Raw genomic sequence first — 57,671 nt, 5'->3', positions numbered from 1 at the left:
CGTAGCTCCAATTGAAAGCTGCAGAAATATCAAAATTATGAGCATTAGCATTAATTACAATACCACCGGTATGTTTTGGATTAACATCACCAATGATAACACGGTCATCTGTATTTACTATACCATCTCCATTGAGATCTTTTAGTTTCATTGAACCTGGTCTTAGAGGAGCACCCACAATTGAAGAAGCATTAGCAACGCCTTCATTCAAAACATAGCTTCCATTTGTATAGGTGAAGTCTGAAACTTCATAACGTCCATCACTTTTGTAACCAAAAATTGAACCAACCGGTTGACCCACCCAAACTGCAAAATCGTTTCCAATTGCTGTGGTTGCCCATGTTGATGACACTTCATAATTTTCTAATGTTCCTATAGAATTGATTTTATTTCTATTAAATCCTATATTGAATGAAAAATTTAATCCATAATTATCTTTTCTAATAGCTGCTAAATTAACATTAGCTTCTAAACCTTTGTTTTCAATTTCACCCATATTTCTGTACTGAAATGTATAACCTGTCCCTGATACATCAAATCGATTTAATAGGTCTTTTGTAATGTTTTTATAAACTTCAAAAGAACCACTTACTCTACCTTTAAACAATTCATAATCCAAACCTATATTCTGTGATATTGTAGTTTCCCATTTTAAATCAGGGTTAGCCAAAACATTAGAAGGACCCCAAAAATTATTGACCCCGTTAATCCATGTTGTATTTGCGGATAAATATATTTGAGAAGTTTGTCCGGCAGGAATATTGTTATTTCCTGACTGACCATAACTTAATCTTAATTTAAGTAAATCTAACCAAGAAACGTCGTTTAAAAAGGTTTCTTCTGTCATTTTCCATGCGAAAGCTGCAGAAGGAAAATATCCCCAAACGTTGTCGTTTAAGAATATACTTGAACCATCTGCACGAAAAGTGGCGGTGAACAAATAACGATCTTTTATGTCATAGTTTACTCTACCAAAAAAAGAAAGTAAATTATCATCAGGATTATTAAAATTATTGACTGATTGAGGGACACCCAATGTTGTTAAATTCATTGCATTTTGAAAAGTAAAAAAATCTTGATAACCATGCATGGTATTAGTTAAGATATTGGACTTATACATTATAACTTCTTGTCCAAGTAGCAATTTTAGTCTATGATTGGAGCCTAAATATCTTTTAAAATCAAAATTTAAAGTATTCGCTGTTCTGAAACGATTGTCATCTCGATTACTGAAAACTAAAGCAGGTAACCCTTGGTTTTCGGGTAGAGGTATATTTCTCACGTAAAATGTTGAACGACCAAAAAAACGATAATCTGTGTATCTATAGTTGTCAATACCTAAATCAGATTTGAACTGAAGGTCTTTGTTGATTTTCCATGTAAAACCACCCAACATATTAAAGTTTTTTCTCTGTTGTAATCTATCATTATCTTTCACAGCTAAAAAAGGATTCACCAAATATCCGGCAACTGCTTCGTCTACATCATCATCGATAAGACCCGGAATAGGGATAGGAGCATATCCGATACTATGTCTCAGTCTTGCATCCGTTGTTGAAAATTCTCTTTGTTCATTCGCCCCTCCCCCTTCTATCTCGGTATTGGAATAACGGAACGTTAAATTCAATTGTAATTTTTCACTAATTTTATTTTTTAAATTTAGCGATATGTTATCTCTTTTAAAAGTAGAACCTAACATGATAGCTTCTTCATCAAATCGAGTATAATTAAAGTTATAATTTAGCTTATCAGTTCCTCCTCGTATACCAAGGCTATGGCTTTGTACGCTCCCTGTGCGTCCATAAATTTCTTTTTGCCAATTAGTGTTCTGAGCATTGTCATATTGACCGATTTCGCTGTAAGGACCAAAGAAATCAACAAAAGAATTTAAATCATTAGCACGTAATGCATATTCATATTGCCATTTTACAAAGTCTGAGGGACTAAGAACGTCAATAGTATTTGCAATCTTTTTTACACCATTGAACATATCATAAGAAACACTAATTTTTTCTCCACTTTTTCCGCTTTTAGTTGTGACAAGAATTACTCCATTGGCACCTCTGGAACCATAAATGGCAGTTGAAGAAGCATCTTTTAAAACTGTAACATTTTCAATGTCTGAGGGAGATATGTCATTTAAACTGTTTACAGGAAAACCATCAACAATAACTAAGGGAGAACTATCTTGAGTTAAAGACCCGCCTCCTCTGATTCGTATATTAATTTCAGCATCAGGAGAACCTTCTGAAGATGTTACTCTTACACCAGCCAAACGTCCAGTTAAAGCTTCAGCAACATTTGAAATCGGTTGTTTTTTTAATTCTTCACCAGATAATGTTGAAACTGCTCCAGTCAAATCAGATTTTTTTACTGAACCATACCCTACTAACACAACTTCTTCAAGTGCTTGTTGATCTTCTGACAACTCAATTGAAATTGCTCTTTGACCTTTTATTTCAATTTCTTGTGTTTTATAACCTATGTAGCTGATTATAATTACTGAATTTGCAGATTTTACATTCAATCTAAATTTACCATCAAAATCTGTTGAAACTCCATTAGAAGTTCCTTTCTCGATAACATTAACTCCGGGGATTGAAATTTTATCTTTACCATCAACAACTGTACCTGTCACTTCAAAAGTGCCAGATTGAGCAATTGCTTCTTGACTTGCCAATGCTGAGATAAATAAGAATAGCATCAAAGGGTATTTTAAGCTACTCAACAACATTAATTTTACTTTCATAATTTGTTTGATTAATTAAGGGTTCGTTTGTTTATTAGTTTGCGTTTTCAACTTTAACGTTGTTGATATAGGTATCAATTAGTTTTAGATTGGTTACGTTTTTTAGTGAGAAATTTTTTTCTACTGAATCTATTCTTACATTTTTAAAAGTAATATTTTCTATAGGAGAACTCTCTAATCCATCTGCAAAAATGGCATACTTTCCTCCATTTTGAACAGTAATATTCTCCATTAAAATGTTTTTAATTTTAGGTATAAAGTTACCATCTCTTTGACCCGCATATACTGAATAATTCATGGTAATATGCAGAACAGCTTGTTTAACTTTACCTACTTTTATATTTCTAACATACAAACCATCAACTGTTCCACCTCTTTTTGTATTGGTTTTAAGTCGTATGGCTCTATCCAATTCAGGACTGTCCATACTACAGTTTTCTACAAACACATTTCTAACACCGGCAGACATTTCGCTTCCAATTACAACCCCACCATGTCCGTCAATCATTTTGCAGTTTCTTACCACAATGTTTTCACTCATGATGCCCACTTTTCTGCCTTCGTTGTCTCTTCCTGCTTTAATGGCAATACAATCATCTCCAGTATTAAAGGTGCAATTTTGTATGATTACATTCTTTGAATATTCCGGATCACACCCGTCATTATTAGGTCCATGACTGTCAATATTTACACCATCAACAATTACATTAGTACACTTTATAGGATGAATTATCCAAAAAGGAGCATTGATGATTTTTACATCTTTAATCAGTACATTTTCACAATCAAACGGCTCAATAAAATTAGACCTTAAATAATGTCCGTTTCCAAAAACACGCTTTTCAACAGGAACATTGTCATTAGCCATTTTCATCAATGCCGGAAGATTTAAACTGTCCAATTGTGAAGGTTGTCCTTGCACATAACCATAAACGTGACCTTCGGATGTCTTTCCTTTCCAAGGCCACCAATTTGTTTTATCCGCTTGACCGTTTAAAATTCCTTTACCTGTAATGGCAATATTTTTTTTGTTTTTTGCATAGATTAAAGGAGAATAATTCATCAATTCCATTCCTTCAAAAGATGTATGAACAAGAGGATAAAAGTCGTTAGGATTTGTGCTGAACAAAATTTCTGCCCCATCTTCTAAATGAAGATTTACGTTGTTATCTAGATGAATCGGGCCTGTAAAAAATTTACCATTCGGCACAACAACTCTTCCCCCTCCACTCTCCGTACATGCTTTAATTGCTTTTTTAAAGGCTTCTGTACAAACAGTTACACCATCTCCTTTTGCCCCGTAATCTAAAATTGAAAAATTGGCATTCTTAAAAGTTGGTGCTTTTGTATTTGCAATGATTTCTTCCATCAAAACCCAAGGACTATTTTCAACTACAGAAAACTTATCACTTTGATTGTCTTGAGTTTTACAGGAAATCAATACAAATAGTAACCCCACTGCTAAATGTTTAATAGTTTTTGATGCTCTGTTTTTTATTAGTTTCATCTTAAATTTTGTTTGTGCAATCGATTACCAAAAATAATTAATACAATAATAATAACCAAGTTTTTTTTTATAAAATTTAAAAAAAGCACCTTAAAAATACGGTATTTACAAATAAAGTCTTTGTTTATAAGCCTTTTTTAATAAAAAAAATTGAAAATTAAATCTAATTGTTACATTTGTGTTCAGAAAAATCGACCATTTTACCAACTTTTACATAAAGTTTTTACTTCATGAAGAAAAAAACAACCATTTATGACATTGCAAAAAAGCTAAATATAACAGCAGCAACGGTTTCAAGAGCTTTAAATAACAATCCGAATATTAGTGACGCAACTCGTGAATTAGTTGTTTCTACTGCTGAGAAAATGAACTATGAGCAAAATCGACTTGCTTTGGCTTTAAAAAGCGGTAAAAGCAACAATGTAGGAGTTGTAGTACCAAGGATAGACAGTAATTTCTTTGGTTCTGTTATACATGGAATCGAGGAAGAATTAAACAAAAATGGCTATCACGTTATTATTTGTCAAACGGATGGAATTGAAGCTAAAGAAGTAGCCAACATTGAAGCACTTTTGAACTCACAAGTAGATGGAATATTAATTTCTACATCAAGTAACAATGCGGCAACATTTGATCGAATTTTGAAAAAGGAAGTTCCTTTGGTCTTTTTTGACAGAAAGAAAACAATGAAGAATGTGAGTTCTGTAACAATAAATGACTTTGATGGCGGCTACAAGGCTACGCAACACCTTATAGATACCGGTTGTAAAAAAATTGCCTATTTTTCAGGAGATATCAATATCGAAATTTTTAAAGATCGTTTTTTAGGATATAAACAAGCCTTGATTGACAACAAGATAGATTTTGTAAAAGATTATGTGGTGCAAACAAAAAGTACGATTGAAGACGGAAGAAAAGCCGTAAAAAAATTATTAAAACTTCCTTCTCCTCCTGACGCAATTTTTTCTTCCAGTGATTTTGCTGCTTTAGGAGCGATTCAAGAATTAAAAACTAAAAACATCAAAATTCCTAATGATTTTTCGGTTATTGGATTCAGTAATGAGCCTTTTACGATGTTCATGGAATTATCAATCAGTACGATTGACCAGTTTCCACTCGAAATGGGAAGAATGACTGCTAAAGTATTTTTAGAACAAGTAGCCAATTCTGAAAATGTAAAAATTGAAAAGAAAGTAGTTTTAGAACCGGAATTAATTCTTAGAAAATCAACACGAAAATTACTTTCTAAAAATTAAAAAAAATCCGTTTGGAATAACATTCTAAACGGATTTTTAACACTAGTTACTAACGAAAAATTATAATGATACGCCTCGTTTCCAAGGAATAAAATCATCTTGGTTTAATTGGCTTGCTTTAGAAATAATTCGTCCACTAGCCACTTCAATTATATAGTCTAAAATAGTTTCTCCCACTTCTTCGATTGTTTTTGAGCCATCAATTACAGCACCGGTATCAATATCAATAATATCACTCATTCGTTGAGCTAATATTGAATTAGAAGCTACTTTAATAACCGGAGTAATTGGATTTCCTGTTGGAGTTCCTAATCCTGTTGTAAATAAAACAATGGTTGCTCCAGACCCCACCATTGCTGTGGTACTTTCCACATCATTACCCGGAGTATTTAATAAATTTAATCCTGATTCAGTAACATATTCACCATAATCCAAAACATCAACAACTGGAGATGTACCCCCTTTTTTTGCTGCACCAGCCGATTTCATTGCATCGGTAATCAAACCATCTTTTATATTTCCAGGTGATGGGTTCATATCAAAACCGGAACCGGCATCCACTACTGATTTTTCATATGCTTTCATCAATGATAAAAACTTGTTGGCTTTCTCTTCGGTGACACAGCGGTTCATTAACTCTTGTTCCACGCCACACAATTCCGGAAACTCGGCCAAAATACTTTTTCCACCCAAAGCCGCTAAAACATCGGACACATGTCCTAATGCTGGATTAGCAGAAATTCCTGAAAAACCATCCGATCCGCCGCATTCCAATCCAATACAAAGTTTAGATAACGGTGCGGGTTTGCGTTCAATTTGATTGGCTCGTTTTATTGCTTCATAAGAATCTTTAATTATGGTTTGAAGCATGTGGTCTACAGTTCCCATTTGTTGTTGTTCGTAGATTATCACTTCTTTATTCAAATTTGGATTGATTGCTTTTAAGGTTTTTTGAAACAATTCAATTTGCAAATTTTGACAACCTAAACTCAAAACAGTTGCACCGGCTACATTAGGGTTATTGACATATCCTGCAAGAAGTCGGGCTAAACTTTCAGAATCTTGTCGGATTCCACCACAGCCGCCTTGATGTGTGATGAATTTTACTTCAATATTGTCAAAGGTTGGTTTTTCAACACGTTCGTTTTCCGAGGAAGTTTCCGGATTATTAGAAATTAATGAACGTAAAAGCTGTTTATAAGCATCCGTCTTTTTAGGAACTAACTCTTCGAATACTTCTTTTAAACGTTCGATATTTTTATTTTCACAAAAAACCAAAGGGAAGAATAACCAAACATTGGCAGTTCCCACTTGTCCGTCACTTCTGTGGTACCCCATAAAAGTTCGGTCTTTCCATTTGTCAACATTTGGTGGATTCCAAGAAGTTGTTTCTGTTTTATGAGAAACTTTCCCGCTTTGATGTTTTACGTTAGATATTGTGATTACTTCACCTTTTTGAATGGGTTGGCTCGCTTTACCAATCAAGACACCATACATATAAATGCTGTCACCAATGGCAAAATCTACTTCAGCAATTTTATGTTTTGCTTTTACAGCGGTGGCTGTAATTATTTCTATTCCTTCAAATGCAATGGTTTCGCCTTGTTCAATGTCGACTAAAGCAACGATTATATTATCTGAAGGGTGTACTTTTATTAATTTCTTTTGCATGGTCGTTTAATTAAGAACGATAGTGATTTTTAAAATTTGTAAATCCGATTTCAATACCGTTATTTTCTATTTCATTTAAAGCAAAAACTAGTGCTTCCGATAAACCGGAAACGCTATTTAAATCTTGTTCCCAAAAATCTAAATTCGAAAGTGTTTGTTTAACTACATCATTTAAATCATTTGATTTCCAAATAGTTTCAAAAAACAAAACAATATCTTTTGTGTCATTAATTGGCAGTATTCTGTCTTGCCATTCTTTTTTATAAAATCGAATTAAACAAGCCAGAGAAAATGTCAAATGAACCGGTAATTTTTTATTCAATTCCACATATTCTAACAAACTTGGAAGTACTCTCACTTTAAATTTTGAAACTGAATTTAAAGCAATATCTGATAATTGATGTTTGATAAACGGATTTCTGAAACGATCTAAAATTTCCTCTGAAAAGATATCTAACTCCTCTTTTTCCATTGGAAGTGTTGGGTTGATTTCGTCAAAAATTACTTTGGTTACAAAATCTTCGGTAAAAGGATTGTCTAAAGTTTCTTTCACGGTTTCATTTCCAAATAAAATTGAAAAAGGTACTAGTGCCGTGTGAGCTCCGTTTAAAATACGCACTTTTCTTGTACGATACGGTTGCATGTCCGCAACAATTTTTACATCTAAATTGGTTTTGTGGAACGGTAATTTCGCTTTCAGTTTTTCATCGCCTTCAATAACCCACAAAAAAAACGGTTCAGCTGTAACCATCAAATTGTCTTGATAGTCCAATTTGCTGTTGTATTCTTCAATTTCATTTCTTGGATACCCGGGAACAATTCGGTCCACTAACGTGTTGTGGAAAGTACAACTTGATGTAAGCCAATTTTTATAACCTTCTTCCAATTGCCATAAATCGGCAAGTTTTAATAAAATTTCTTTTAACGTATCGGCATTGTAATTGATTAATTCACATGGAATTATGGTCAATCCTTTTGAGGTATCACCTTTAAAATAGCTGTAACGTTCGTATAATAAAACCGTCAATTTTGCAGGGAAAGAATTGGGAGGTCGCATTAAAATGGTGTCCGTATCCACGTATTCTATTCCGGCTTCTGTGGTGTTCGAGATTACAAACTCCAAAGATTCAATTCTTGCTAAAGCCACATAATCGTCAAAATGAGTATACGTATTCACTCCTTTAACAATATTAGTAATCAATTCAATTTCTTGAATTTGTTCTCCTTTTTTTATACCATTCATAAATAATGTATACAATCCGTCTTGCTGATTAAGCATTGGCACCAATCCATTATCAAGAGGTTGTACAACTGCTATTCCGGCATTGTAATTTATTTCTTTATTTAAAACTTGAAAAGCATAATCAACAAAAGCTCTCAAAAAGTTACCTTCACCAAATTGTAAAACTTTGATTGGGAGTTTATTTGTGTTTTGAGTAGTGTCTCTATTTAATAGTTTCTTTACAGCATTTGATTCAAACATAAGTAAGGGTATTATAAGTTAAACAATTGTGGCAACCACATTGAAAGTGCAGGTATATAGGTGACTAATAGCAATGCAAAAATCATTACTAAAAATAAGGGTATCAATGGTTTTATGACTTTTTGAATGGTAGTTTTGGCAACCCCTACTCCAACAAACAATACGGATCCTACGGGAGGTGTACACAAACCAATACTCAAATTAAGCACCATGATAATTCCGAAATGCACCGGATCAATTCCTAATTTGGTGACAACCGGTAAAAAAATAGGTGTAAAAATTAATACTGCCGGAGTCATGTCCATAAAAATTCCAACGAACAACAATAAAAGGTTGATTATCAGAAGAATGATTATTTTGTTGTCACTAATAGACAATAAACTGGTGGTTATATCTTGTGGAATGTTTTCATACGACATTACCCATGACATACTCATTGAAGCTCCAATCAACAGCATGACAACCGCGGTTGTTATTGAAGATTCTAAAAGAATTTTAGGTAAATCACGAGTGCGAATTTCTTTGTATACAAAACCTAAAATTAATGTATAAAGTACCGCTACAGCAGAAGCTTCCGTTGCCGTAAAAACGCCGGCAACGATACCTCCAATAACAATAATCAATAACAATAAACTCGGTAAAGCGGCAAAAAATGTTTTTGCCACATTTTTAAGACTGCTTCTTTCTCCCAATTTATATTTTTTCTTTTTTGCCCAGAAATAAGCCAATACCATCAAAAACAAACCAGTCAAAATTCCCGGAATATAACCAGCTAAAAATAATGCCGCAATGGAAACGCCACCACTAGCTAAAGAATAAACAATCAACACATTACTCGGAGGAATTACAAGACCTAATGTTGATGACGTAATGTTTACTGCTGCACCAAATTCTTTCGAATACCCTTCTTTTTCCATTTCAGGACCAAGAATACTTCCCATCGCAGAGGCTGATGCCATTGCAGAACCTGCAATTGCTCCCATTAGCATGGCTCCAATGACGTTTATTAATGCTAAACCGCCGGGTAAAGCTCCCACCAATGTTTTAGCAAAAGCAATCAGTCGATGAGCAATGCCGCCTTTGTTCATTAATTGTCCGGATAATATAAAAAACGGAATCGCGAGTAGTGCAAAACTATCCAAACCCGTTCCCATTCGTTGTGAAACTGTGGTAACCGATGGCAATAATGGAATACTAACCAGCATGGTTAATAGCGATGCTATTGAAATACTCCAAGCAACAGGAGTTCCTATGCTTAGAAAAAACACAAAGCTAAATACTAAAACAAAAATTGGTAAATAATCCATTATTTAAGATTTAAAATATCTGAAATTTTATAATATACAATCAACAATCCGCTAAGTGGTATAACAAAATAAATAGCGGCTAAAGGCATTTGTAAACCCGGGGAATATTGATTTAAGGTGTAAGTGATATATACTAATCGGAGTCCGCCAATAAAAAAGGCAAAAAAGGCAAACAATATAACCATTGAAAACACTACAAATCTGAATTTCTTTTGGGTTTCTAAAGAAAATTGTTGTGGTAAAATATCAATTGCCACATGCATATTTTTACCTGAAACATAAGCAGCTCCCAAAACGCCTAACCATATCATTAAATAGCGAGCCAATTCATCTGTAAACGAACTGGGGTTACCCATAATAAAACGAGTAGTAACTTGCCATAACACGTTCAGAACCATAACACTTAAAATTGTTATTAGGGCCACTTCCAGTACTTTATCTACTTTACTTCTAAATTTCATACTATTTCGTTTCTTGAATTTCCATTACTAATCGAGCCATTTCTTTATCTTGTTTCACTCGTTCATAAATACCATTAACCGTAGCTCTAAATTTTGTTTTGTCAGGATACGAAACTTGTACTCCGGCTTTAATTACTTCATCCAAAGCTTCTTGTTCGGCTATTTTCCATAGTTTTCGTTGGTGAACAACTGAGTTATGAACTGCTTGTTGTATCCAAGCTTGTTCCTCTTTTGTGAAACGATTCCATGTGTTTGTACCAATGATTAAAACATCAGGTAAAACAGTATGTTCGTCAATAGAATAGAATTTACAAACTTCATAATGTCTTGATAAATAAAAACTTGGCGGATTGTTTTCAGCTCCATCCACTACACCTTGTTGTAACGAAGTATATAATTCTCCCCAAGAAATGGGCGTTGGTGAACCTCCAAAACTTTTTATCATTTCATAAGCCGTTGGGCTTTCCATTACTCTGATTTTCATTCCTTTTAAATCGGAGGGTGAATCAATTGGTCGGGTTTTTGTATAGAAACTTCTACTTCCTGCGTCGTAATATCCTAATCCTTTTATCCAATAATCAAGTCCCTCGTCTAACAATTCTTTTCCAACCGGACCATCTAAAACCGAAAAAGAATGTTGTCTGTCTCTAAAAAGAAAAGGAAGTCCAAACACTTTCATTTTTGGTGCAAAATTTTCTAAAACTCCAACAGAAACTTTGGTCATATCCAAACTTCCAATTTGCAACAGTTCAATGCATTCTCTTTCTGTTCCTAATTGCTGATTGGGATATATTTCTAATTTTATCTTATTTCCTGAAATTGCGGCTAAGTCTTCACCCATTTTTACCATAGCTAAATGGACAGAATGCGAAACATCCAAACCATGAGCCAATTTCAACGTTTTTGTTTGACTAATTTCAGCACATTGATTGAAAATCAACAGGATTAAAAATGAAAATAGTATAGTTGATTTTAATTTCATCTTTACTTATTTAGTTTTTTATTCGCCAATGAATACCTTTTATTTGTCATTTGACCCCTTTCTATTTTGATAATTTGTCGCATTTCTTAATTGATTTGTTTGAGTAAATTTTCAAATAATTCCGCACAACTTTCTTTGATGTTAAAATTAGATTGTTCGTGATTAATTTGGATAAATACCGTTGGTAAATTTCTTCTTTTTGACAAACTAATTTCGTTTTCAATGTTTTTATTGATAGTTAGTACAATTGCAGCATCAACACTACCATCATTAATATCTTCTAAATAATGTTTAATTGTTGCCACTTCTTCAAAAGATTGAAACAACATCATTCTATACCCTTTTTTGGAAGCACATTTTTGAATATCATATAGCATTTCACTATAAAGGGCATTATTAATTCTCGGAACAATAATTGCAATGATACTTGACTTACTGCTTCGTAAAGCCAAGGCATTTTTATTAGGCTTGTAATCTGTCTTTAGAGCAAATTCTTGAATAATCTTTTTGGTATCGACATTAATATCATGCTTATCGTTCAACGCTTTTGAAATCGTTGAAATGGAAAAACCCGTTAAATGTGATATTTTTTTTAATGTCGTCATTTTTAAAATTGTTTTTTTTCCTGTTGAGTGCTTTCTGTCAGCGTGAGGAACTGACAGTTGCACTCACCAGGGTGTTAAAAAAATTCTATTTTATAGATTGAATTACTTCCAATACTTTTTTGGTTTCGGCTTCAATTGTGGCATAATCATGATCAGCCATTAATTGCTTGCTGATTAGCTTGCTTCCCATTCCTACTGCAGAAACGCCTGCTTTGTACCAACTTGAAATGCTTTCTTTGGTTGTGTCAACTCCGCCGGTTGGCATGAATACTAATTTTGGAAAAATATCTTTGATACCACTTAAAAAATCAGGACCAAGCATATTTCCGGGAAAAAGTTTGATGAATTTTACTCCGGCATTTTCAGCGGCAATAATTTCTGTTGGTGTCATACAACCCGGGCTGTAAAACAAATCTTTTGCTATTAAATACTGAGCTACTTCCGGAACAAAGCCGGGACTGATGTAAAAATCTGCTCCAATGTTTTCAAATGCTTTGGCTTGCTCTAAATTTTTGATAGTTCCAATTCCAAGCAACAAATCGGGCATTTCAGCATTTCGAACTTCAACCATTTTAGCGAAGTTTTTCAAAGCAGCTTCACCACGGTTGGTATATTCAACCGCTTTAATTCCTGCACGATAAATGGCTCTCAATACTTCTATGGTTACGTTTTCATCTGCATTGAAATACAAGGGTAAAATACCTTGATTTACAATAGCTTCAGAAACTTTTTGACTATTATTCATCTCTTAAATTTTTACTTTAAATACTAATTTTTTGATGTTATCATCACCAATCATTGGAGCATGAACATCATCCGGATAAAAAATAACAAATTGATTATCCGTTAATTGAAAAAACATATCCGGTGCATCATTAAAAAACAAAACATCTTTTTCGGCGTTGTATTCTCCGTTTGGTGTCACACATTTTTCTCTTGGTTTCCAAGCGATGGTTTCTACTCCTTTTGCACAAAATTGAATGTCGATATTTTGATTATGGCATTCAAATTTGGCTAAACTTTCTTCTTGCGTTTTTCCTTTTTTATTGCTAACGATTACTTTTAAACCATCAGTGATTTCAATTGTTCCATCTTCCAACGAATTGATATCATTTGTTTTTAAAAACTCAAAAGCTTTGGTAAACAATGGGTGTAAACTCGTGTATTTTGATGCGTTATTTAGTGTATCTACTATCATGATTATCTTGCTACACGACCGGAAGCATCACCTCCCATTAATTTTTGAACTTCATCTACAGTAACCAAGTTGGCATCACCTTTAATGGTGTGTTTCAAACAAGAAGCAGCTACTGCAAAATCCAATGCATTTTGATCATCGTCCGGATAGGTTAATAAACCATAGATTAATCCACCCATAAAACTATCACCACCACCTACTCTATCTACAATATCTGTAATTTGATATTGACGCGTTTGTAACATTTCTTTTCCATCATATAAAACTCCGGCCCATGTATTATGAGAAGCTGAGATAGAACCACGTAAAGTGGTAATCACTTTGCTTGCTCTTGGGAATTTTTCCATCATTTGTTTACAAACTGATAAAAAGGCTTCCGCTTTTACGTCATGACCATGCGTTTGAACTGCTGCACCATCCGGTTTGATTCCGAAATGCATTTCTGCATCTTCTTCGTTACCTAAAATGATATCGCAATACGAAGTTAGTTCTGTCATAATCGCTTCTCTGTCACCACCATATTTCCATAATTTAGCACGGTAATTCAAGTCGGTTGAAATGGTTACACCCATTTTACTGGCTGTTTTTACCGCTTCCAAACAAACATCGGCCGAGCTTTGAGAAATGGCAGGCGTAATTCCTGTCCAATGGAACCAATCTGCTCCTTGAAAAACTTCTTCCCAATTGATCATTCCCGGTTGAATTTCCGACATCGCAGAATGGGCTCTATCATAAACTACTTTACTACCTCTGCTTACGGCTCCTGTTTCCAAGAAATAAATTCCTAAACGATCGCCTCCCCAAACAATTTTATCAACACCAACACCTCTTTTACGCATTTCCATCATGGCACATTGACCAATATCATTTTTTGGTAAACGGGTTACAAAATCAACCGGAATTCCATAATTAGCTAATGAAACCGCTACGTTTGATTCTCCTCCTCCATATACAACATCAAAATTGTCTGCTTGTGAAAATCTTAAAAATCCTTGTGGTGCTAATCTTAACATTATCTCACCGAATGTTACTACTTTTTTTGACATTTTTTTAAAATTTATTGTGTTATTCTATTTTATTTTATTTCTTTCAAATTAATCGCTCCAATAGCTAATTGGGAAATTGAAGTATTGACACATTATCTCGATACTCTTCCGCCACCCGAACCTCCCATTAATGCTTTAATTTCGTTTACAGTTGCTAAATTAATGTCGCCCGAAATCGAATGTTTTAAACAAGTCGCTGCTGCTGCAAATTCCAATGCGGTTTGATTATCATCCGGCCAAGCTATCATTCCATAAATGATTCCTGCCATAAACGCATCGCCTGCACCAATTCGATCAATGATATGCGAAATATTGTATTTCTGTGAATGCAATAATTCCTTTCCATTCCAAAATGAAGCACTGATTCCGTTAGACGAAGCATTTGCATCCATTCGTTTGGTTGTCAATATGTTTTTTAATTTTGGAAACGCTTTCATCCAATTTGAAAAAATTTCTTCCTGAGTGTCCTCTTCATTTACTTTTATACCTAACACTTTTTCTGAATCATCAATTCCACCTAATAGTAAATCGCAATGTTTTACTAGATTTGGCATTATTTCATTGGCATTTTTACCGTATTTCCATAGGGTTGGACGATAATTTAAATCGGCAGAAATGGTTAATCCCATACGTGAAGCAACTGTTAATGCTTCTTCACAGATTTCTGCTAATTCAAGTGTCAATGATGGTGTGATGCCTGACCAATGAAACCAATCGGCATCTTTGAACGCATCTTCCCAATTAATCATTCCTTTTTTTAAGGTAGAAAATGAGGAATCTTCTCTATCATAAACCACTTTTCCAGGTCTCTCGGATGCACCTTGTTCAAAATAATAGATGCCTAGTCTTTTTCCTTGAATAAAGGAAATGGGTTCCACACCAAAAGAACGTAACATACTGAGCGATGATTCGCCCAATTCATTGTCAGGAACCGCCGTTATAAATTTAACGGAAACTCCAAATTTTGATAAAGAAGCGGCAACATTTGCTTCGGCACAACCATAATACAAATCAAACGACCTCGCCTGCGTGAGTCGCAAATGACTCGGCGGCGAAAGCCTAAGTAAAAGTTCTCCAAATGTTACTACTCTGCTCATTATTTTATAAAATCTTCTCGCATTGGGCTAAAAACATCTATTAACAAACCGTCTTCTAAACAAACTACGCCGTGTTCCATGTTTGGAGCTACATAAAATGAATCTCCTTTTTGTAATAGCTTCGTTTCTTTATTAATCGTCACTTCAAATTTGCCTTCAGCGATATGAGTGACTTGCGAATGGATGTGATGATGCATCGCACCAATTCCTCCCTTTTTAAATCGAACATTAACCATCATTACCAATTGATCATAACCTACAATTTGTCGCTCGATATTCTTATCAATAGTTTCCCAATTGGTTGATTTGTTTTCAAAAAACACTTTGCTTTCAGCCATTTTGAATTACTTAAAATTAAAATAGTTTTTGGCGTTGTTGTAACTGATATCAGCGACCATCTTTCCTATCCATTCCATATCATTTGGCAATTCACCTCTTTTGATTTCATCGCCTAATAAATTACACAAAACACGTCTGAAATATTCGTGTCTTGGGAAGGATAAAAAGCTTCTGGAATCAGTTAACATCCCAATAAAACAGCTGATTAATCCCATATTTGACAAGGCGTTCATTTGTTTGGTCATGCCGTCTTTTTGGTCTAAAAACCACCAACCGGAACCAAATTGCACTTTTCCTTTGATGCTTCCATCATTGAAATTTCCAATCATAGTTGCCATTACTTCATTATCGGCAGGATTTAGATTGTATAAAATCGTTTTTGTCAATTTATCTTTCGAATCCAATGCATTCAATAAAGCAGATAGATTTTTGGCTTGTGAAAAATCGCCAATCGAATCCCAACCTGTATCCGGTCCTAAAATTCGGTGCATTCTGGCATTGTTATTACGCAAAGCTCCCAAATGGAACTGTTGCACCCAACCGTGTTGATGATAATTTTCACATAAAAACAATAAGATTGCCGTTTGGAATTTAGCATCTTCTATAGCAGAAATCGGCTGATTACTTCTTCTTTTTTCAAAAATGGAATTGATTTCACTTTCGGTAAAGTTTTCAAACTGAATTTGATCTAAACCATGATCGGAAAGTTGACAACCATTTTCGTTGAAATAGGCAATTCTATTACTTAAAGCATTGCATAAGTCAGAGTATGTATTTATATCAAAATCAACTACTTTTGCTAATGAATCAATGTAGCTATTATACATTTCACCTGCAATCAAAATCGCTTTATCAGGTCGGAAAGCGGTACTTACTTTTACTGAAAAATCGCTGTTGGCTAATTGCTTATGGTATGCCAAATCATCCGTTGGATCTTCTGTTGTGCAAACCACTTCGGCGTTCGCTTTCTTTAATAAATTCTGACACGAAAAAGCGTCAGTGCTTAATTTTTGAGACGTTTCTTCGTAAATAGCTTCCGCTGATTTTTCATTTAATAATTCATAAATATCAAAATAGCGAGCTAATTCCAAATGCGTCCAATGATACAAAGGATTTCGCATTGTGTACGGAACCGTTTTTGCCCATTGAATGAATTTATCTTTGTCTGAGGCATCTCCGGTAATGAATTTTTCATTCACACCCAACGTTCGCATGGCTCTCCATTTATAATGGTCGCCATTAATCCAAACATCGGTTATATTTTTAAATTGATTATTTTCTGCAATTAATTTAGGCGATAAATGATTGTGATAGTCAATAATAGGCTGATTTTTAGAATAGTTGTGATACAATTCTTCAGCATATTTATTTTCTAACAAAAAATTATCGTGTATGAATTTCGTGCTCATTATACTTACTTTTTAATCTTCGTTTGATGGTTTTCCGATGGTAGCTAAAATTCCACCATCCACATAAATTATTTGTCCGTTTACAAAATCACTTGCTTTTGACGATAAAAATATCGCTGCTCCTGCCAAATCTTCCGGATCTCCCCATCGAGCTGCAGGAGTACGATTGATGATAAAATCGTTAAAAGGATGACCGTCCACTCTAATCGGAGCTGTTTGAGAAGTGGCAAAATAACCCGGACCAATTCCGTTTACTTGAATGTTGTGTTTTGCCCATTCAGTTGCTAAATTTTTAGTGAGCATTTTTAAACCACCTTTTGCCGCAGCATAAGCTGAAACGCTATTTCTACCCAGCTCGCTCATCATCGAACAAATGTTGATGATTTTACCTTCTTTTCGTTCAATCATTTGTTTCGCAACTAATTGCGACATAATGAATGGACCAACTAAATCCACATCAATCACTTTTCTGAAATCGGCAACCGGCATTGTGATGGCCAATTCTCTTTTGATGATTCCGGCATTATTTACTAAAATATGAATGTCTCCTATTTCTTTTGAAATTAATTCCACGTTTTTAGCGGCATTAACTTCATCGGTTACATCAAATAAATAACCTGTTGCTTTGTACCCTTTAGATTTGTAATAAGAAATCGCTTCTTCCATTTTGGATGGCGTAGTTCCAGTAATAATCAATTGAGCACCGGCTTGGGCTAATGCTTCGGCAATTGCCATTCCCAGACCGTGCGTTCCACCGGTTATTAAAGCGTTTTTATGTGTTAAATCGAATAATTTCATCTTATCTTAGTTCGTTTGGTGGACAAATATCCATATCGCTATAATCTAAATTTTCTCCCGCCATTCCCCAAATAAAGGAATAGTTAGATGTTCCCGCACCTGAATGAATAGACCATTCCGGCGATAAAACCGCTTGATTATTTTGCATAAAAATGTGACGTGTATGTTGTGTTTCTCCCATAAAATGAGAAATGGTTTGACCTTCTTCTAAATCAAAGTAGAAATAGGCTTCCATTCTACGGTTGTGCGTGTGAGCCGGCATTGTATTCCAAACATTTCCGGGCAATAATTCGGTCAAACCCATTTGAAGTTGGCAGGTCTGAACAATTTCATTCACAATCAATTTATTTAAAATTCGTTTATTAGCCGTTTTTTCTTCGCCTAACTGAATTACGATTGCATTTTCTTTGGTTACCTTTTTATTTGGAAAATGCGTGTGAGCCGGAGCTGAATTAATATAAAACAAAGCAGATTTTTCTTCATTGCTTGAAAAAACAACTTCTCTTGCTCCCATTCCAACGTATAAAGCTTCTTTTTTATTTAATTCAAAAGCCTCTCCGTCAACGGTTACCGTTCCTTTTCCGCCAACATTTACAATCCCTAATTCACGACGATCTAAAAAGTTTTCTGATTTTAAATAAGGAATAGTCTCTAATTTTAATGCTTTAGAAACCGGCATAATTCCACCAACAATATAACGATCATACATGGAATAGGTTAAATTTATTTCATTTTCTGAGAATAAATTATCTATTAGGAATTGATTTCTGATTTCTTGTGTATCATATTTTCTAGCATCAATAGGATTTGATGCATATCTAAAATTGAAATTTGTCATGACATTTTAATTTTGTAATCGATTACACAAATATAATAATTATTTTTAATAAAACTAAAATATGTATATTTTTTGGTTGTTAAAAATGTAATTATGAGAAAAATTAAAGAGAAAAATAATCAAAATCTTATTGTTAACTAATGATTTAACTTAAAAACACATTAGTTTACTAACTCTTTTGAAATCTAAAGTAACTTTAAATTACTAGAAATTATAAACAAGGTTTTTATAATTCTAAAAGCAGTAGCAATCGTGCTATTATCTATAATGTTCTAACCTAACTGGAAGTGAGACGATTAAAAAACGAAATCAAAAATATTGATCCAAAAGCTCTTGTAGTTACAAATACAGTTGAGGAAAATTAAAAAGAAACATTAACCATAAAAAAGGTGACTTGTTGCCAAGCCACCTTATAAGGATTAAATATTTGGAAATGGTTTCTTTTAAAAAAGATCGGCATTCATCACTTTGTTCCAAGCGGCGATGAAATCGTTAACAAATTTTTCTTTGTTATCATCTTGGGCATAAAATTCTGCATAGCCTCTCAAGATGGAGTTTGAACCGAATACTAAGTCTACTCGTGTAGCCGTCCATTTTGTGGCTCCGGTTTTTCGGTCTACAATGTTATAAAGGTTGTAGGCCACAGGATTCCATGAGTTGCTCATATCTGTGAGGTTCACAAAGAAATCATTTGTCAATACTCCTACTCTGTCTGTGAAAACACCGTGTTTGAACCCACCATAGTTAGCACCTAATACTCGCAAACCTCCTATCAGTACTGTCATTTCAGGGGCTGATAAACCAAGAAGTTGGGCTTTGTCTAAAAGTAATTCTTCCGGGTTTACGGTATATTCCTTTTTTTGCCAGTTTCTGAAACCGTCATGTAGAGGTTCTAATACTTCAAAAGAGGCTACATCTGTCATCTCAGCTGTAGCATCTCCACGACCTGAGGTAAATGGTACAGTTACGTTTACACCTGCTTGTCTGGCTGCTTTCTCAACAGCCGCAGTTCCGCCTAATACGATTAAATCGGCAAGGCTTACTTTTTTTGCTAAACCACTTTGGATTTCCGTGAGTTTGTTTAACACTTTCTGTAAACGTGGCGGTTCATTGCCATCCCAATCTTTTTGTGGAGCTAAACGAATACGAGCTCCGTTTGCACCACCTCTGAAATCGGATTGTCTGAAGGTTCTCGCACTGTCCCAAGCGGTGTTAATCAACTCTGTTTGTGTTAAACCACTGTTTAATAAGGTTTCTTTTAAATCTTCAATTTCACTAGCTGTCAAAGCATAATCTACAGCCGGAATCGGGTCTTGCCAAATCAAATCTTCACTTGGAACATCTGGTCCAAGGTATCTGCTTTTTGGACCTAAATCACGGTGAGTCAATTTGAACCATGCTCTGGCAAACACATCATCAAAATAAGCAGGATCATTTTTGAAACGCTCTGAAATTTTACGATACTCCGGATCCATTTTTAACGCCATATCCGCATCAGTCATGATTGGATTTTGACGTGCGTTAGGGTTATGAGCATCTATAGGTTTGTCTTCTTCTTTAATGTTGATGGGTTCCCACTGCCATGCTCCTGCCGGACTTTTTCTCAATTCCCATTCATGGTTGAAAAGCATTTCAAAATAACCGTTGTCCCACTTCGTAGGATGTGTGGTCCATGCTCCTTCTAATCCACTGGTTACTGTATCTGCACCGTTTCCTTTTCCTTTTGGATTCATCCAGCCAAAACCTTGGTCTTTGATATCTCCAGCTTCAGGATTTTCTCCTAAAATAGATGCATCTCCATTCCCATGAGCTTTACCTACGGTGTGACCACCTGCAGTAAGAGCTACTGTTTCTTCATCATTCATAGCCATACGCTCGAACGTAATTCGCATGTCACGAGCTGTTTTTAAAGGGTCCGGGTTACCGTCAACTCCTTCAGGGTTTACATATATAAGTCCCATCATTACAGCTGCTAACGGATTTTCAAGGTCGCGTTCACCGGAATAACGACTTCCTTCACTGCCTGTTTTGGCTAAGAATTCTTTTTCTGAACCCCAATAGATGTCTTTTTCAGGATGCCAAATATCTTCACGACCTCCTGCAAAACCAAAGGTTTTGAATCCCATAGACTCATAGGCCATGTTTCCGGCTAGAATGAATAAATCTGCCCATGAAACTTTGTTTCCGTATTTTTTCTTAATCGGCCATAATAATCTTCTGGCTTTGTCTAGGTTACCGTTGTCCGGCCAACTACTTAATGGAGCAAAACGAAGGTTTCCGGTGTTACTTCCTCCTCTACCGTCTGCAATTCTGTATGTTCCTGCTGAATGCCAAGCCATACGAATCATTAAACCGCCATAATGCCCCCAATCAGCAGGCCACCAGTCTTGGCTGTCTGTCATTGCCGCTTTTAAATCATTTTTTAAAGCTTCTAAATCTAGTTTTTTGAATTCTTCTGCATAGTTGAATTTTTCTCCTGCAGGATTTGTTTTGGTGTCATGTTGATGAAGGATGTCTAAGTTAAGTGACTTTGGCCACCACTCCATTACAGATTTGTTTGCTTCGGTATTGGCTCCGTGATGAAACGGGCATTTTCCGGACTCTAAGTTGTTCATGATTATTATTTTAATTTAAAAGGTTAGCAACACAAAAGGTTAAAATATTAGCAATTAAAAAAGTAGCACAATAAGTCAGCTTTTATTCTTAACAGCTATTTGTTGTATATTGAATTAATTTAATGCTAAGATAATAAAAATAATTCTCAACTTTTTTATTTTTAATAGATAAAAACTATGATGGATTATTCAATAATTATATAAAAAAATCCGACAGAGTGTAAAACGCTGTCGGAGTTGAACTAAATTTTCTATCTTAAATTTACAATCTACCTTCCTTTATCTCCTCCACAATCTCAGGATTCAATAATGTGGAAATATCTCCAAAATTCTCAAAATCACCTTCAGCTATTTTACGTAAAATACGACGCATGATTTTTCCACTTCTTGTTTTTGGTAATCCGGAAACAAACTGGATTTTATCTAACTTGGCAATTGGTCCGATTTGATCAGAGATTTGTTGGTTAATTTCTTTTCGTAAATTATCCTGATTTCTGCTCTCTCCGGATTCTTTTAAAATTACAAATCCATACAACGCATTTCCTTTTACATCATGAGGGAAACCAACAATCGCACTTTCTGCCACAGCAGGATGCTCGTTGATTGAATCTTCAATTGGTGCTGTTCCTAAATTATGTCCGGAAACAATGATTACATCATCAACTCTACCGGTAATTCGGTAATAACCTACTTCATCGCGTAAAGCTCCATCTCCAGTGAAATATTTACCCGGAAATGCAGAGAAATAGGTTTCTCTATAACGTTCATGATCGCCCCAAATGGTTCGAGCCATTGCCGGCCACGGGAATTTAATACACAAACTTCCGGTAACTTGATTGCCTTCAATTTCATTACGCAATTCATCCATCAAAACGGGTTGAATTCCGGGTAATGGTAACGACGCATATGTTGGTTTTGTTGGCGTAACAAAAGGAATCGGAGAAATCATAATGCCACCGGTTTCAGTTTGCCACCAGGTATCTACCAATGGACAACGTTTTCCACCAACGTGGTCGTTGTACCAGTGCCAAGCTTCTTCGTTAATAGGTTCACCCACGGAACCAATAACTTTTAAAGATTTCAAAGGAAAACGTTGTACGAAATCCAAACTTTCTTTAGCTAAAGCCCGAATGGCTGTTGGAGCAGTGTAAAACTGTGTGATTTTATGTTTTTCTATCACTTCCCAAAAACGACTAAAATCAGGATACGATGGTACGCCTTCAAACAATACAGTTGTTGCTCCGTTTAATAACGGACCATATAAGATATAAGAATGCCCCGTTATCCAACCAATATCGGCGGTACACCAATAGACATCATTTTCTTCATAATTGAAAACGTTTTTAAACGTATACGCAGTATAAACCATATATCCCGCTGTGGTATGCAACATTCCTTTTGGTTTTCCGGTGGAACCGGATGTATATAAAATGAATAACGGATCTTCTGCATCCATAATTTCAGCTACATTGTTTGGAATGGCTTCATCTAAAAGTGGTTGTAACCATAAATCGCGACCTTCTTTCATGTTTACCGTTTCATGTGTGCGTTTCGCAACCAATACTTTTTCAACGGTTGGACATTTTTCAAGAGCTTCATCAATAATACCTTTTAAATCGATGGTTTTATTTCCTCTGAAACCTCCATCAGAAGTGATAACCATGTTACATTCAGAATCGTTGATTCGTGTAGCAACTGCAGAAGCTGAAAATCCGGCAAAAACAACCGAATGAATGGCTCCAATTCGGGCACAAGCTAAAACTGAAACAGCCAATTCAGGAATCATTGGCAAATAAATACAAACTCTGTCTCCTTTTTTTATACCTTGATCTCTTAAAACATTCGCCATTTTGGCCACTCTGGCATACAGTTCATTATATGAAATATGTTGAGCTTCTTCTTTTGGATCATTAGGTTCAAAGATAATAGCGGTTTTATCTCCTCTTCGGGCTAAGTGTCTGTCAATGCAGTTTTTAGTTATGTTTACTTTGGCATCTACAAACCATTTGAATTTAGCTTCTTGCATATCAAATTCAAATACTTTGTCCCATTTCTGATACCAAGTAAAGTTTTCATCGGCAATTCGATCCCAGAATTTTCGGGGTTCGCGAACCGACTTTTTATACATTTTAAAATAATTCTCTAAATCATGGATTTTATAATAGCTCATAATCTTCTTTTTTTGTGTGTAATTTTTTGTAAAAATAACCATTCTATTGTTTCACACCAATGTATGTTTGCTAAAAAGATATAGTTAAAATTAGGAATTTGATATTATTTTTGTTTGTTAGTTGCATATTTATCAATCACTTCCTGAATTTCACCAATGATTGCTTCGTCATCAATTGTGGATGGAATTTGAAAGTTTTCTTTATCAACAATACTTCGCAACAGTTTACGCAATATTTTACCGGAACGTGTTTTTGGTAAGCGTTGCACTACCATCACATTTCTCAAACAGGCCACAGCTCCAATTTGATCTCGTATTAAATGTACAATTTCATATTCCAATTGAAAATGTTCCATTAACTCTCCGGTTTTGGTGACTACCATAGCTAAAGGAATTTGTCCTCTTAATTCATCATGAATTCCAACAACAGCACATTCTGCAACAGCGGGATGCGAAGCAACAATTTCTTCCATTTCTGCTGTTGATAAACGATGACCGGCAACATTAATTACGTCATCAACTCTTCCTGTGATATAAATATAACCTTCAGCATCTTTAAATCCGCCATCACCTGAAAAATAATAACCGGGAAACGCACTCAAATAACCCGATTTGAATCGTGGAGAATCCTTCCATAAATCCAACATGGTTCCGGGAGGTAACGGCAATTTGATTACTACAAATCCTTCTTCGTTAGGACCGTTTTCTTGTCCGTTTTCATTTAAAATTTGAATAGCATAACCGCAAACCGCTTTTCCTGCCGAACCGGGTTTTATATCCAGAAATTCCACTCCCATCATGTTGGCAATCATAGGCCATCCGGATTCGGTTTGCCACCAATGATCAATGGCAGGTACCGGAATATGTTGGTTGTACCACTCTAAAGTAGCCACATCACAACGTTCTCCTGCTAAAAATTGCGTTCGCAAACACGATAAATCATAGTTTTTGATAAAATCTCCGTTAGGATCTTCTTTTTTTATGGCTCGGATAGCTGTTGGAGCAGTAAACATCACAGCCACTTTGTGTTCAGAAATGACTCGCCAAAAAGTGGAGGCATCGGGAGTTTTGATGGGTTTCCCTTCAAAAAGTACGGTTGTATTTCGATTGATTAGCGGACCATAAACAATATAACTATGACCAACTACCCAGCCTACATCGGAAGCCGCCCAAAAAACTTCATCGGGTTTTACTCCGTAAATATATTTCATTGAAAATTTAAGTGATACTGCATAACCTCCTGTATCTCTTACAATTCCTTTTGGTTTTCCGGTAGTTCCGGAAGTATATAATACATATAAAGGATGCGTGGCATTTACTGCAACGCAAGGCACTTCTTCAGAACCATAAACCAGGGCATCATAATCGACATCGTATTTTTTAAAAGGTACCCTTGCTCCTAATTTGCGATTGAAAACTACCACTTTTTTAGGTTTGTGTTCTGCCAATTCAATGGCTTCATCTACCAAAGGTTTATAAGCAATCAAGCGATCTACTTCAATGCCTGACGAAGCCGTTAAAATAACGCGAGGTTTGCAATCGTTAATACGTATAGCTAGTTCATGCGGTGCAAATCCGCCAAAAACAACAGAATGTGTCACACCAATTCGAGCACAAGCCAACATAGCAAAGGCAGCTTGAGGAATCATTGGCATATAAACTACAGCGGTATCTCCTTTTTTCAAACCTAGAGAAAGTAGACCTCCGGCTAACTTAGCTACTTCCGTTTTAACTTGATGATAAGTATATTTAATTACTGTTTGTGTTACCGGAGAATCATAAATAATCGCCACATGATCACCAAAGCCATCTTGAATGTGTTTGTCTAAAGCCAAATAACACATGTTGAGTTCGCCATCAGCATACCAAAGCGGATAGTCATTTTGATCTTTTGATAAAATGGTTTGAGGTTGAGCATACCACTCAATTTGTTCGGCTTGTTCTTTCCAGAATTGTTCCGGTTGTTCAAGACTTTTTTGATAGAAATCTTTGTAGTTCATTTTTTGAGTTGCTAAGTTGCTGAGGTTCTGAGTTACTGAGTTACTGAGTTACTGAGTTACTGAGTTACTGAGTTACTGAGTTACTGAGTTGCTGAGTTTGATTTAATAATTTACTTTTCACTTAAGGAGTGATTAATCACTTTCTAAAAGCAAGACATTCACCTGTTCCACTAATTTTTTAATGGAAAACGGCTTGGTCATATAAGCGTTGGCTCCTAATTTCATTCCTTTTTCGATATCACTTTCTTTATTTTTTGCAGAAAGAAAAATGACTTTACAAGCATTCAATTTTTCGTCTTTTTTAACAGCTTCAATCGTGGCATAACCGTCAACATTTGGCATCATGATGTCAAGAATAATCAAATCGGGTTGTTCTGTTTTGAGAATGTCCAGAGCTTCTTGACCATCTCTGGCTATGAACACTTCAAAATTGTTTTTCTTGAACGTATATTCCAACGACATAATGATATTGGGTTCATCATCAACTAATAATATCTTTTTCATAAGCTCTATTTTAATCAATTAATTGTTTGGGAATGGTAAACGAAAATGTAACACCTTTTTCCACATTTGTAGCCCAAATTTTACCTTTATGGGCTTCAATAATTTGTTTGCAAATGGCTAATCCTAATCCGCTTCCAATTGGCTTCTTGATAGTCTGGTCACTGGATTGGTAGAATTTTTCGAATACGGCTTCCAATTCGTTAGGGTTCACTCCTTTTCCGTTATTAAATATATGTACACTGTATTCGGTGTCGTTATTCTGCAAAGAAATAATGATAACGCCTTCCTTTTCATCACAAAATTTAATGGCGTTTGAAACTAAGTTGGTGATAACTTGAATCATGCGTTCTTCATCAAAATACAACTTTATGGCTTTTTGATTTTCGTTAAATTCAAGGTAGATTTTTTTATTGGAAATCAACTGCTGTAACGGTCTAATGGAGTTGGCAATGGTTGTAATAATATCTTGCTCTGTTAAACTGATTTTTTGTTTTCCGGTTTCAAATTTTTCTAAATCTAAAATCTTATCAATCAATCGATTTAATCGGTCCGATTCTGAAATGATATTTTGAAGAAACTGTTTTCGCATGGCTTCCGGAATATCTTCATCGTCATGTAAAATTTCACTGGCGGCTCTGATGGCTGTGATTGGAGTTCTCAACTCATGTGTCACAGTATCTAAAAATTCATCTTTTTGTTTGTCTTTTACCAACAAGGCAAAATTAGCTTCTTTCAATTGTCCCGACAGTTGCTTGAGTTCGTTTGACGTTTCCACCAATTTTTTGTTGATGGTTATGTTTTCTTTAGATTCCTCTAAGATTTTTAATACTTCCGGTAAGCTGATTTTATCTTCTTTGGTAACACCGTCAATTAAAATTTTTGCCGAAGCAGTTCCGATATGTCCTGTTAATAAATTCTCTGCAAATTTGATTAATCGGGCATCTGCCATCAAATTATCCGGAGCAATATTGTATTTCATTTTAAAAAGATGCAACGCTCGATTTGTTCGTTCTTCACCTAAAAAACGTTTCAATACTTTTTCAATATCCGAAACATAAGCAGTACCTTTCCATACAAATGCATTCTCATGGTTGGTAATGTATTTGTCAATATCTACAAACATTTCGGCATAATTGCGTTCTCTGTAATTACCTTTAAAACTTACCGAAAATGCCAAATAAACCATCAAGTTAAAAAACAAACTCCAAAACAAGGCATGAGGCACAGGATCAAGATAGTTTAATCCAAATAACTGAAAGGGTTGCAATAATTCAAATCCCCAAAAACCTTCTTTAAAAAACAAACTGTCAGGATTCAATGAACTTAAAAAAAAGGGTAATAATAAGGTGTAAAAACAAATGCTAAAACCAACAAAAACACCGCTAATGGCTCCAATTAAAGAACCGCGTTTCCAAAATAAAGCTCCAAAAAATGCAGGTGCCAATTGAGCCACAATCACAAACGATATCAACCCGACAGAAACGAGCGAGAAATCCATGATAAAAAAACGGTAATACAAAAACGATAGAATAATCAAACTGAAAATTCCAATACGTCTGATTCTAACAATTCGACTGTTGTTTCTTTCTTGGTTGTCCTTTTGAAGGGAGCCTAAAAAACCATAGGGAATGAGCAAATTGTTACTCAACATGGTAGATAAACTTATTGATGAAACTACAATCATAGATATTGCCGCTGAAAATCCACCTAAGAACACCAAAACCGTCATGAAATCATTACCTCTGGATTGTGGAATCAATAATGAAAACATATCGGAATTCATGTCTTGTCCGTCAAACAAGATATTTCCTCCCCAAGCAATTGGATAAACAAAAAAATTAAACAATAAAAGGTACAACGGAAACAACCAAATAGCTGTTCGAATGTGACGCTCTCTGTTGTTTTCTACAATGCTCATATGAAACTGTCTTGGTAATAAAAAAATAGCAAAAAAAGACAAGACAATTAACATCATCCAATTTACGGCTCCTTCTAATCCGTCAATAGTATTTCGTTTTTCAAAATGTTCTAAAACAGAAGCTTGGCTATAGATATCCGTAAAACCATCAAACACATAATAGGTAACATACAAACCTAAAATTAAAAAGAAAAAAAGCTTTAAAACCGATTCAAAAGCAACTGCAGTAACCATACCTTTTCTCTTTTCAGATGCATCAACGTATCGGGTTCCGTAATATGAGGCAAACAAAGCTAATATTAAAGCAACATAAGTAGAGGTGTCTAAAAAAATATTAGAACTTTCTGTTGATTGTGTAACAACATGAAATGTTTCTGAGATGGCCTTGAGTTGTAACCCAATATATGGCAGTATTGCAAGTAGAGCAATTACCGTAACCAAAGCACCTAAAAATCTACTGTTTCCATAACGTAATGAAATAAAATCAGCAATACTTGAAATCTTGTTAACTCTTGAAATTCGAATGATTTTTTTTAGAATAACAATCCACAACGGAAACGCAATAACCGGCCCGATGTAGATAGGTAAATAATTCAATCCCGAATCGGCTGCAACGCCAATGCTGCCATAATACGTCCAAGCCGTACAATAAACGGCTAATGACAATGAATAAACATAAGGATTGTTCGTCCATTTTGAATTTCGGTTTCGTTCCGCCCATTGAGCTATCAAAAACAAAAATCCTAAATAGACCAATACAATTGATAATAATCCGATGCTATTCATTGTATTTGTGAATGATTAAAAAACTTATTAAAACTGCCAAAATCCAAATGGAAAACAAATAAATATAAAAAAACGGAATTCCAAAAAAGGCATCGGCACTGTTACATAAAAGAATAAATGGAACGTTAAATAACATCCATAACCCTATGCCGAGTACAATTAATTTTTGAATATGTCTTTTTTTCATGCCCTCGTTTCAAAATTTCTAAAATTACAAACTCTGCTCCCGAAAAACAAGAGCAGAGAAAGTAATTACTAACCAAAGTAATAACTAAACTATTTAATGTCCTGTTGCTTCACCTGCACCCGATGGAATACGGATATTTTCAACAATTTCTTGCACATCTTGTGGTGGCTCCGGTGTGAATCTGTTAACAACTATGGCTACAACAAAATTCACAATCATCGCCACGGTTCCAAAACCTTCAGGTGAAATACCAAACCACCAATCCGGTTTTAAAGCATCTACCATTTCTTTTCCTCCATCAAATATTCCGAATTTGAATTTAAGCATATAATATAGCATCAACAACATCCCTACAATCATTCCACTTACCGCTCCTTCTTTGTTCATTTTCTTATAGAAAATACCCAAAATAATAGCCGGGAAAAAGGAGGCTGCTGCTAGACCAAAAGCTAGGGCGACGACTGCCGCCACAAAACCGGGTGGATTGATTCCAAAATATCCTGCAATACAAACAGCAACTGTAGCTGCAATTCGAGCTGCCCAAAGTTCATTTTTATCTGAGATATTTGGATTAATCATCTTTTTAATTAAATCGTGAGATACCGAAGATGAGATTACTAATAATAATCCCGCCGCCGTCGAAAGTGCTGCTGCTAATGCTCCTGCAGCAACTAAAGCGATTACCCAATTTGGTAAATTTGCAATTTCAGGATTGGCCAATACCATAATATCATTGTCAATTTTTAATTCGTTGGCTTCTTTGTCTGCAACGTATTGAATTTTTCCATCAGCATTTTTATCATCAAAAGTCAACAAACCGGTTTTTTCCCAGTTGGTGAACCATTGTGGCATGGAACTGTACTCTTTATCGCTAACGGTTTGAATCAAATTAGCTTTAGCAAAAACGGCAACTGCAGGAGCTGTGGTATATAAAATAGCAATTAATAATAAAGCGTAACCGGCAGATTTACGTGCATCACGTACTTTCTTAACTGTAAAAAATCGAACAATAACGTGAGGTAATCCGGCTGTACCAACCATTAATGCTAGCGTTATAGCAAAGACATCAACTAACGATTTTGTTCCACTGGTATATTCTGTAAAACCTAATTCGGTTTGTAATCCGTTTAATTTATCTAATAAATAAGTTCCTGAGCCATCCGCGATTGTTCCTCCCATTCCCAATTGTGGAATTGGGTTTCCGGTCATTTGAATGGAAATAAAAATTGCAGGGACCATGAACGCAAAAATCAACACGCAATATTGTGCTACTTGGGTATACGTAATTCCTTTCATTCCTCCCAAAACGGCATAGAACAAAACGATTATCATACCAATGATTACACCTGTATTAATGTCTACTTCTAAGAAACGTGAAAACACCACTCCAACTCCACGCATTTGTCCGGCTACATAGGTAAATGACACAATCAACGCACAAATAACTGCTACCGAACGAGCGGTTTTTGAATAATAACGGTCACCAATAAAATCAGGCACCGTAAATTTTCCGAATTTTCTAAGATAAGGAGCCAATAATAAGGCCAATAAAACATAACCTCCTGTCCATCCCATTAAATATACGGCTCCATCGTATCCTGCAAAGGAAATAATACCGGCCATAGAGATGAAAGATGCGGCCGACATCCAGTCGGCAGCTGTAGCCATTCCGTTTGCCAAAGGTGAAACACCACCACCGGCTACATAAAATTCTTTTGTGGAACCTGCTCTTGACCAAATTGCGATTCCGATGTAGAGAGCAAATGTGATCCCTACTATTATATATGTCCAAATTTGTACATCCATTTTTTTAGTTTTTAGAGTTGCTGAGTTACTCAGCAGCTGAGTTTTTTTTATTTTTTTTTAATTTCCGTTATGACTAATTACTAATCACTTAAAGCCTACTCCTCATCATATCCATACTTCTTATCCAACTTGTTCATCAATCGAACATAGACAAAAATTAAAATCACGAATACATAGATGGAACCTTGTTGTGCAAACCAAAACCCGAGTGGAAAACCACCAATTTTGAAAGCATCTAAAGCATCTTTAAATAAAATTCCGGCTCCGTAGGAAACTAAAAACCAGATGGCCAAGAGAATGAGAAGGTATCGTAAATTCTCTTTCCAGTAGGCGGTTGCATTGGCTTGATTACTCATTGTTTTTGTTTTTAGGTTGTTATAGATAAATATGTAATTGCAATAAAAATTCTCCTTTATAGGAATCAATTTTATCAACAGCCGTATAAATAGGTCTGTTTGAATATTGAGCCGTTATTTTGGCATGATGACCATCTAAGAAAAAATTGGTTCCAAAGTCAAATTGATTACTCGCTTTTTCTAAAGCATCAAAGTTTTTATAAGTATAGGCTGCAAAAGGTTGAATTCGCACCTTTGGTTTTTCGTTTGCATTTGGCAATAAAACACCGGCTTGAGTATACCATATAGAACCGGTTCCAATCATGGGTTGTAAATTGCCCGGTCCGGCTAAAGCTTCTGATCCTGTGTATTGCGTATTTCTTACTCCCTCATTCATAATTCCGATATTTCTCAAATAATTCGGACCAAAATCATAGGAATAAAAAACACTGTATCCTGTGAAGGCCATTTTTTTCTCTTTATTCCCAATGGGTAAATCTAAAAACACATCACCTGAAAACAAATTGGTAGCATGGCGTTCGGTTTCCCCGTTTACAGAAGTTTTAGTGGAACTTGGAGCTGTATAAAACCCGGCTCCAATATTTAACATCTTTTTCGCTCCCAAATAGGTGCCAACTTTAAAAGGTAAAAAGTTAGATTCTTTATCAAAAAATTGGTATTCCACATAACCGGCTTTTGACCAATGGGCGTTATTATTGTTGTCCACCGCTCTAGCAACAGCTTCATCGGCAACATCAACCGGTATTTGATTAGTTGCAAACGGTTTGTTGATACTGAACCGGTATTCAATACGATTGTATTTCCCTTTAGCAAAAACACCAATTTGTCGGGCAAACTGATCGGAATTTTCAATCAACGGCCAATTGAATATTGGAGCATCAATGGTCATATAGTTTAGTGTGGATGACATTGTCATGCGGGATAATCCCATATAATAATGCAAACCGGCTCCCATACTCAAACTGAATGGCTTGTCTTCTTTTGGAAGTACAACAGCATATTCATTCCAAGCATCGTGAAAAAACAGTCCCGGTTTTTTTCCGTTTCCATATCCACCCGTTCCTGAGGATCCGGAAGCTCCGCCGTTAATAAACGTTTGATTGTTGATACCAATATGGGTTACAATCATATAACGAGGCGAAATTTGTGCATATGCCAACAATCGCAATCGTCGGAGTCCGATATCTTCTTGTTGTGAAATTCCTTCGTCACCAATCATTGTACCCGGATTCATTTGAGAGGAACGAAGCCAAATTTGATTCCAAGCTATAAATCGCATGTATTTTGTACCTTCGGGATTTATGTTGAATTTCATTCCGCCACCGTAATCGGGTGAACCTTGCGAGAAAGCAAAGAATGACAATAACATAATGGTACTTGTTAGAATACTTTTTTTCATAATTAGAAATTGGGTTAGTTAAGGGTTAGATTGTCTATTTTTGACAGTACCAAATTCTATTTTTATCATGAAGAAAAAAATTCTTCTATATATTTTTGTTAATGACTATAGTTAATCTTTAAAACGTTCCCATTTTATAAGCATAAATTTGTCTCCAAGTTCCGTAATAATCATTCCGGCTCCTTTGAGTTGGTCTTTGTTTTTTAAGAATTCTACCAACTCTAAATGGTTGTATATCTTATAGGTGGGATGATAATCGGTGTGAGCCGGTTTTTTGATTTTAAACTCTTTTACCCAATTGCTCACTGTTACATGTGAAACTCCTATGATGCGTTCGATTTCACGGTAACTCAACCCTTCCAAATACAACTGCAATGCTTTCGTAACATAGTAATCATCTATCTTTTTACCTATCTTATTAACGGTAAAATAATAGTTGCATTTTTTGCATAAATACCTTTGTCTGTCTTTGATAATACCACTTTTAACTAACTGATTGTTTTGGCATTTCGGACACGCTAAAATCTCCATATATAAAAAATTTGCATAAATATATTAAATTAGCAAGTATTTAAAAACAGATTCTTTACTTTTTTTTAAATAAATTTATGAAGTATGTATTTTTATTGGCTAAAATTTATAAACAACATAATTTTAATTAAATTCATACGTAACAGCTAATTACTGTAAATTGAAACATAATTCATCAAAAAGTTGATAATTTTAGTAGCTATTAAACAACAATATTCTTTCAAATTTCTTTAATTTGTAGAAACAACAAACTAACTATGCAATTTAATACTGATGAAACAGATCCTTCTGTTTTATATAAATTATTAACCGGAACAATCATCCCCAGACCCATTGGCTGGATTTCAACTGTAGATGCTAACGGAATCAACAACCTCGCTCCTTTTTCTTATTTCAATATGGTGTCCCACAATCCTCCTTGTGTGATGTTTTCCACAGCCAGAGATAATAATAAAAATAAAGATACTTTGAACAACGTGTTGCTAAACGGACAGTTTGTGGTGAATTTAGCAACGTTAGCTGTGGTGGAACAAATGAATGCTACATCAGCCACAGTTGCTTCCGATATAGATGAATTTGAATTGGCTAGACTTACTCCTATTGACGCTGTTTTCATCAAACCCAAACGTGTCAAAGAAAGTCCGATTCATTTGGAATGCGAAATGGTTCATCATTATTTTATGGATAATAACGAAGGTGGTGGTGCTTGCCTTGTCATCGGAAAAATAAAAATAATACATATTGACGATGCTATTTTAATGGAAAACAACCGAATTAATTTAGACGTTTATAAACCTGTAGCTCGTTTAGCAGGTTCGAATTATAGTACGTTGGGAGAACTTTTTTCGATTAAAAGAGCGTAAAATTTTGGAACACTGATTTTAAAAATTGGAGAAATTGAAACAATATAAATTAAATGACAATGAGTACAATAATTCCCCCTTCGGGGGTTAGGGGGCTAAAAATAACAGTAATCGGTGGCGGCCCAGGCGGACTCTACTTTTCCATATTAACCAAAAAAGCAATGCCCAATTGCCAAATTGATGTTTATGAACGCAATAAACCCGAGGATAGTTTCGGTTTTGGCGTAGTTTTCTCAGATGAAACATTAAGCGAGTTTTTAATGCGGGATTTAAAATCCTATGAACTGATTCGCAGTGAATTTGCCTATTGGGATGATATTATTGTCGCTCGTGACGGAGAAACCGTGAACAGTTCAGGTAACGGATTTTGTGGTTGTTCCCGAAAAACGTTATTGAAATTATTGCACCAACGTTGCCGTGAAGAAGGTGTCAACTTGCATTTTCAACAAAATGTGGATGATTTAAGTCAATTTGCTGATTCAGATATTATTGTGGCTTGTGATGGGATTGGAAGTGCCATTCGAACACAATACCAAGATCAGTTTGGCACGAAAATTAAAATGATGAAAAATCGTTTTGTGTGGATGGGTTCCACAAAACCGTTGGATGCTTTTACCTATTTTTTCAGAACAACACCTTTCGGAACCATTGTCGCTCATACCTATCAATATGAAGAAGGAATGAGTACGTGGATTTTTGAATGTTCAGAACAAACTTGGCAAAACATTGGTTTTGAAGTCACCAACGAAGAAGATACCATTCAAAAAATTGCTGAAATTTTCAAAGATGAATTAGACGGACATCCATTAATTTCCAACAAATCACACTGGCGACAATTTCCTCATGTAACCAATGAAAAATGGTCACATAACAACATTGTTTTATTAGGCGATGCCAAAGCAACGGCCCACTACTCTATTGGTTCCGGAACAAAATTAGCGATGGATTCAGCAATTGGATTATCCGATGCAGTTATTGCCAATCCAAAGAATGTAAAAGCTGCTTTTGAACAATACGACAAAACCCGAAGAAATACAGTGGAAATGATTCAGTATGCCGCTTTGGTTTCATTAGATTGGTTCGAAAATATGGATAGACACATGCAACATCCCTTCTATCAATTTGCGTTTGGTTGCATGACGCGTTCTAAAAAAGTGACGTTTGAAAATCTTCAAATTCGAGATAAATCGTTTACAAATAAAGTTCTGAATGAATTCAATACTTTGAACAACTGTCATTCTGAACTTGTTTCAGAATCTCCCAACTCCCAACTCCCAACTCCCAACTCAAAATCAGCGGCTTTTTCAACTTTCAAATTAAGAGATTTAGAACTTTCTAACCGAATTGTAATGGCTCCGATGGGACAATATTCAGCCGATAACGGTTTGGTTACTAATTGGCATTTAGTTCATTATGGAAGTCGAGCAACCGGAGGTGTTGGATTGATTTTAACTGAAATGACTGCCGTTTCTCCAAATGGACGTATCACTTTAGGTTGTGCCGGTATTTATGATGAAAATCAGATTATTGAATGGAAAAAAGTTACTGATTTCATTCATCAAAATACATCTACTAAAATCGGGATTCAACTCGGACATTCAGGAAGAAAAGGTGCAATTAAAAAACCTTGGGAAGGTCAAAATGAACCGATTGATCAGGCTTGGGAATTGCTTTCCGCCTCTCCTATTCCATTCCATTCCAACATGGCAACGCCAAAAGAAATGAGTTTGGAAGACATGGATAAAATCACTGCTGAATTTGTTCAAGCCACCAAAAATGCAGAACAAGCCGGTTTTGATATGATTGAATTACAAGGACATCACGGATTTTTATTAGCTTCGTTTTTATCTCCTTTGACAAATACGCGAACGGATGAATTTGGCGGAAGTATTGAAAACCGAATTAAATTTCCATTGCGAGTGTTTAATGAAATGCGAAACGTTTTTCCGCAACAAAAACCAATGTCAGTTCGAATTTCCGCTTCAGATTGGGCAGTAAATGGTATTTCGGAAGAAGATGTTATTTATATCGCCAATACTTTCAAATCAGCCGGAGCAGATATCATCAACGTTTCAACCGGAAATACCGTTGAACATCAAAAACCACAAATGGGAAGAATGTGGCAAACACCTTTTTCTGATTTGGTTCGAAATACGGTTCATATTCCCACCATAACCGCCGGATTTATCCAAGACATTGATCAAATTAACACCATCATTTTGAACGGAAGAGCTGATTTAGTGGCATTAGGCCGACCTTTATTAGCAGATGCGAATTTTGTTAGAAATGCTCAAGCGTATGAAAATGTGCAGGCAAATAACATTCCGGTTCAATATAAAATGGGAAGTTCACATTTATATCCGTTGAAAGCAGCTGAACGGAAGCAAGTTGAAGGAATGAAGAAAACTTTAAAACCAAAAAGCAATAAAAAAGACTAATTTATAATCTCAGCAACTCAGTTTCTCAGCAACTCAGTAACTCAGAAAATGAAAGAAAAAAAATCTAAAATAGAAGTTCAAGGATTTGAAATTACCATTACCTCAAAAGATAATGATGATTATATTTCGTTGACAGATATGACAGTAAAATTTGGTGGTGATGACCTTATTTACAGCTGGATGCGAAACAGAAATACGTTGGAGTTTTTAGGTATTTGGGAACAAATACACAATCCAAATTTTAAAGGTGGCGAATTCGAGACCTTTAAAAAGGAAGCCGGTTTAAATTCTTTTCACTTAACACCAAAAAAATGGGTTGAAGCAACAAATGCAATCGGTATTTATTCAAAATCAGGCAGGTATGGCGGAGGAACGTATGCACACAAAGACTTAGCTTTTGAGTTTGGTAGTTGGTTAAGTCCTGAATTTAAATTATACTTAATCAAAGAATTCCAACGATTAAAAGAAAACGAAAACGACAGCTTAAATTTAGAATGGAATTTACAACGTACAATTTCAAAAATTAATTATCATATTCATACTGATGCAATTAAAGAAAACCTAATACCAGTTGAAATTACTAAACAACAGACATCTTTTGTGTATGCTAATGAGGCTGATTTACTTAATGTAGCATTATTTGGAATTACAGCAAAAGAATGGAGAGAAAATAATTCGACTCAAAAAGGAAATATTCGAGATTTTGCCACTTTGGAGCAATTAGTAGTCTTAAGTAATTTGGAGAGTATAAATGCACTTCTTATTCAACAAGGTCTGTCACAAGGTGAACGACTTATACAACTTAATAAAGTTGCTATTACTCAAATGAAATCTCTAGTTCGTTCCAAGGAAATAAAAAAACTTAAAGAGTAATAAATGAAACATTTTGATGATAATTTCGCTCACGATTCCCTACCAAGCATCGACTTGCAACCTACCTATTTACCTGGTTTGTACGAAAATGAAATGCTCAATTGTGTCGAACGTCTATTAGATTCTCACATTAAAAACGGTAACGGAAATGCTCCTTGTCTGCGTACTTTCAAAAAGACGTGGTCGTATCAGGATTTATTTGAAAAAGCCAATCAAATTGCTAATGTTTTAGTCGATGATTTAGGTTTACAATCCGGAAATCGTGTGCTGATTCGTTCTGCCAATAATCCGATGATGGTTGCGTTGTGGTTCGGAATTCTGAAAGCAGGCGGAATTGTAGTGGCTACGATGCCATTATTACGTTCAAAAGAACTAAAAACAATCATTGAATGTGCCGAAATATCGCACGTGTTTTGCGATATCGCTTTAGAAAGTGAAATGGATTTGGTGGATTCCGATTTTCTGAAAAGAATCTGCAAATTTTGTGGTTCAGAAAGCGGCACTTCCGAATTGGAAAATCTGATGATTAATAAATACAAAACATTTACTAATTTTCATTCCAAATCAGATAGTGTTGCCTTAATTGGTTTTACTTCCGGCACAACAGGATTACCCAAAATGACGGCTCATTATCATAAAGATATTTTGAATATTTGTGAAGCATTTCCAACCTATTCACTTCAACCAACCGCAAATGATATATTTACCGGAAGTCCGCCAATCGGTTTTACCTTTGGTTTAGGTGGATTAGTTTTATTTCCGTTGTATTTTGGTGCTTCCACATTTTTAATAGAAAAACCAACGCCGGATGTTTTATTGCAAGCCATTCAGGAACATAAAATCACGATTTGTTTTACCGCTCCTACTGCTTGGCGAATTATTACGACTAAAGTCAAGGATTATGACATTTCAAGCTTACGCAAATGTGTCTCTGCGGGAGAAACCTTACCATTAAAGGTTTGGGAAGATTGGTACAACGCCACTGGATTAAAAATCATCGATGGTATTGGAGCAACCGAAATGTTACATATTTTCATTTCATCTAATGAAGAGAATATGAAACCGGGATCAACCGGTTTGGCTATCACTGGTTATGAAGCGAAAATTATTGATGCAAATGGAAATGATGTTTCAACCAACCAACCCGGACGTTTAGCCGTTCGAGGAATTACAGGTTGTAAATACCTAAATCGAATAGAAAAACAACAAGAATACGTGCAAAACGGTTGGAATATCACCGGAGATATTTTCAAACAAGACGAAGACGGTTACTTTTGGTTTGTAGCCCGAGGTGATGATATGATCATTTCTTCCGGTTATAATATTGCGGCAATTGAAGTAGAATCCGTACTTTTAACCCACGAAGAAATTCTGGAATGTGCCGTGGTAGGTTTACCCGATGACGAACGTGGGATGTTGGTTTGTGCTCATATTGTTCTAAAAGATGTATCTAAAGCGACAGATAACATGAAAAACCATATTCAGCACTGGTTCAAAGAAGTAGCTGCTCCATATAAATATCCAAGAGTGATTTATTTTATAGAGGCTTTGCCGAAAACGGAGACGGGAAAAATACAGCGGTTTAAATTAAAGTAGCCACGAATTACACTAATTTACACAAATTAAATTCGTGAAAATTCGTGGCAAAGAAAAACATATAACTATGAATAAAACTTTCACCAAACTAGAAAAAATAAAATTCAAACATATCGACTACGCAGGCATTGTGTTCTATCCAAGATTTTTGGAAATGCTCAATGATTTAGTAGAAGATTGGTTTGAAGAAGCACTAGACCGACCGTTTTCTAAAATGCACGAAACAAATGGTATTCCAACGGTAGATTTGAAGATACAGTTTAAAAACCCTGCTCGATTGGGAGAAGTCTTAACCAAAAAATTATGGGTAAAAGACATTGGTTTTGCTTCCGTTTTATGCGGATTTCAATTCGTTAATGAAAATGAAGTAACCGTTTTAGACGGCGAAGTAACCCTCGTTAACGTAAAAATCGCCGAAGACCGTGAAAAAATCAAAGCAGAAGGTTTTTCGGAGGAAATGAAGGAGAAAATTTCAAATTTTAAAATATAAAATGGGAACACGGATTTGAAAAATTAGAGAAATCAGAAAAATACAATTATTCAAATTTTTAAAATTTCTTAAATCTGTGTTCAAAAAAATATTAATTATGATTCAATTCCACAAATTCAAAGCCGCCGCCGTTCAAACCTCTCCTGTTTTTTTAAACGTTGATAAAACCATTGAAAAAGCGATTTCTTTCATCAAAGAAGCCAGTTCAAACGGAGCTCAATTAATTGCATTTCCGGAAGTTTTCATTGCCGGATATCCGTATTGGAACTGGATTATGACACCCGTGCAAGGCAGTAAATGGTACGAGCAATTATATAAAAATTCAGTCGCTATTACCGATGAGTCGATGAAACCGTTATTCCAAGCTGCAAAAGATTTCAATATGCACGTGGTCATCGGAATTAACGAACGTGGCGATAGTTATGGCGAAATTTACAATACCAATCTCATCATCGATAACACCGGAACGCTGATCGGAAAACACCGAAAGTTAGTCCCAACTTGGGCAGAAAAACTAACGTGGTCAAGCGGTGACGGTTCGTCTTTAAAAGTTTATAAAACCGAAATCGGTCCAATCGGAACATTAGCTTGTGGCGAAAACACAAACACTTTAGCCCGATTTACGTTATTATCGCAAGGCGAATTAATTCACATTGCCAATTACATTTCACTTCCAGTTGCTCCACCTGACTACAATATGGCGGAAGCCATTAAAATTCGTGCCGCTGCTCATTCGTTTGAAGGGAAATTATTCACCGTTGTTTCGTGTTCTACGATTTCAAAAGAAATTATGGATGTTTTAAAACCCGATGTTCCTAATATTGAGGAGTTATTGACTCGAAAAAATTCGGCATTTTCAGGAATTATTGGTCCAAACGGAGCTGTTGTTGGCGAACCTTTGATTGATGACGAAGGAATTGTGTATGCCGATATTGATTTGGAAAAATGCATCCAACCTAAACAAATGCACGATATTTTGGGACATTACAACCGATTTGATATCTTTGATTTACGGGTAAATACCGCTCCTACACGAAAAATAACATTTATAGATAATCACGAAGATTTTAATAAATAGGAATGGGTTGAAACCCATTAGAAATAATAAAAAATATGGACGCAAAACATTCAGACGACGTATACGGTAGAGCTAGAGTTCAAGATTCTGATGAACTAAAAGCCTATTACAAAGAATTGGAAGATTTAGGAGCTGGTGCATTATGGACAGTTGCCAATGATATCGAGCCTTGGGAACCAAGAGCCAATTCTGTTCCCATGTTGTGGAAATATGATGATTTACGATCTTTAGTGCTTAAATCATCCGAACTCGTTACTCCCGAACAAGCCGGACGACGTGTGGTGTATTTGGTTAACGACAAACGAAAAGACGTTGCTGCCGCTGTAGGTTGGTTATACACCGGGATTCAAGTTACCCGTCCGGGTGAATTTACTTCTGCTCATCGGCATCGTGCTTCTGCCCTGCGTTTTATTATGGAAGGCGAAAAAGGATATACCGTCGTAGATGGAAATAAAATTATGTTGGAAGTCAATGATTTTGTCATTACTCCCAATTCCACTTGGCACGAACACGGCGTGGAAGAAGTCGGGAAAACCTGCATTTGGCAAGACGGACTTGATATTCCACTCGTAAATGCCTTAGAAGCTAATGATTACGCAGTATATGATGGCAAACAGGAATTAATAGCCCCGTTAAACTACTCACCAATAACTTATGGTTGTGCCGGACTTATTCCGGCTGACAAAACTTGGGACAAACCGTATTCACCATTGTTTAAATACTCGTGGTCTAACGTTTATCCTGCTTTAGTGGCAGCCCAAAAAGTAAATGAAGTCAATCCCTTTGATGGGATTTTCATGAAATATTCCAATCCGTTAACGGGTGGTCACGTGATGCAAACCATGGGTGCTTCAATGCAATTATTACCTGCCGGTTTTAGTGGAAAAGCTCACCGACATACGGGTTCGTTTGTCTATCAATGTGCCAAAGGAAAAGGCTATTCCATTATCAACGGGCAACGTTTTGATTGGAAGGAACGCGATATTTTCTGTGTGCCGTCTTGGGCTTGGCATGAACATCACAATCTTTCTGAAACGGAAGACGCGTGTTTGTTTTCTTTTAATGACTTACCGGTGATTGAAGGTTTGGGTTTGTATCAAGAAAAAATATATTCCGAAAATAATGGAAATCAAACTACTAATTAATATTATTTAAATGAATAAGTTATATATTACTTTACTTTTTTTATTCATTTCCGGACTAGTAGTTTCCCAAAAAATAGCCTTTGACCAAGGCAAAATAAACCAAAAGAACTATTATGAAGAGATTAGTTTCGAATTGGTAAATAATAAAATCATGTTACCGGTGGTGATTAACAACAAAACCTACCGTTTTTTGTTAGACACCGGAGCTCCAAATGTCATTTCAAAAAGAGTATTGAATGAACTTAAAATTCAAAATTCCTTAAAAATAAATGTCTCCGATGCGAATAACAAAAGTGATACGATGGAATTGGTTTCGGTCAATTCCATTCAAATCGGCAAGCTTAATTTTGAAAACAATGTAGCTTTAGTCAGTGATTTAGACAATCATTATATTTTGAAATGTTACCAAATGGATGGTTTTATTGGTAGTAATTTATTTCATAAATCCGTTGTAAAAATCAGCTTAAAAGATAAAAAAATCATTGTAACCAATGATATTAAAAAATTAAATCCAATTTCTAAACCTTCTAAACTACAATTGATAGGACAACAGAAATCACCCTATATCCAAGTAAATTATTCTTCAGATAAAAAGAACCGCGTTGTTGAAGAAGTATTAATTGATACGGGAATGGATGGCTTTTTCGAAATGTCACTAAATGCTTTTTCAATTCTTTCGAAAGAAAATGTGTTAGAAGAATTAGCTCGAGCCACAGGTTCCAGTGGTATTGGCTTATTTGGTTCAGCTCCTGAAAAAGAACAAATCCTATTTAGGACTCCCTTTTATAAATTGAATCAAACCACATTTGAAAATCTAATTGCCAATACCACCGACGATAACAATTCCAGAATCGGATTGGATTTATTAAATCACGGTGATATTATCATTGATTTCATCAACAAAAAATTCTATTTTGAAGCGATAGATACAATTACGTTAACCGAAAAACCACCTGTTTATTCGGCAACATTGATTGATACCAAATATTCCATCGGGTTTGTTTGGGATGCTGCTTTTAAAGATATATTAAACTATGGTGATGAAATCATCCGTGTGGATTCTTTTATCATCAATGAAATGGAATTTTGTGACGTAGTAAAAATCAAAGAATTCAGAAAAAATAAAGAATCCTATGAATTAGAAGTAAAATCAAAAGAAACAACGGAAACCAAAACAGTAAAAATAGAACAATAATCTCAGTACCTTTGCACCTCAGAAACTCTAAAAATGAAACTACTCACCTACAAAACAAAACACACCGAACCTCGCTTAGGTTTTTTACACAACAATCGCATCATTGACATGGAAGACTTTGGAGAAATATCCAATTTTCCATTGCCAATTGATATGCTGGATTTAATCGATTTGGGATTTGAAATCATCGAAGAAATCACCGAAATGATCAATGAAACCAGAGAAATCGACTTCGAGCAAATCGGATATACTTTCGAGGAAGTGGAAATCCTCGCTCCGATTCAACGTCCGCGAAAAAACATTATCGGAATTGGTTTGAATTATACCGAACACGTGGCAGAAAGTGCCAGAACGTTAGATACTACCGGAAAATTACCTCAAAAACCAATCATCTTTTCTAAACCGCCAACAACTGTTACGGGGCCAAATACCAATATCCTATTGAACCCTAAATTGACACAACAATTAGATTGGGAAGTAGAATTGGCTGTAGTTATCGGAAAACATGGAAAATATGTTGCAAACAAAGAAGCGTTGGATTATGTTTTTGGCTATACGGTCATTAACGATATTTCAGCTCGTGATTGCCGCCGTGAAGGACAATGGATTGTTTCTAAGGGTCAAGACACGTTTGCACCAATGGGACCGTATTTGGTAACAAAAGATGAAATTCCGGATCCACATAACTTGAATTTATCCTTAAAAGTGAATGGGGTTGAAAAACAAAATTCCAATACCAAATTCTTATTGTTCAATATCAACGCATTAATTGAAGATTTAAGCACCGTTTTCACGCTCGAACCCGGCGACATCATTGCAACAGGAACACCCGCAGGTGTTGGTGCCGGTCGTAATCCACAAGAATGGATGTGGGATGGCGATGTGGTAGAAGCCACTGTGGAAGGCATTGGGACAATTGTGAATACGGTGAAGGAGATTAAGTAGGCAGTCTCAGTTTTCAGTAATCAGTTATCACCTTTGCGAACTTTGCGTAAACCTTTGTGCCCTTTACGGTTAAATAAAAAAATATGAAAAAATACAGAATAGGCCAAATCGTCCCCTCCTCAAACATCACCATGGAAACAGAAATCCCTGCTATTTTTAGAGCTAGGGAGACCATTTTACCTGAACGTTTCACCTTTCATTCCAGCAGAATGCGAATGAAAAAAGTAACCAAAGAAGAACTAGAAGCCATGGATGCCATGAGCCTGAAATGTGCCCAAGAATTATCGGATGCTCATGTTGATGTTATGGGTTATGCGTGCTTGGTCGCCATCATGAGTATGGGTCGAGGCTACCATTGTGTCTCGGAAGTGAATTTACATCAGGAAACCATAGCCAACGACTTCCCTACCCCAATTGTGACTTCTGCCGGTGCTTTGATAAACGGGTTGAAAGTTTTGGGTGCCAAACAAATCTCAATCATAACACCTTACATGCGTCCGTTGACCAATATGGTAGTAGATTATATCGAACACCAAGGATTCAAAGTAAAAGAAAGCATCGCACTTGAGATTCCCGATAACTTAGAAGTAGCCGCACAAAATCCAATGAACTTATTGGAAATCTACAAGCAATTGGATTTGACGGATGTGGATGTTTTAGTGGTTTCTGCTTGCGTTCAAATGCCATCCTTGGAAGCAATTGATATGATTCAAGCGGAATGCGGCATTCCTGTCACGTCAGCAGCAGTTTGTACCACTTATGAAATGATGAAAAAATTGGGTATTGAGGCCAAATCAAGTATTGGTGGCGAATTGTTGAATGGGAAGTATTAATAACAATCATTTAAGATAATCTTACCATAAATCAAATTATCTTTTTTTAAATTTGGCTATCACCAAATACAACTAAAAATGAAAAGAAAAGCAACAGCCGTATGGAACGGTACAGGAAAAGAAGGCAAAGGCCATTTAACCACACAAAGCACCGTATTAAACAAAACCCAATATTCGTTTGGATCGCGATTTGAAGAAGGTATCGGAACCAATCCCGAAGAATTAATTGGAGCCGCTCACGCAGGTTGCTTCACCATGAAGTTGAGTTTCAATTTAACCGAAGCGGGATTTCCGCCAGAAGAATTGCAAACTGAAGCACAAGTTACTTTTGAAGACGGAGCCGTAACCCAATCACATTTGGTGTTGAAAGCCACTGTGGCAGACATCTCTGAAGAAAAATTTGCCGAATTGGTAAAAGATGCCGAACTGAACTGCCCGATTTCTAAACTATTGGATACGGCAATATCTGTTGAGTTTACTTTGAATTAAACAAAAGACAAGCATACAACTAAAGGACATGGAAACGTGTCCTTTTTTACTTTAATTTAGAAGCACAACGTTTACACAAAGCCAATTGAGCTTTATCAATTGTTGCCACACTTTCAACAGCATCCGTCATCACACAAGTTTTATCGGCACAATGAGGTAACCCCAAGTTATGACCAAATTCATGAACAGTTACTTTCTTTAAGCGTGCAAAGTGTTTTTCGGTATTGTGATGTTGGATTCGGAAAGTAGAAACAATACAACTGTTTCCCGGACAATAAGCCAAACCCATAATACCCCAATCTGCATACTTGGAAGCAGGATCTTTTATCTTGCCGTCACTGCCTTTTTTGGTAACCGAAATATCTTGAGAAGTTAACCCTAAAATATAATCAAAGGAAGTTGCTATGGTCTGTTTTTGTATTTTAATCAGGCTGTCTGCTCGATACCGAGGTGATTTTACAGTAGTAAATGCCTTTTTAGGATGTTCTATTTCTTCCAATACCACAGTTTGCAAATCATAAAATGTTGCAAGGGTCTTAGCAATCGTATCCGTTTTCTCTTTTGGAAAACCTTTATAAGGCTGAATTCCAACAACCGTATTGGAATCGATCTTCGATTGACAGGAAGCTAAAACCAACAGTAAAATAAAAAGGTATTTATTCATTTTAAATTAGAAAATTAGGTTTAAAGAGATAGTAAATTAAGGTTATATGAAAACATAAATACGCTTATTTATTCAAAATCAAATAATCGTGTGCAGTAAGTTCAAGATTACCTGTTAAGGTAACATTTTGATTGTTCAATGCATTCGTCCAATTCCCTTGTAAGTTAACAGGTACTGCTAAGTTTTTACCCGACGCACGACTGTTGATTATTACAAGCAATTTTGCATCGCCTAACGTCTTTTCAAAAACAATCAAATCCGGATGGTTGACATAATTAATCGTGCCAATTTTGGCCACATCCGAACTGCTGTAAAACTGCAACATCGTTCGATAGGCTACCAACATATCCGCATTGGCATTCCATGAAATCGGTTGCCCGGAGGTATAAAGGGTTGGATTGCTTACCCCTACCTCTTGTCCTGAATAAAGTAGCGGCGTACCATTCATGAACAACGTAGCTGCTGAAGCTGCCAGTGCCGCTTTTTTAGTGCCAAATACACCAATTGGCGTGAGTTCGTTCGATAAATCATGATTGGTAGTAAACCGTAATTTTCGCTTTCCTGAAGGAACGGATGCGATTTCACTAAGGTGTGTGGCATACAGTTGTCCCGCATTGCCGTTAGAAACAAAAATACTTTTCACGGTATTGTAAAAGTCCCAACCAAAATTCATTTGAAATCCGGCCGAAAAATGATCGTTTCTTGTACCTTCAGCTAAAAACAGCAAGTTTTTTGGGGAACTACTTTGCAACGAAGTGATGGCTTGTTGCCAAAAATCAAACGGAACTAAATCGGCCGCATCACATCTGAATCCATCAATACCGGCTTCTGTAATCCAAAACTTCATCGCAGCAATCATTTCTGCTCGCATGTCGGTATTGGTAAAGTTTAAGTCGGCCACATCGGTCCAGTTTGTTCCCGCGGGATGAATAATATTTCCCATCCCGTCTTGGGTATACCAGTTGGGATGTTCCGTAATCCATGGATGGTCCCAAGCCGTGTGATTGGCAACCCAGTCCAAGATAACCGCAATATTTCTTTCGTGAGCTGCTGCAACTAAATTTTTTATGTCATTGAAGTTCCCCAACTGCGGATTGATACCCTGATAATCTTTCACACAATACGGCGAACCAAATGAGTTAACCGTACCAATGGGATGAATGGGCATCAACCAAATGGTGTTAATTCCTAACGTTTGTAAGTGGTTCAATCGGTTGGTAATGCCGTTGATATCTCCTGTTGCACTAAATGACCCAATATTGATTTCATACATCACAATATCTTTGGTGTCCGGTACCGTAAATTCAGGTGTATCGATGGTAGAGGAACCCTCAATTTTACTGCAATTCAAAAATAAGTTTGCTAATAAAACTAATGGAAGTATTTTTTTCATTGATTTTAGGTTGTTGAATAGGCTTTTTTTAACTGTTTTTACAAATGAGTATCTCAACATGAACCTATCGAAAAGGATTATGTTTTCACAAAATTAAGTTACTTTAATTAATTTTGTTCCATCTAATGCCTATTTGATTTTTTGTATGCAAATCATTTCTTATTTCTTTAAACCACACAGTAGGCACATAGAAAACGTTCATAAATACAATTGCTTCACTTGCTCGATACCGCTCGGTTCTTGGTTTCGAAGAGCACGCTTTAGAGTTGTTTATTTTGATTGAATAATAAAATATAATTAATTTTCTAGTTACTACTTCTTTAAAACTTTACTACTACTACTCTTTTCCCCTGAAACGATTGTAACAAAATACATACCTGCAGCCAATTCACTAAAATTCAGGTTTATTTGTCTTGAATTGGGGTGAAACTCTTGCAGAAGTTGACCAAACACAGAATAAACCCGCACAATATCTATTGTGTCTTGCTCTGATGTGATATAAAACAAATCTTCAACCGGATTGGGATGATATTTCAAACTAAGTTGTTGTGTTGAACCAACAGTTAACAACGGGGCATACAGTTCAAAATTATCAACATAAAAAGTGGTTTCATTTCCGCTTTGCGTTCCGTTGCCGGCAACAAAGGCAAAACGAATTTGAAAGGATTCAGGTAATTCAGTGATGGTAACTGTTTGCGGTTGGTTTGAGATAGGTGTTCCATTATTCCAAACATACAAATCAGACCATGTATAGCCGTTGTTTATTGTGTATTTTAAGGTAATACTGTCATCACTATCAAGTGTAGCTGATCCAAATTCATTGAGTGGTGTTAAAGCGATATCAAACTTAAGCGAACTATTTTCTACTAAATTGAATTTTGGGGAAATCAACCAAGCTCCAGTTGTGTTACCTTGTCCCACCATATCGATTTTAGCAGATGGATTTGAAAGATCTGCCGCAAAATTAGTCGTCTGTTGCCAAAACAATTCGGGATCTTCATTTCTGGCTAACAATATCAGTTCTTCTCCATTACTGCCAATTTCCCAACAGTTTTCTTCAAAAGCAGTAAGATCGGACACATAAGGAATGGTCTCCGTACAATTCAATGCATTGGTAAGTGCTTCTTGACCAATAGAAAAATTATCGAGTCGCAACCCTCTGCCAAAATAGGAATTACTATTGCTGTAATAGTTATAGCGAAACACCACATTGGGCTGATTTTGTAAAAACGATACATCCATTTTTACAGTTTTGATTAAGCCATCCTGCCAACTCCACCCCGGTTGATTAAAAGCTGTTAAATGTTCCCATTCGTTATAAAAGTTTACTGATGGGCCTGATAAATCATCTAAAAGCAACCAAGTACTACCCCCGTTGAGGCTATACTCCATTGTACCACCGGTGTTTCCCGGAGATCCAACACACATAATATCAAACGACATTACTAACGGTTCAGGGTCAGTATAGGCAGTAAAATTGAAGGCGGGGGTATAAATGTGATACAAAGGTGTCATTTGTGCTTGCCAGGCTCCAAGTGGCACTTGCTCTGTAGCTAAAATACCGTCAAATAGTCTATCGTGAATACTGGGACTATGTGATACCGGAATTCTATGTTTTACTCTATAATTGGATAGTTCCTCTCCAAACATGTTTGTATAAGCATAACCATGCCACCCATGTATAACGTCTTCTTCAAAATCCTCAAAATACGGGTAAGTGGTTATCCCTGAAAGGCCTAATTCCCAAAATCCTATATTATTTCCAAGGTTACTGTCGCTGGTTAGGTTTTGACTGTCAATAACATAAATAAGATACTGATAGGTAGAAAAATCAGTAGGTACTGAAAACTCCAGATTTTGATAGTTTCTGTAATCCGGACGCACTCTGGGAAGTGCTGTTGTTCCTAAATTAAAATCAGATGCATCTAAAGTGGTGTCAGTAGACAAATAAAACGTAACATCAGTTGCATTACTATATGCAGTACCACTATTCTTGACCGACATGGAAAACTTCAATAAATCTGCCTGACTGCTCCAATACAATATTTTGTTTGATGTGATATGCAAATCAACTGCAGCTTCTTTGATTTCAAAGTTATCAATAAGTGCTCCTTCAAGATCTCCATAGGTATTAACCTGATTCATATTAAAATGGTCTGATGCCAAATTAAATCGGAAACGAATACTTGATTCTTCTTTCAAATGAGATATATTGACCATGTATCGTGTATTTCTGTCACTATCTCTGGTATCATATTGAATTTGATTGGTAAAATTAGGTTCACTTTTTGCAAATAATTTACCGGTAGTACTTTCCTGGCTGTAGACATCTAGCCCGTTGTCATTGTTATAATGCATTATTGTATACCATTTGGTATAATCCATAGTCAAAATTGCATTTTGTGGTTGCAACAGGTGCCATGTGGCACCATTATCTACAGAATAGCTCATATTTTCAGAAATAAGAAGAAAACCACCGTTTATGTTATCAAGCAACATATCAAACGCTAACACCGGATCTACGGTTGTCGTAAGATCAAAAACAGGGGTATACAAATGCATGCGACTCATTGGTGTTATTTGACCGGTTGCTTTTGTAATCCATGCATTTTCTCCCGAAAAAGCTTCGTTAAATACTTGTCCTTGTGGAGAGGCTAGCTCCCACTCATCAACACCCAAAGTGGCATCATGATCCCAAAACATAGCATTGGTTTCAAAGTCATTAAAATAAGGTACAGATAAAGCCGGCATCACCTGAACGGGAATTACCCCGCTATTATTCGTCTCAATAGATTCACTAATTTGATTAGTGGCATCCAGCTGATAAATAATATAATACGTGCCTATCGTTTGCGTTGGCTTAATAAAACTAAATGCTTGCTTTTTTTCAAGTTTATGCACCATGGTTTGCAACGCTTCATCAAATTGAGAATAGGTTAAAGCATATAAAGTCTGTTCGCCTAACAATACATCTGAAGCATCCAAAACAGCATCATTAGACCAATAAAACCTTGTAACAAAGTTACTGTTTGTTACCACTTCCGGATTTACGTTATAATGCAATACATCGGTGGCACTACTTACCGTTAAAAAACGATTGTTGCTGTAAATGCCTTCAATCGTTAAATCGGCTTTATCCGGGCCCACATAAAAATCATCAAAAATAATTCCCTCAGGTTTTAAATAGCTGCCTTGATAGGTGATTCGAAATCGTATGTTCGCATTGGAATTGATACTTTCATCAAGTGGAATTTTTATTAACTCCCATTCGTCAGACAAATTTTCGGGTAGTTCATAAAGAAAATTCCATGTGTTGGAACAATCGACGGAATATTGAATATGGTACGTATTTCCACCGGCACCAACATACCACGGGTAGTGGCATTTGTACCAAAAACTCAACAAAAGAGGGTCACTGGAAGAGCCCAAATTAAAATAAGGTGTTTCCACACATTGAAAAGTAGTGTCAGGGTGTTCAGACAACGTATTACTTGTGTGCCATGCATTCACTCCGGAATGTGATTTTTCAATATGATGTCGTGTGCCCAAACCTCTGCTCCACAAAGTGGGTGTGCTCGGATTGGCTCCTAAAACTATTCGCCAATTGTCATCGGCAGTCTCAAAATCAGTAGTATACGGCAAATTAAAAATTGGCCTGACAATAACCGAAGTATAGCCTATATTATCGTCTTCGTTGTTTTCCGCCAAAACATTTAAAACATCGTGCTGATGGAGCACATAATACTGACCGGGCAATGTACCCTCCGGAATAGTTATTATTTTATTTAAATTAGCAATGCTGCCGGAAGTAGTAAAATTACTGAAATCCAATAATTGATCATTCGCATCAAGTGTTGTGTCAGTTGACCAATAATAGTGTGTAAGAATTACAAAACCTTCCGAATATTGATTCGAAAATTGGAAACTGGTCTTCACTTCAATGGTTGGACATAATGGGGAAATTTCAACAGGAAAACCATTTACGGCCTGAATGTTGTAATACTCGGGCTGAATTTTAAAACTGTCTATCACCCACCCAAAACCGGTAGTAACTCCCAATGTTAACATTCGAAACCGAAACTTAACATTCGAAAAACCTTCTAGAAAAGAGATGTTTATGGACGACTCTTGGTATGCAAGAGTAACAAAACTAAATCCCCCATTAGACTGCCAATTTTTCTTTAAGGTAGTATTCGGATTCAACAACTGCCAAGACAAACCATTATCTGTTGAATAGTCTAAATAAAAACCACCGTTATTGATATATCTTTTGTGGGTGAAAGACAAAACAGATGACGAACCTAAGGCACTAAAATCAAACGAAGGCGACTCCAAAACACGATTTGAACTTGCATTGGGATTTGTGTTTAACTTGGTTTCCCATGCTCTGGCAGTAACATCTGTAACAAACGAAGGAACGCCTCGTTGCCAATCATCAATTCCGGTAATGGCATAGTGTGTCCAACCCTCATCAGAATCCGGATGGTTAAATTCAGTTAGATAAGGAAGGTTAATTTGAGAATAGAAAACAGCTGAGAAAAACAAAAACAAAATAGTAATTTTCTTCATATTTGTATAAAAATCATGTGAATGAATTAACGGATGCTAAAATACTGTATTTATGTAATGCAACTGTATTTTTTTATTAATTATAACCCGTTAGTTAGAATTATTTAATTCAAGATTATTTTGTTTTTTTACCACTAATTCTCGAATTATAAATTATTAAAACGCAATAATTTGTTCATCTTCGATGAAAATTCGAATTAAATCTAATAATTACTATAAAAAATTAGTGGCCCGAGCGTAGCGAACAGACAAAGTAAATTAGTGGCAAAATTATTTTCCAAAATTTAATTACACCCAATGGGTTAATAAAAAAAATTAGTGGCCCGAGCGTAGCGAACAGACAAAGTAAATTAGTGGCAAAATTATATTTAAAAGTAGGAACTGAAACTATAAATTTACTTCCTCAGTTCAACTATCGGATACGCTGATAATTCAGAAGACTTATTCTTTGTTAAGCCACACAAATGGATTCGTCAGCGGGGGTTATGCTAAGGTTCATTTTGAACATAGCTCTTGGTATTTTGTTCAATTGCTTTTTTAAGATTTAAAAGATTCGTTTCTTCCTGATTCTTTAGTGAACTTCCCATTAACGCCAGTATAGATTTTGAAAGTATGCCATTTCCTGCTGCTGTTGTGATGGAATGAATTTTTGTTTTTCCATCAACGGAAGTAGTTCGTATTTCATAATCCATATCCATAAAATCAGATTCATATTTCATAGACATCATTTCATTGGGTTGGATGTCCGTTATTGTTTCTTTAATGGCTATAGTTTCTCCGTTATTGTCAAAATAAACCGTTGACACCGCTCCTATAGTTCCCGGAGTACCGCTATTATGTTCAATTCGTTGAAAGCCGGGCAACCATTCCGGTAATTTTTCAGGGTCTTGCAGTACGTCCCACGTTTCAGTCATCGGTTTATCCACTACTAGTTCACATGCATAAGTGGCTTTTGGTTTGATCAATCCCAAAGCTAAAAATCCGATAATCAGGATTCCGATAAGTACTAAGGCATATTTTAAATACTTCATGATGTTTCTTTTTAATTGGTTATTTTTCTGATTTTGTTTATCTCATCAAAAGTAAGACAAAGTTTAGTTTCCCTTATTTCCCCCTCACCGCCTCCTCAATCAATTTCTCCAATACACTAACATCAATATCCGCTAATTTATTGATGTAAAGACAACCGGCACCGGTTTTGAACTTGCCTAGCTTCGCCAATAAGTCGGCTTGTTTGTGGAGGTCAAAAACAAGGTGCAACGAAAGGTTGGCTTTGCGGGGTGAAAACCCAATCAGAAACCAATCCACTTCCCTACCCGTTTTGGGGCTTTGGTATCGCTTGATGCCAAAACCGATGAGTGAAGCCCCCCACATTTTAGGCTCTTCCCCACTGTACTTTTTCATCAGGTCAAGAATGACCGTACTGTCTTTACGTTGTTGTTCGTTTGTTACGGTGTTGATGTAATCGGCAACGCTGGCAGTGGTTTGTTGTGTTTTTATTTCGACTACTTTTCCCATGGTTGTTTTTTAGTAGGATCAAATATAACGAAGTTTTCGTTTTATGCCAAAGGATTTGATTGGATTGTAGGGTCAAGTCGCGACTTGTCCGTACAGTGCCTGAAAAAAAAACATAATCTGCGAATCAGATGTTAAAAAAATCCGCCCCAATCCGCAAGTTAAATAATACATTTATCACATGTTATTCCACATTTGGTCGACATTCCTTCGGAAGTTGTTCGGAAAACACCCCCTTTTTGCGAAGCTCTTCCGAACAAGTCCCGAACGACACCCGAACAAAACCCCTAGTTTTTTTCAAAAAAGGTGTCAATTGATCTCAAAAGGCGTCAAAACCAATCAAAAGCTATCAAATCCGGTCAAAACCAGTCAGATTCGCTTTATAAAACAGCGTGAAGAACAGGAAAAAAGTGGTTTACACGTTCGCAATTGACATTTACACTCTAGCAAACGGCAATTACACCTTCGCAAATGGCAATTACACTTTAGCAAACGGCATTTACACTCTAGCAAACGGCAATTACACCTTAGCAAATGGCAATTACACTCTAGCAAATGGCAATAACACCTTGACAAACGCCATTTACACGCTCGCAAACGGCAATTACACCGTCGCAAACGGGTGTTACATCATCAAAAACGGGTGTTACATTATCAAAAGAGGCAATTACACCATCGCAAACGGGTGTTACATTATCAAAAGTGGATGTTACAGCTTCAAAATCGGGAGTTACATCATCAAAAGCGGATGTTACATCATCAAAATCGGTATCTACACGGTCAAAAGCGGTAATTACACTCTCGCAATTGACATTTACACTCTCGCAAACGGCATTTACAGCTTCACAAACGGTATTTACACTCTAGCAAACGGCATTTACAGCTTCGCAAAGGGGGTTTACACTCTCGCAAATGGTATTTTATATTTACTTATCTGGTTTAGATTTTCAGATTTTTAGATTATTTGATTATTTAATTCTTTAGATTATTTGGATTGTTAGATTTTTAGATTATTTTATTTTATTTGTTTTTAATTATTTGATTCTATTTGTTCGATTTTGGGTTTGATTGATGCAAAACGGGATTATGAATGACCGGATTGAAATCCGGCCCTACACTAGATTCGAGCCTACGGCTCTTTGAGGTTTGAGGGGGGTGGGTTTGTTTTGCAGTAGCGGGTTTTATTTATTGTAAAGCCACATGAAGGGAATTGTGCGGCAGCCGTGAAATTTCAATTAAATATTCTTTATTATTTAAAAAAATTATCTAAGCTATTAATTAAAAAATCTCGATCTTTTAATTCTATTCTATAAAAATCATTATGAGCTTCTTTTAAAGTATTTTTTGTAAAATAGTTTGATGTTACAACAATTCCTTTTAAAGCATTTTGTGTATCCAAAATACCATTTAATTCTCGGATTATACTCGGTTGAATTTTGTTTTTTGTGTGTTTACATTGTAGAACTATTTTAAAATCACCTACAGATGTATTTCTATTTACACCAATTATGTCTACACCTTTGTCTGCCTGATTCCAACGCCCTACTCGTTTGACTTCAAAACCAAAATTTCCATAAATTTTACTTACTAAATCTTCAAAACCTTCAGGGTGTAAAAAATCTAAGTATTTGGGGTTTTTAGTGATTTCATATATAATTTTATCATTTACTTCTCGAATACTTCGAAATTCTTCCTTAAAAAGATTATAATCAGGTATGAGAATTTGAGGTGAATAGATTTGTGAGGCAAATTGTTGAAATTCTATTGAGTATTTATAAAGCGGAATAGAGGTAGTAAAATTAATTTTATCATATATAATAACTTCTATCATATATTTTTTTGATGGATCGTTAGTATTAGAAACTTTATCTAAATTAACAATTGTTGCTAAAAGACCATTATATGGTCCCGATGTAAACTTTATTTCTGTACCATTATAAATATGAACAATGTCTTCTGCTTTTGCATCCTTTAAATTATTTAACTTAGGATTTACAGAGTACAAACGAAATGTTTCTTTCATATGATAAAGTGTTAATAGCTAATTTTCTTGGTGTGTTATAACTTAAAATTTTAATAAAAACCAACTTTAGAACAAGCTTCAAACCCACAATGTTGATAAACCTATGTTAATACTTTTTTTAATTCATTTTTGCTTTTAATTTGTCCCAAAAGGTGACTTTTTCATTTGATTCGCCATCTTTAGTGAATTTTATTTTATTCCAATGTTTGTCTAAATCCTTAATCGTTTTTATTTTTAGTCCTCTTATATTGATTTCCGTCAATCCCGATTTTAAATCTTCTGCCATATTTTTATAGAGAGCACTATTTTCTTTTTCTACATTGCTAACCTCTACATCTTTAATTTCTGAACTGAAATCAGTCGAGAGTCTTTTCCATAATTCAGCGTCTTGATAATCCGAATTATAACAGATAATAGGTTTTTGATTATCATTTATATTTACGAACTTTATAATTTCCGAAAACATTTTTGTCTTTTGGTTTTCGTCCAAATCCGTTTTTGTCAAGTCGTCAAAATAAATTCTTACTCCATTAACATAGGTCGACCATAATTCATACTCTTTTCCATTCAATTTATAGAAAATCCCTTCTCCTCGAAAACCAAATCTAATATGCGAAAAGTTATTCATTTTATCTGTTGACATTGGTTTAGTCAAATGTTTTACAACTAATTAATACCACCAAATATATAAAACTTTTTTAACAACAGCTCACCTAAGTCTTTCTATGTGAAAGGCACAGCGAACGTCTCTGACTTCGCAGTAAGAACTTTATAGTTCTTAAAAATACGAACTTAAAGACACTTTCTTTTTATCAAATATACTATAAATTTGAAATAATTTATCGCTGCGAAGTCAGAGACGTTCGCAGAGCAGAGAGCACACTTCGAATAGCTGGCAAAGCTCTCCCCCACAACCTTAGCACCTTCCCATCTCCGTAGCAAAAATAATTCGTGTAATTCGTGTAATTCGTGGCAAAAAAAAAAAGAGCGAAGCTCTAATTCGTGCATTCGTGGCAAAAAAAAAGCCCCCAACCAAAGTCAAGAGCTTTAAAATCTCAAATTTATTTAACATTACGAAGCAATCCTCATAGAAACCCCCTCATTTAACTGCACATTAACATCCGTACGCTCATTCGCCACAATAGCAACAGGCTGAGTATGCGTCTCATAACCCTGAAGTTCAAAACTCACATTATAAACCCCTGCCGGTAACGACTTAAACTCAAAATTACCATTGCCCGTCGAACGCTTACTAACGCCCAAACTACCAATACGAACCACAGCTCCGGCCAAAGCCTCGCCCATCTCGTTCGTAATCGAACCTCGTAAAGACAACTTGCGATAACCCGGTGTAACCAACTTACGACTAAACGTATAACGCTCATAAAACTCCGGATGACTCCATTCCAGCATCTTAACATGAACATCCATAGCCGCTGCCTTAGCACTACAAACACCCAAATACTGCGAAACCAATTCCGTCTGAACCCTACGGTCAACAATAGCCGTCCGTGGTTTCGGCAACCATTCCATATACACCGTAATAGCAGCCTGCAAATCAGTCAAATCCTGAGCAACAACACCATAAGCCCCCAAAGAAGCCAACAACGCCGTCCCCTCATCATGAACCATTTGACAATAATCCATGCTAAGCGAATCCTTCATTTTAGCAATACTCGAACGCGACTTGTTCACCTTGCGAAACAAAAACCAGTTACCACTATCATAAGCATATGCCCGGATTCTACTCGCAATATTCATACTCAAATCAACCATAGCCGTCTGATATAACTCCTTTTCAACACGGGCTCCCGTACGGTTATAAAGTTGATCCTCACTCGCTGCTCTTAAATCATTTAAAGCAGTTACAAATTCCTGATACGCCGAATTAAAATTCGGCATCAAAGCCAAAACACTAGCATCAGAGTTCTGTACAAACTCTTCAACTACAATAAACATCGAGCGTTTGCTCTCTTGTCTTCTGTTCATAATTTCAAAAATTAAGTTGATAAAATAGACTTGGGGTCCAACACCTCTTTGGTGCATGACAAAGCTATAAACAAAAATTTAACAAATAAAAACACACGCATTTTCACAAAACACTGATTTTAAGGATTTTGCAGTAAATCTTAATTTTAGCATTTATTTTCTTATTAAAACAAGAGTAATTGTAAGAATAAATAAAAAATAATCGACAAACAACACAAATTTTTATGGCGGTTTTCTGCATAAAATAACTAAAATCCTCAAAATCAACCCCTAAAACAATCAATTTTAAGCAACAAAAAACACCAAAAACGTCGTCTTCCTACAATTTCATGCATTTAATCGCAAAAAACAACCCATTCATCGACCATAAAACACCCACCCTCCTTTTTGTCATTGCGAACAACGTCGAAGACGAGATAGCAACCTCCTACGCAGTAGGCAGCTTATCACCAAAGTTTATCACCTTAGTTTATCAACTTCGTTTGTCATTGCGAGCGACGTCGCAGACGAGATAGCAACCTCCTACGCAGTAGGCAGCTTATCACCACAGTTTAT

The 57,671-nt window shown here is 35.8% G+C and carries 47 protein-coding genes and 1 pseudogene (1 of these 48 running past the window's edge); 14 read left to right on the top strand and 34 right to left on the bottom strand.

The genetic code is table 11. From position 1 onward, the window contains the following. Both B3L86_RS04365 and B3L86_RS04360 read right to left on the bottom strand, forming a co-directional pair. On the bottom strand, positions 1 to 2,749 hold the 5' portion of the coding sequence (locus tag B3L86_RS04365) for a SusC/RagA family TonB-linked outer membrane protein (protein WP_291115410.1). 485 nt of this gene lie to the left of the window's left edge; 2,749 of the gene's 3,234 nt are visible here — the first part of the coding sequence; its start codon is at positions 2,747 to 2,749; its stop codon lies off the left edge, out of view. A gap of 34 nt (positions 2,750 to 2,783) precedes the next feature. Next, positions 2,784 to 4,256 (bottom strand): glycoside hydrolase family 28 protein, encoded by a 1,473-nt coding sequence (locus B3L86_RS04360; RefSeq protein WP_291115408.1) that lies wholly within the window; start codon positions 4,254 to 4,256, stop codon positions 2,784 to 2,786. Between the two features lie 230 nt (positions 4,257 to 4,486). On the opposite strand from B3L86_RS04360, the gene B3L86_RS04355 reads away from it, so the two are divergent. Next, positions 4,487 to 5,512, top strand: a complete 1,026-nt coding sequence (locus tag B3L86_RS04355; RefSeq protein WP_291115405.1) for a LacI family DNA-binding transcriptional regulator — start codon at positions 4,487 to 4,489, stop codon at positions 5,510 to 5,512. Between the two features lie 60 nt (positions 5,513 to 5,572). Here the strand turns inward: B3L86_RS04355 and B3L86_RS04350 are convergent, their stop codons facing one another. From B3L86_RS04350 to kduI, 14 genes are all read right to left on the bottom strand, one after another. Further along, positions 5,573 to 7,183: a UxaA family hydrolase gene (locus B3L86_RS04350; protein ID WP_291115404.1), complete on the bottom strand. Its 1,611-nt coding sequence runs from the start codon at positions 7,181 to 7,183 to the stop codon at positions 5,573 to 5,575. 10 nt (positions 7,184 to 7,193) lie between these two features. Continuing rightward, complete coding sequence (locus tag B3L86_RS04345; protein WP_291115401.1) at positions 7,194 to 8,666, bottom strand: tagaturonate reductase; 1,473 nt, start codon at positions 8,664 to 8,666, stop codon at positions 7,194 to 7,196. A gap of 11 nt (positions 8,667 to 8,677) precedes the next feature. Continuing rightward, complete coding sequence (locus B3L86_RS04340; protein ID WP_291115398.1) at positions 8,678 to 9,973, bottom strand: TRAP transporter large permease; 1,296 nt, start codon at positions 9,971 to 9,973, stop codon at positions 8,678 to 8,680. After that, entirely contained in the window at positions 9,973 to 10,434 is a 462-nt protein-coding gene (locus tag B3L86_RS04335; protein WP_291115395.1) for a TRAP transporter small permease, read from the bottom strand. The genes B3L86_RS04340 and B3L86_RS04335 overlap by 1 nt, the downstream gene beginning before the upstream one ends. Position 10,435: 1 nt before the next feature. Next, positions 10,436 to 11,416, bottom strand: a complete 981-nt coding sequence (locus B3L86_RS04330) for a TRAP transporter substrate-binding protein (RefSeq protein ID WP_291115392.1) — start codon at positions 11,414 to 11,416, stop codon at positions 10,436 to 10,438. Between the two features lie 86 nt (positions 11,417 to 11,502). Then, a complete protein-coding gene (locus tag B3L86_RS04325) occupies positions 11,503 to 12,021 on the bottom strand; it encodes a LacI family DNA-binding transcriptional regulator (RefSeq protein ID WP_291115390.1) in 519 nt (172 codons plus the stop codon). Between the two features lie 85 nt (positions 12,022 to 12,106). Further along, a complete protein-coding gene (locus tag B3L86_RS04320) occupies positions 12,107 to 12,766 on the bottom strand; it encodes a bifunctional 4-hydroxy-2-oxoglutarate aldolase/2-dehydro-3-deoxy-phosphogluconate aldolase (RefSeq protein WP_291115388.1) in 660 nt (219 codons plus the stop codon). Between the two features lie 3 nt (positions 12,767 to 12,769). After that, positions 12,770 to 13,219, bottom strand: a complete 450-nt coding sequence (locus tag B3L86_RS04315; protein WP_291115386.1) for a YhcH/YjgK/YiaL family protein — start codon at positions 13,217 to 13,219, stop codon at positions 12,770 to 12,772. Between the two features lie 2 nt (positions 13,220 to 13,221). Continuing rightward, positions 13,222 to 14,265, bottom strand: coding sequence for a sugar kinase (locus B3L86_RS04310; protein WP_291115384.1), 1,044 nt, complete (start codon positions 14,263 to 14,265; stop codon positions 13,222 to 13,224). Between the two features lie 92 nt (positions 14,266 to 14,357). Next, positions 14,358 to 15,362 (bottom strand): sugar kinase, encoded by a 1,005-nt coding sequence (locus B3L86_RS04305; RefSeq protein ID WP_291115382.1) that lies wholly within the window; start codon positions 15,360 to 15,362, stop codon positions 14,358 to 14,360. Beyond that, positions 15,362 to 15,700, bottom strand: coding sequence for a cupin domain-containing protein (locus B3L86_RS04300; protein ID WP_291115380.1), 339 nt, complete (start codon positions 15,698 to 15,700; stop codon positions 15,362 to 15,364). The genes B3L86_RS04305 and B3L86_RS04300 overlap by 1 nt, the downstream gene beginning before the upstream one ends. A 6-nt stretch (positions 15,701 to 15,706) precedes the next feature. Beyond that, the gene (gene uxaC / locus B3L86_RS04295) at positions 15,707 to 17,110 is read right to left on the bottom strand and encodes a glucuronate isomerase (protein ID WP_291115378.1); all 1,404 of its coding nucleotides are present in this window, start codon (positions 17,108 to 17,110) and stop codon (positions 15,707 to 15,709) included. 12 nt (positions 17,111 to 17,122) lie between these two features. Then, the gene (locus tag B3L86_RS04290; protein WP_291115376.1) at positions 17,123 to 17,908 is read right to left on the bottom strand and encodes a gluconate 5-dehydrogenase; all 786 of its coding nucleotides are present in this window, start codon (positions 17,906 to 17,908) and stop codon (positions 17,123 to 17,125) included. A 1-nt stretch (position 17,909) separates the two neighbouring features. Then, on the bottom strand, positions 17,910 to 18,746 hold the full coding sequence (gene kduI / locus B3L86_RS04285; RefSeq protein ID WP_291115374.1) for a 5-dehydro-4-deoxy-D-glucuronate isomerase: 837 nt from the start codon (positions 18,744 to 18,746) through the stop codon (positions 17,910 to 17,912). Positions 18,747 to 19,033: 287 nt separating this feature from the next. On the opposite strand from kduI, the gene B3L86_RS13665 reads away from it, so the two are divergent. Beyond that, entirely contained in the window at positions 19,034 to 19,111 is a 78-nt protein-coding gene (locus B3L86_RS13665; RefSeq protein ID WP_414655122.1) for a DUF2179 domain-containing protein, read from the top strand. Positions 19,112 to 19,189: 78 nt separating this feature from the next. Here B3L86_RS13665 and katG read toward each other — a convergent pair whose 3' ends face one another. The 10 genes and pseudogenes from katG to B3L86_RS04235 form a co-directional block, all read right to left on the bottom strand. Next, positions 19,190 to 21,361: a catalase/peroxidase HPI gene (gene katG, locus B3L86_RS04280; RefSeq protein WP_291115372.1), complete on the bottom strand. Its 2,172-nt coding sequence runs from the start codon at positions 21,359 to 21,361 to the stop codon at positions 19,190 to 19,192. Positions 21,362 to 21,623: 262 nt separating this feature from the next. Further along, positions 21,624 to 23,573: an acetate--CoA ligase gene (acs, locus tag B3L86_RS04275; protein WP_291115370.1), complete on the bottom strand. Its 1,950-nt coding sequence runs from the start codon at positions 23,571 to 23,573 to the stop codon at positions 21,624 to 21,626. 62 nt (positions 23,574 to 23,635) lie between these two features. Beyond that, positions 23,636 to 25,537, bottom strand: a pseudogene (locus tag B3L86_RS04270) (acetate--CoA ligase); the annotation flags it as partial. A gap of 126 nt (positions 25,538 to 25,663) precedes the next feature. Further along, positions 25,664 to 26,035, bottom strand: coding sequence for a response regulator transcription factor (locus B3L86_RS04265; protein WP_188361657.1), 372 nt, complete (start codon positions 26,033 to 26,035; stop codon positions 25,664 to 25,666). A 10-nt stretch (positions 26,036 to 26,045) separates the two neighbouring features. Beyond that, complete coding sequence (locus B3L86_RS04260; protein ID WP_291115368.1) at positions 26,046 to 28,739, bottom strand: ATP-binding protein; 2,694 nt, start codon at positions 28,737 to 28,739, stop codon at positions 26,046 to 26,048. Next, positions 28,732 to 28,926 (bottom strand): hypothetical protein, encoded by a 195-nt coding sequence (locus B3L86_RS04255; protein ID WP_291115366.1) that lies wholly within the window; start codon positions 28,924 to 28,926, stop codon positions 28,732 to 28,734. Before B3L86_RS04255 ends, B3L86_RS04260 begins: the two co-directional genes overlap by 8 nt. A gap of 93 nt (positions 28,927 to 29,019) precedes the next feature. Continuing rightward, positions 29,020 to 30,732, bottom strand: a complete 1,713-nt coding sequence (locus B3L86_RS04250; protein ID WP_291115364.1) for a sodium:solute symporter family protein — start codon at positions 30,730 to 30,732, stop codon at positions 29,020 to 29,022. Positions 30,733 to 30,827: 95 nt separating this feature from the next. After that, positions 30,828 to 31,088 carry a DUF4212 domain-containing protein gene (locus B3L86_RS04245; protein ID WP_188361653.1) on the bottom strand — a complete coding sequence of 87 codons (261 nt, stop codon included), beginning with the start codon at positions 31,086 to 31,088 and terminating at the stop codon, positions 30,828 to 30,830. Positions 31,089 to 31,107: 19 nt separating this feature from the next. Further along, positions 31,108 to 32,487 (bottom strand): porin, encoded by a 1,380-nt coding sequence (locus tag B3L86_RS04240; RefSeq protein ID WP_291115362.1) that lies wholly within the window; start codon positions 32,485 to 32,487, stop codon positions 31,108 to 31,110. Positions 32,488 to 32,598: 111 nt separating this feature from the next. Further along, the gene (locus tag B3L86_RS04235; RefSeq protein ID WP_291115360.1) at positions 32,599 to 33,018 is read right to left on the bottom strand and encodes an IS1/IS1595 family N-terminal zinc-binding domain-containing protein; all 420 of its coding nucleotides are present in this window, start codon (positions 33,016 to 33,018) and stop codon (positions 32,599 to 32,601) included. A 257-nt stretch (positions 33,019 to 33,275) separates the two neighbouring features. Between B3L86_RS04235 and B3L86_RS04230 the strand changes: the two genes are divergently transcribed. The 11 genes from B3L86_RS04230 to B3L86_RS04180 all read left to right on the top strand — a co-directional run bounded on the left by B3L86_RS04230 (position 33,276) and on the right by B3L86_RS04180 (position 44,963). Beyond that, positions 33,276 to 33,881, top strand: coding sequence for a flavin reductase family protein (locus tag B3L86_RS04230; protein WP_291115358.1), 606 nt, complete (start codon positions 33,276 to 33,278; stop codon positions 33,879 to 33,881). A gap of 59 nt (positions 33,882 to 33,940) precedes the next feature. Further along, a complete protein-coding gene (locus B3L86_RS04225) occupies positions 33,941 to 36,319 on the top strand; it encodes an FAD-dependent monooxygenase (RefSeq protein WP_291115356.1) in 2,379 nt (792 codons plus the stop codon). Between the two features lie 48 nt (positions 36,320 to 36,367). Continuing rightward, positions 36,368 to 37,192 (top strand): KilA-N domain-containing protein, encoded by an 825-nt coding sequence (locus B3L86_RS04220; RefSeq protein ID WP_291115354.1) that lies wholly within the window; start codon positions 36,368 to 36,370, stop codon positions 37,190 to 37,192. Between the two features lie 3 nt (positions 37,193 to 37,195). After that, a complete protein-coding gene (locus B3L86_RS04215) occupies positions 37,196 to 38,788 on the top strand; it encodes an AMP-binding protein (protein ID WP_291115352.1) in 1,593 nt (530 codons plus the stop codon). A 67-nt stretch (positions 38,789 to 38,855) separates the two neighbouring features. Continuing rightward, on the top strand, positions 38,856 to 39,278 hold the full coding sequence (locus B3L86_RS04210) for an acyl-CoA thioesterase (protein WP_291115350.1): 423 nt from the start codon (positions 38,856 to 38,858) through the stop codon (positions 39,276 to 39,278). Between the two features lie 97 nt (positions 39,279 to 39,375). Then, a complete protein-coding gene (locus B3L86_RS04205; RefSeq protein WP_291115348.1) occupies positions 39,376 to 40,356 on the top strand; it encodes a carbon-nitrogen hydrolase family protein in 981 nt (326 codons plus the stop codon). Positions 40,357 to 40,391: 35 nt separating this feature from the next. After that, positions 40,392 to 41,501, top strand: a complete 1,110-nt coding sequence (locus B3L86_RS04200) for a cupin domain-containing protein (RefSeq protein ID WP_291115346.1) — start codon at positions 40,392 to 40,394, stop codon at positions 41,499 to 41,501. 10 nt (positions 41,502 to 41,511) lie between these two features. Next, entirely contained in the window at positions 41,512 to 42,696 is a 1,185-nt protein-coding gene (locus B3L86_RS04195; protein ID WP_291115345.1) for a retropepsin-like aspartic protease, read from the top strand. Between the two features lie 33 nt (positions 42,697 to 42,729). Then, on the top strand, positions 42,730 to 43,641 hold the full coding sequence (locus B3L86_RS04190) for a fumarylacetoacetate hydrolase family protein (protein ID WP_291115342.1): 912 nt from the start codon (positions 42,730 to 42,732) through the stop codon (positions 43,639 to 43,641). An 83-nt stretch (positions 43,642 to 43,724) separates the two neighbouring features. Further along, positions 43,725 to 44,474 carry a maleate cis-trans isomerase family protein gene (locus tag B3L86_RS04185; RefSeq protein WP_291115341.1) on the top strand — a complete coding sequence of 250 codons (750 nt, stop codon included), beginning with the start codon at positions 43,725 to 43,727 and terminating at the stop codon, positions 44,472 to 44,474. Positions 44,475 to 44,552: 78 nt separating this feature from the next. Next, on the top strand, positions 44,553 to 44,963 hold the full coding sequence (locus tag B3L86_RS04180) for an OsmC family protein (protein WP_291115339.1): 411 nt from the start codon (positions 44,553 to 44,555) through the stop codon (positions 44,961 to 44,963). 46 nt (positions 44,964 to 45,009) lie between these two features. Here the strand turns inward: B3L86_RS04180 and B3L86_RS04175 are convergent, their stop codons facing one another. The 5 genes from B3L86_RS04175 to B3L86_RS04155 all read right to left on the bottom strand — a co-directional run bounded on the left by B3L86_RS04175 (position 45,010) and on the right by B3L86_RS04155 (position 53,107). Next, entirely contained in the window at positions 45,010 to 45,627 is a 618-nt protein-coding gene (locus B3L86_RS04175; protein ID WP_291115337.1) for a matrixin family metalloprotease, read from the bottom strand. A 64-nt stretch (positions 45,628 to 45,691) separates the two neighbouring features. Further along, positions 45,692 to 47,020 (bottom strand): alpha-amylase family glycosyl hydrolase, encoded by a 1,329-nt coding sequence (locus tag B3L86_RS04170; RefSeq protein WP_291115335.1) that lies wholly within the window; start codon positions 47,018 to 47,020, stop codon positions 45,692 to 45,694. Positions 47,021 to 47,332: 312 nt separating this feature from the next. Continuing rightward, complete coding sequence (locus tag B3L86_RS04165; protein ID WP_291115333.1) at positions 47,333 to 51,589, bottom strand: CARDB domain-containing protein; 4,257 nt, start codon at positions 51,587 to 51,589, stop codon at positions 47,333 to 47,335. Between the two features lie 488 nt (positions 51,590 to 52,077). Further along, complete coding sequence (locus B3L86_RS04160) at positions 52,078 to 52,620, bottom strand: SRPBCC family protein (protein WP_291115332.1); 543 nt, start codon at positions 52,618 to 52,620, stop codon at positions 52,078 to 52,080. Between the two features lie 73 nt (positions 52,621 to 52,693). Next, positions 52,694 to 53,107, bottom strand: a complete 414-nt coding sequence (locus B3L86_RS04155; protein WP_291115330.1) for a DUF1801 domain-containing protein — start codon at positions 53,105 to 53,107, stop codon at positions 52,694 to 52,696. A 389-nt stretch (positions 53,108 to 53,496) separates the two neighbouring features. Between B3L86_RS04155 and B3L86_RS04150 the strand changes: the two genes are divergently transcribed. Beyond that, the gene (locus B3L86_RS04150) at positions 53,497 to 54,063 is read left to right on the top strand and encodes a hypothetical protein (protein ID WP_291115328.1); all 567 of its coding nucleotides are present in this window, start codon (positions 53,497 to 53,499) and stop codon (positions 54,061 to 54,063) included. 290 nt (positions 54,064 to 54,353) lie between these two features. Here B3L86_RS04150 and B3L86_RS04145 read toward each other — a convergent pair whose 3' ends face one another. The 3 genes from B3L86_RS04145 to B3L86_RS04135 all read right to left on the bottom strand — a co-directional run bounded on the left by B3L86_RS04145 (position 54,354) and on the right by B3L86_RS04135 (position 57,116). Beyond that, positions 54,354 to 55,127: a restriction endonuclease gene (locus tag B3L86_RS04145; protein WP_291115326.1), complete on the bottom strand. Its 774-nt coding sequence runs from the start codon at positions 55,125 to 55,127 to the stop codon at positions 54,354 to 54,356. Between the two features lie 118 nt (positions 55,128 to 55,245). Further along, positions 55,246 to 55,770, bottom strand: coding sequence for a hypothetical protein (locus B3L86_RS04140; RefSeq protein WP_291115324.1), 525 nt, complete (start codon positions 55,768 to 55,770; stop codon positions 55,246 to 55,248). A gap of 428 nt (positions 55,771 to 56,198) precedes the next feature. Then, positions 56,199 to 57,116: a carboxypeptidase-like regulatory domain-containing protein gene (locus B3L86_RS04135; protein WP_291115322.1), complete on the bottom strand. Its 918-nt coding sequence runs from the start codon at positions 57,114 to 57,116 to the stop codon at positions 56,199 to 56,201. Between the last annotated feature and the right edge of the window lie 555 nt (positions 57,117 to 57,671).

It is taken from the genome of Flavobacterium sp. UBA6135 (genome assembly GCF_002428305.1).
Lineage (GTDB): Bacteria > Bacteroidota > Bacteroidia > Flavobacteriales > Flavobacteriaceae > Flavobacterium.
Note: the sequence above shows the minus strand (reverse complement) of the source record. Positions and strands in the feature narration are given on the sequence as shown.

Coding starts and splice junctions, on each gene's coding strand:
- B3L86_RS04360 (WP_291115408.1), bottom strand. CDS start 4,256: ATGAAACTAATAAAAAACAGAGCATCAAAAACTATTAAACATTTAGCA.
- B3L86_RS04355 (WP_291115405.1), top strand. CDS start 4,487: ATGAAGAAAAAAACAACCATTTATGACATTGCAAAAAAGCTAAATATA.
- B3L86_RS04350 (WP_291115404.1), bottom strand. CDS start 7,183: ATGCAAAAGAAATTAATAAAAGTACACCCTTCAGATAATATAATCGTT.
- B3L86_RS04345 (WP_291115401.1), bottom strand. CDS start 8,666: ATGTTTGAATCAAATGCTGTAAAGAAACTATTAAATAGAGACACTACT.
- B3L86_RS04340 (WP_291115398.1), bottom strand. CDS start 9,973: ATGGATTATTTACCAATTTTTGTTTTAGTATTTAGCTTTGTGTTTTTT.
- B3L86_RS04335 (WP_291115395.1), bottom strand. CDS start 10,434: ATGAAATTTAGAAGTAAAGTAGATAAAGTACTGGAAGTGGCCCTAATA.
- B3L86_RS04330 (WP_291115392.1), bottom strand. CDS start 11,416: ATGAAATTAAAATCAACTATACTATTTTCATTTTTAATCCTGTTGATT.
- B3L86_RS04325 (WP_291115390.1), bottom strand. CDS start 12,021: ATGACGACATTAAAAAAAATATCACATTTAACGGGTTTTTCCATTTCA.
- B3L86_RS04320 (WP_291115388.1), bottom strand. CDS start 12,766: ATGAATAATAGTCAAAAAGTTTCTGAAGCTATTGTAAATCAAGGTATT.
- B3L86_RS04315 (WP_291115386.1), bottom strand. CDS start 13,219: ATGATAGTAGATACACTAAATAACGCATCAAAATACACGAGTTTACAC.
- B3L86_RS04310 (WP_291115384.1), bottom strand. CDS start 14,265: ATGTCAAAAAAAGTAGTAACATTCGGTGAGATAATGTTAAGATTAGCA.
- B3L86_RS04305 (WP_291115382.1), bottom strand. CDS start 15,362: ATGAGCAGAGTAGTAACATTTGGAGAACTTTTACTTAGGCTTTCGCCG.
- B3L86_RS04300 (WP_291115380.1), bottom strand. CDS start 15,700: ATGGCTGAAAGCAAAGTGTTTTTTGAAAACAAATCAACCAATTGGGAA.
- uxaC (WP_291115378.1), bottom strand. CDS start 17,110: ATGAGCACGAAATTCATACACGATAATTTTTTGTTAGAAAATAAATAT.
- B3L86_RS04290 (WP_291115376.1), bottom strand. CDS start 17,908: ATGAAATTATTCGATTTAACACATAAAAACGCTTTAATAACCGGTGGA.
- kduI (WP_291115374.1), bottom strand. CDS start 18,746: ATGACAAATTTCAATTTTAGATATGCATCAAATCCTATTGATGCTAGA.
- katG (WP_291115372.1), bottom strand. CDS start 21,361: ATGAACAACTTAGAGTCCGGAAAATGCCCGTTTCATCACGGAGCCAAT.
- acs (WP_291115370.1), bottom strand. CDS start 23,573: ATGGTTATTTTTACAAAAAATTACACACAAAAAAAGAAGATTATGAGC.
- B3L86_RS04265 (WP_188361657.1), bottom strand. CDS start 26,035: ATGAAAAAGATATTATTAGTTGATGATGAACCCAATATCATTATGTCG.
- B3L86_RS04260 (WP_291115368.1), bottom strand. CDS start 28,739: ATGAATAGCATCGGATTATTATCAATTGTATTGGTCTATTTAGGATTT.
- B3L86_RS04255 (WP_291115366.1), bottom strand. CDS start 28,926: ATGAAAAAAAGACATATTCAAAAATTAATTGTACTCGGCATAGGGTTA.
- B3L86_RS04250 (WP_291115364.1), bottom strand. CDS start 30,732: ATGGATGTACAAATTTGGACATATATAATAGTAGGGATCACATTTGCT.
- B3L86_RS04245 (WP_188361653.1), bottom strand. CDS start 31,088: ATGAGTAATCAAGCCAATGCAACCGCCTACTGGAAAGAGAATTTACGA.
- B3L86_RS04240 (WP_291115362.1), bottom strand. CDS start 32,487: ATGAAAAAAAGTATTCTAACAAGTACCATTATGTTATTGTCATTCTTT.
- B3L86_RS04235 (WP_291115360.1), bottom strand. CDS start 33,018: ATGGAGATTTTAGCGTGTCCGAAATGCCAAAACAATCAGTTAGTTAAA.
- B3L86_RS04230 (WP_291115358.1), top strand. CDS start 33,276: ATGCAATTTAATACTGATGAAACAGATCCTTCTGTTTTATATAAATTA.
- B3L86_RS04225 (WP_291115356.1), top strand. CDS start 33,941: ATGAGTACAATAATTCCCCCTTCGGGGGTTAGGGGGCTAAAAATAACA.
- B3L86_RS04220 (WP_291115354.1), top strand. CDS start 36,368: ATGAAAGAAAAAAAATCTAAAATAGAAGTTCAAGGATTTGAAATTACC.
- B3L86_RS04215 (WP_291115352.1), top strand. CDS start 37,196: ATGAAACATTTTGATGATAATTTCGCTCACGATTCCCTACCAAGCATC.
- B3L86_RS04210 (WP_291115350.1), top strand. CDS start 38,856: ATGAATAAAACTTTCACCAAACTAGAAAAAATAAAATTCAAACATATC.
- B3L86_RS04205 (WP_291115348.1), top strand. CDS start 39,376: ATGATTCAATTCCACAAATTCAAAGCCGCCGCCGTTCAAACCTCTCCT.
- B3L86_RS04200 (WP_291115346.1), top strand. CDS start 40,392: ATGGACGCAAAACATTCAGACGACGTATACGGTAGAGCTAGAGTTCAA.
- B3L86_RS04195 (WP_291115345.1), top strand. CDS start 41,512: ATGAATAAGTTATATATTACTTTACTTTTTTTATTCATTTCCGGACTA.
- B3L86_RS04190 (WP_291115342.1), top strand. CDS start 42,730: ATGAAACTACTCACCTACAAAACAAAACACACCGAACCTCGCTTAGGT.
- B3L86_RS04185 (WP_291115341.1), top strand. CDS start 43,725: ATGAAAAAATACAGAATAGGCCAAATCGTCCCCTCCTCAAACATCACC.
- B3L86_RS04180 (WP_291115339.1), top strand. CDS start 44,553: ATGAAAAGAAAAGCAACAGCCGTATGGAACGGTACAGGAAAAGAAGGC.
- B3L86_RS04175 (WP_291115337.1), bottom strand. CDS start 45,627: ATGAATAAATACCTTTTTATTTTACTGTTGGTTTTAGCTTCCTGTCAA.
- B3L86_RS04170 (WP_291115335.1), bottom strand. CDS start 47,020: ATGAAAAAAATACTTCCATTAGTTTTATTAGCAAACTTATTTTTGAAT.
- B3L86_RS04165 (WP_291115333.1), bottom strand. CDS start 51,589: ATGAAGAAAATTACTATTTTGTTTTTGTTTTTCTCAGCTGTTTTCTAT.
- B3L86_RS04160 (WP_291115332.1), bottom strand. CDS start 52,620: ATGAAGTATTTAAAATATGCCTTAGTACTTATCGGAATCCTGATTATC.
- B3L86_RS04155 (WP_291115330.1), bottom strand. CDS start 53,107: ATGGGAAAAGTAGTCGAAATAAAAACACAACAAACCACTGCCAGCGTT.
- B3L86_RS04145 (WP_291115326.1), bottom strand. CDS start 55,127: ATGAAAGAAACATTTCGTTTGTACTCTGTAAATCCTAAGTTAAATAAT.
- B3L86_RS04140 (WP_291115324.1), bottom strand. CDS start 55,770: ATGTCAACAGATAAAATGAATAACTTTTCGCATATTAGATTTGGTTTT.
- B3L86_RS04135 (WP_291115322.1), bottom strand. CDS start 57,116: ATGAACAGAAGACAAGAGAGCAAACGCTCGATGTTTATTGTAGTTGAA.